The sequence below is a fragment of the Pseudoalteromonas sp. BZA4 genome (assembly GCF_040104395.1).
Lineage (GTDB): Bacteria > Pseudomonadota > Gammaproteobacteria > Enterobacterales > Alteromonadaceae > Pseudoalteromonas.
Genome location: NZ_JBECOT010000020.1, coordinates 1 through 57,671 on the forward strand (window position 1 = coordinate 1; position 57,671 = coordinate 57,671).

At 42.2% G+C, this 57,671-nt stretch carries 52 protein-coding genes and 1 tRNA gene; 11 read left to right on the top strand and 42 right to left on the bottom strand.

What is annotated here, in order from left to right; all coding sequences use genetic code 11:
• Positions 1-116 precede the first annotated feature (116 nt).
• Together ABMY41_RS10275 and ABMY41_RS10280 are read right to left on the bottom strand one after the other, a co-directional pair.
• Positions 117-494, bottom strand: a complete 378-nt coding sequence (locus ABMY41_RS10275) for a DUF3800 domain-containing protein (RefSeq protein ID WP_349274616.1) — start codon at positions 492-494, stop codon at positions 117-119.
• A gap of 140 nt (positions 495-634) precedes the next feature.
• Positions 635-709, bottom strand: a tRNA-Arg gene (locus ABMY41_RS10280).
• Positions 710-928: 219 nt separating this feature from the next.
• Between ABMY41_RS10280 and ABMY41_RS10285 the strand changes: the two genes are divergently transcribed.
• The gene (locus tag ABMY41_RS10285) at positions 929-1,111 is read left to right on the top strand and encodes a helix-turn-helix domain-containing protein (RefSeq protein ID WP_054563404.1); all 183 of its coding nucleotides are present in this window, start codon (positions 929-931) and stop codon (positions 1,109-1,111) included.
• On the opposite strand, the gene ABMY41_RS10290 is transcribed toward ABMY41_RS10285, so the two are convergent.
• The 3 genes from ABMY41_RS10290 to ABMY41_RS10300 are packed head-to-tail and all read right to left on the bottom strand — an operon-like array spanning position 1,108 to position 2,816.
• A complete protein-coding gene (locus tag ABMY41_RS10290) occupies positions 1,108-1,914 on the bottom strand; it encodes a phosphotransferase (RefSeq protein ID WP_175080374.1) in 807 nt (268 codons plus the stop codon). The two genes, ABMY41_RS10285 and ABMY41_RS10290, sit on opposite strands and share 4 nt — an antisense overlap.
• Positions 1,915-2,538: a nicotinamide riboside transporter PnuC gene (gene pnuC / locus ABMY41_RS10295; protein ID WP_058583797.1), complete on the bottom strand. Its 624-nt coding sequence runs from the start codon at positions 2,536-2,538 to the stop codon at positions 1,915-1,917.
• A 20-nt stretch (positions 2,539-2,558) separates the two neighbouring features.
• Positions 2,559-2,816, bottom strand: coding sequence for a hypothetical protein (locus tag ABMY41_RS10300; RefSeq protein WP_349274617.1), 258 nt, complete (start codon positions 2,814-2,816; stop codon positions 2,559-2,561).
• A 115-nt stretch (positions 2,817-2,931) separates the two neighbouring features.
• On the opposite strand from ABMY41_RS10300, the gene ABMY41_RS10305 reads away from it, so the two are divergent.
• Positions 2,932-3,171, top strand: coding sequence for a DUF2960 domain-containing protein (locus ABMY41_RS10305; protein WP_054554201.1), 240 nt, complete (start codon positions 2,932-2,934; stop codon positions 3,169-3,171).
• A gap of 5 nt (positions 3,172-3,176) precedes the next feature.
• On the opposite strand, the gene alr is transcribed toward ABMY41_RS10305, so the two are convergent.
• The 18 genes from alr to radC form a co-directional block, all read right to left on the bottom strand.
• On the bottom strand, positions 3,177-4,256 hold the full coding sequence (gene alr, locus ABMY41_RS10310) for an alanine racemase (RefSeq protein WP_349274618.1): 1,080 nt from the start codon (positions 4,254-4,256) through the stop codon (positions 3,177-3,179).
• The gene (dnaB, locus tag ABMY41_RS10315) at positions 4,256-5,635 is read right to left on the bottom strand and encodes a replicative DNA helicase (protein WP_235378097.1); all 1,380 of its coding nucleotides are present in this window, start codon (positions 5,633-5,635) and stop codon (positions 4,256-4,258) included. The genes alr and dnaB overlap by 1 nt, the downstream gene beginning before the upstream one ends.
• Before the next feature lie 102 nt (positions 5,636-5,737).
• Complete coding sequence (locus ABMY41_RS10320; RefSeq protein ID WP_349274619.1) at positions 5,738-6,679, bottom strand: DUF4097 family beta strand repeat-containing protein; 942 nt, start codon at positions 6,677-6,679, stop codon at positions 5,738-5,740.
• Positions 6,680-6,690: 11 nt separating this feature from the next.
• The gene (locus tag ABMY41_RS10325; RefSeq protein ID WP_349274620.1) at positions 6,691-7,176 is read right to left on the bottom strand and encodes a hypothetical protein; all 486 of its coding nucleotides are present in this window, start codon (positions 7,174-7,176) and stop codon (positions 6,691-6,693) included.
• Positions 7,163-7,714 (bottom strand): sigma-70 family RNA polymerase sigma factor, encoded by a 552-nt coding sequence (locus ABMY41_RS10330; protein ID WP_287246217.1) that lies wholly within the window; start codon positions 7,712-7,714, stop codon positions 7,163-7,165. The genes ABMY41_RS10325 and ABMY41_RS10330 overlap by 14 nt, the downstream gene beginning before the upstream one ends.
• A 142-nt stretch (positions 7,715-7,856) precedes the next feature.
• Positions 7,857-9,605: a PilX N-terminal domain-containing pilus assembly protein gene (locus ABMY41_RS10335; protein WP_349274621.1), complete on the bottom strand. Its 1,749-nt coding sequence runs from the start codon at positions 9,603-9,605 to the stop codon at positions 7,857-7,859.
• Positions 9,598-10,122, bottom strand: a complete 525-nt coding sequence (locus ABMY41_RS10340) for a prepilin-type N-terminal cleavage/methylation domain-containing protein (protein WP_063528379.1) — start codon at positions 10,120-10,122, stop codon at positions 9,598-9,600. The genes ABMY41_RS10335 and ABMY41_RS10340 overlap by 8 nt, the downstream gene beginning before the upstream one ends.
• Positions 10,119-10,520: a prepilin-type N-terminal cleavage/methylation domain-containing protein gene (locus tag ABMY41_RS10345; RefSeq protein WP_054563395.1), complete on the bottom strand. Its 402-nt coding sequence runs from the start codon at positions 10,518-10,520 to the stop codon at positions 10,119-10,121. The genes ABMY41_RS10340 and ABMY41_RS10345 overlap by 4 nt, the downstream gene beginning before the upstream one ends.
• Positions 10,517-10,867, bottom strand: a complete 351-nt coding sequence (locus tag ABMY41_RS10350; RefSeq protein ID WP_349274622.1) for a GspH/FimT family protein — start codon at positions 10,865-10,867, stop codon at positions 10,517-10,519. The genes ABMY41_RS10345 and ABMY41_RS10350 overlap by 4 nt, the downstream gene beginning before the upstream one ends.
• On the bottom strand, positions 10,849-10,932 hold the full coding sequence (locus ABMY41_RS10355) for a hypothetical protein (protein ID WP_349274640.1): 84 nt from the start codon (positions 10,930-10,932) through the stop codon (positions 10,849-10,851). Before ABMY41_RS10355 ends, ABMY41_RS10350 begins: the two co-directional genes overlap by 19 nt.
• Positions 10,933-10,973: 41 nt before the next feature.
• Positions 10,974-11,405, bottom strand: a complete 432-nt coding sequence (locus tag ABMY41_RS10360; protein WP_308200367.1) for a type IV pilin protein — start codon at positions 11,403-11,405, stop codon at positions 10,974-10,976.
• Positions 11,406-11,707: 302 nt separating this feature from the next.
• Entirely contained in the window at positions 11,708-12,160 is a 453-nt protein-coding gene (rplI, locus tag ABMY41_RS10365) for a 50S ribosomal protein L9 (RefSeq protein ID WP_054554192.1), read from the bottom strand.
• A gap of 35 nt (positions 12,161-12,195) precedes the next feature.
• Positions 12,196-12,423, bottom strand: a complete 228-nt coding sequence (rpsR, locus tag ABMY41_RS10370; protein ID WP_002962753.1) for a 30S ribosomal protein S18 — start codon at positions 12,421-12,423, stop codon at positions 12,196-12,198.
• Positions 12,424-12,435: 12 nt separating this feature from the next.
• Positions 12,436-12,738, bottom strand: coding sequence for a primosomal replication protein N (gene priB / locus ABMY41_RS10375; RefSeq protein WP_036973732.1), 303 nt, complete (start codon positions 12,736-12,738; stop codon positions 12,436-12,438).
• Positions 12,739-12,805: 67 nt separating this feature from the next.
• Complete coding sequence (gene rpsF, locus ABMY41_RS10380; protein WP_036973113.1) at positions 12,806-13,147, bottom strand: 30S ribosomal protein S6; 342 nt, start codon at positions 13,145-13,147, stop codon at positions 12,806-12,808.
• Between the two features lie 228 nt (positions 13,148-13,375).
• Entirely contained in the window at positions 13,376-13,531 is a 156-nt protein-coding gene (gene rpmG / locus ABMY41_RS10385; RefSeq protein ID WP_022946036.1) for a 50S ribosomal protein L33, read from the bottom strand.
• A gap of 11 nt (positions 13,532-13,542) precedes the next feature.
• Complete coding sequence (gene rpmB, locus ABMY41_RS10390) at positions 13,543-13,779, bottom strand: 50S ribosomal protein L28 (protein WP_036973115.1); 237 nt, start codon at positions 13,777-13,779, stop codon at positions 13,543-13,545.
• Positions 13,780-14,052: 273 nt separating this feature from the next.
• Positions 14,053-14,727, bottom strand: a complete 675-nt coding sequence (radC, locus tag ABMY41_RS10395; protein WP_175080365.1) for a DNA repair protein RadC — start codon at positions 14,725-14,727, stop codon at positions 14,053-14,055.
• A gap of 144 nt (positions 14,728-14,871) precedes the next feature.
• Between radC and coaBC the strand changes: the two genes are divergently transcribed.
• The 5 genes from coaBC (at position 14,872) to ABMY41_RS10420 (ending at position 24,065) form a co-directional block, all read left to right on the top strand.
• Positions 14,872-16,065 (top strand): bifunctional phosphopantothenoylcysteine decarboxylase/phosphopantothenate--cysteine ligase CoaBC, encoded by a 1,194-nt coding sequence (coaBC, locus tag ABMY41_RS10400; RefSeq protein ID WP_349274623.1) that lies wholly within the window; start codon positions 14,872-14,874, stop codon positions 16,063-16,065.
• Positions 16,066-16,177: 112 nt separating this feature from the next.
• Complete coding sequence (slmA, locus tag ABMY41_RS10405; protein ID WP_054554189.1) at positions 16,178-16,765, top strand: nucleoid occlusion factor SlmA; 588 nt, start codon at positions 16,178-16,180, stop codon at positions 16,763-16,765.
• A 309-nt stretch (positions 16,766-17,074) separates the two neighbouring features.
• Positions 17,075-19,828, top strand: coding sequence for a prolyl oligopeptidase family serine peptidase (locus ABMY41_RS10410; RefSeq protein ID WP_349274624.1), 2,754 nt, complete (start codon positions 17,075-17,077; stop codon positions 19,826-19,828).
• A 189-nt stretch (positions 19,829-20,017) separates the two neighbouring features.
• Entirely contained in the window at positions 20,018-22,231 is a 2,214-nt protein-coding gene (gene katG / locus ABMY41_RS10415; protein ID WP_349274625.1) for a catalase/peroxidase HPI, read from the top strand.
• A gap of 136 nt (positions 22,232-22,367) precedes the next feature.
• Positions 22,368-24,065, top strand: coding sequence for a diguanylate cyclase (locus tag ABMY41_RS10420; protein ID WP_289098540.1), 1,698 nt, complete (start codon positions 22,368-22,370; stop codon positions 24,063-24,065).
• A gap of 72 nt (positions 24,066-24,137) precedes the next feature.
• On the opposite strand, the gene ABMY41_RS10425 is transcribed toward ABMY41_RS10420, so the two are convergent.
• Together ABMY41_RS10425 and ABMY41_RS10430 are read right to left on the bottom strand one after the other, a co-directional pair.
• The gene (locus ABMY41_RS10425; RefSeq protein WP_349274626.1) at positions 24,138-25,403 is read right to left on the bottom strand and encodes a diguanylate cyclase; all 1,266 of its coding nucleotides are present in this window, start codon (positions 25,401-25,403) and stop codon (positions 24,138-24,140) included.
• Between the two features lie 261 nt (positions 25,404-25,664).
• Positions 25,665-26,849 carry an NAD(P)/FAD-dependent oxidoreductase gene (locus tag ABMY41_RS10430; RefSeq protein ID WP_349274627.1) on the bottom strand — a complete coding sequence of 395 codons (1,185 nt, stop codon included), beginning with the start codon at positions 26,847-26,849 and terminating at the stop codon, positions 25,665-25,667.
• A gap of 323 nt (positions 26,850-27,172) precedes the next feature.
• Between ABMY41_RS10430 and ABMY41_RS10435 the strand changes: the two genes are divergently transcribed.
• Positions 27,173-29,308, top strand: coding sequence for a S8 family peptidase (locus tag ABMY41_RS10435; RefSeq protein WP_349274628.1), 2,136 nt, complete (start codon positions 27,173-27,175; stop codon positions 29,306-29,308).
• Positions 29,309-29,382: 74 nt separating this feature from the next.
• On the opposite strand, the gene ABMY41_RS10440 is transcribed toward ABMY41_RS10435, so the two are convergent.
• From ABMY41_RS10440 to prlC, 5 genes are all read right to left on the bottom strand, one after another.
• Positions 29,383-29,856, bottom strand: coding sequence for a peroxiredoxin (locus ABMY41_RS10440; RefSeq protein WP_063529354.1), 474 nt, complete (start codon positions 29,854-29,856; stop codon positions 29,383-29,385).
• Positions 29,857-29,962: 106 nt separating this feature from the next.
• A complete protein-coding gene (locus ABMY41_RS10445) occupies positions 29,963-31,888 on the bottom strand; it encodes a methyl-accepting chemotaxis protein (RefSeq protein WP_349274629.1) in 1,926 nt (641 codons plus the stop codon).
• A gap of 149 nt (positions 31,889-32,037) precedes the next feature.
• A complete protein-coding gene (locus ABMY41_RS10450) occupies positions 32,038-32,793 on the bottom strand; it encodes a class I SAM-dependent methyltransferase (protein WP_349274630.1) in 756 nt (251 codons plus the stop codon).
• A gap of 43 nt (positions 32,794-32,836) precedes the next feature.
• Positions 32,837-34,015, bottom strand: a complete 1,179-nt coding sequence (locus ABMY41_RS10455; RefSeq protein ID WP_349274631.1) for a response regulator — start codon at positions 34,013-34,015, stop codon at positions 32,837-32,839.
• 109 nt (positions 34,016-34,124) lie between these two features.
• Positions 34,125-36,176 carry an oligopeptidase A gene (prlC, locus tag ABMY41_RS10460; protein ID WP_349274632.1) on the bottom strand — a complete coding sequence of 684 codons (2,052 nt, stop codon included), beginning with the start codon at positions 36,174-36,176 and terminating at the stop codon, positions 34,125-34,127.
• A 151-nt stretch (positions 36,177-36,327) separates the two neighbouring features.
• Here prlC and gorA point away from each other — a divergent pair, with 151 nt between their 5' ends.
• Both gorA and ABMY41_RS10470 read left to right on the top strand, forming a co-directional pair.
• Complete coding sequence (gene gorA, locus ABMY41_RS10465; protein WP_349274633.1) at positions 36,328-37,689, top strand: glutathione-disulfide reductase; 1,362 nt, start codon at positions 36,328-36,330, stop codon at positions 37,687-37,689.
• Positions 37,690-37,872: 183 nt separating this feature from the next.
• Positions 37,873-38,604 carry a glutaredoxin family protein gene (locus ABMY41_RS10470; RefSeq protein ID WP_349274634.1) on the top strand — a complete coding sequence of 244 codons (732 nt, stop codon included), beginning with the start codon at positions 37,873-37,875 and terminating at the stop codon, positions 38,602-38,604.
• Positions 38,605-38,658: 54 nt separating this feature from the next.
• Here the strand turns inward: ABMY41_RS10470 and tldD are convergent, their stop codons facing one another.
• The 9 genes from tldD to ABMY41_RS10515 form a co-directional block, all read right to left on the bottom strand.
• A complete protein-coding gene (gene tldD, locus ABMY41_RS10475; protein WP_055021391.1) occupies positions 38,659-40,098 on the bottom strand; it encodes a metalloprotease TldD in 1,440 nt (479 codons plus the stop codon).
• The gene (locus ABMY41_RS10480; RefSeq protein WP_349274635.1) at positions 40,095-40,925 is read right to left on the bottom strand and encodes a carbon-nitrogen hydrolase family protein; all 831 of its coding nucleotides are present in this window, start codon (positions 40,923-40,925) and stop codon (positions 40,095-40,097) included. Before ABMY41_RS10480 ends, tldD begins: the two co-directional genes overlap by 4 nt.
• Entirely contained in the window at positions 40,915-44,772 is a 3,858-nt protein-coding gene (locus tag ABMY41_RS10485) for a YhdP family protein (RefSeq protein ID WP_349274636.1), read from the bottom strand. The genes ABMY41_RS10480 and ABMY41_RS10485 overlap by 11 nt, the downstream gene beginning before the upstream one ends.
• Positions 44,772-46,244, bottom strand: coding sequence for a ribonuclease G (rng, locus tag ABMY41_RS10490; RefSeq protein WP_054563357.1), 1,473 nt, complete (start codon positions 46,242-46,244; stop codon positions 44,772-44,774). Before rng ends, ABMY41_RS10485 begins: the two co-directional genes overlap by 1 nt.
• 1 nt (position 46,245) lies before the next feature.
• Positions 46,246-46,815 carry a Maf family protein gene (locus ABMY41_RS10495; protein WP_054563356.1) on the bottom strand — a complete coding sequence of 190 codons (570 nt, stop codon included), beginning with the start codon at positions 46,813-46,815 and terminating at the stop codon, positions 46,246-46,248.
• Entirely contained in the window at positions 46,815-47,294 is a 480-nt protein-coding gene (gene mreD / locus ABMY41_RS10500) for a rod shape-determining protein MreD (RefSeq protein WP_058583828.1), read from the bottom strand. Before mreD ends, ABMY41_RS10495 begins: the two co-directional genes overlap by 1 nt.
• Positions 47,287-48,129, bottom strand: coding sequence for a rod shape-determining protein MreC (gene mreC, locus ABMY41_RS10505; protein ID WP_054563354.1), 843 nt, complete (start codon positions 48,127-48,129; stop codon positions 47,287-47,289). Before mreC ends, mreD begins: the two co-directional genes overlap by 8 nt.
• A complete protein-coding gene (locus ABMY41_RS10510; protein WP_054552787.1) occupies positions 48,129-49,172 on the bottom strand; it encodes a rod shape-determining protein in 1,044 nt (347 codons plus the stop codon). Before ABMY41_RS10510 ends, mreC begins: the two co-directional genes overlap by 1 nt.
• Before the next feature lie 132 nt (positions 49,173-49,304).
• Positions 49,305-51,332 (bottom strand): formylglycine-generating enzyme family protein, encoded by a 2,028-nt coding sequence (locus ABMY41_RS10515; RefSeq protein ID WP_054563353.1) that lies wholly within the window; start codon positions 51,330-51,332, stop codon positions 49,305-49,307.
• A gap of 237 nt (positions 51,333-51,569) precedes the next feature.
• Here ABMY41_RS10515 and ABMY41_RS10520 point away from each other — a divergent pair, with 237 nt between their 5' ends.
• Positions 51,570-52,469 (top strand): pyridoxal-phosphate dependent enzyme, encoded by a 900-nt coding sequence (locus tag ABMY41_RS10520; protein WP_349274637.1) that lies wholly within the window; start codon positions 51,570-51,572, stop codon positions 52,467-52,469.
• On the opposite strand, the gene ABMY41_RS10525 is transcribed toward ABMY41_RS10520, so the two are convergent.
• The 3 genes from ABMY41_RS10525 to drt4 form a co-directional block, all read right to left on the bottom strand.
• On the bottom strand, positions 52,466-54,190 hold the full coding sequence (locus ABMY41_RS10525; protein WP_349274638.1) for an EAL domain-containing protein: 1,725 nt from the start codon (positions 54,188-54,190) through the stop codon (positions 52,466-52,468). The two genes, ABMY41_RS10520 and ABMY41_RS10525, sit on opposite strands and share 4 nt — an antisense overlap.
• Positions 54,191-54,905: 715 nt before the next feature.
• Positions 54,906-55,706, bottom strand: coding sequence for a DUF4145 domain-containing protein (locus ABMY41_RS10530; protein ID WP_235377230.1), 801 nt, complete (start codon positions 55,704-55,706; stop codon positions 54,906-54,908).
• Positions 55,707-56,041: 335 nt separating this feature from the next.
• On the bottom strand, positions 56,042-57,616 hold the full coding sequence (gene drt4, locus ABMY41_RS10535; RefSeq protein ID WP_235377231.1) for an antiviral reverse transcriptase Drt4: 1,575 nt from the start codon (positions 57,614-57,616) through the stop codon (positions 56,042-56,044).
• Positions 57,617-57,671: the final 55 nt, after the last annotated feature.

Here is a 57,671-nt window from a genome sequence, read left to right on the forward strand (position 1 = left end):
TACAATCGCCAACTGGTTGAAGCGATGATCAAAGTGAAGGCGCTAAATAAGATCAACACCCTTGGTCTGCCTAAATATCAGTAAGTTAAGTGAGTTTATTAGAGAGTTGCATTTGATCAACAAGGCCTTATTTCAGTTAAATCATCTAAAAACCTTGTTTGTAGTGAACGATTATTAAGTATCTTAAAGGTATTCTTACGACGCCTAATTTCATTCTCATGTAATACGAGCTGATCATGACCAAAAAAGTTAAACTTAAATTTTTCTAAAGCTGGAACTATAGATTCGCTGTAATGACGTTTATGAAATACACAAAATGCCAATACAAAAATAGGATAATTATCATCAACGCTTTGTAAGCTGTGATCCCCGCTCTCATCTACATAAACAATATATTTAGAAAATTCAGAATCATCTTTGCTATCCAGCTTCTTAGAATTTGATCCATCAAACTCAAATAAAGGTAGCTGGTGATGATTAATATTTTTACTCATTCATTCCCTGACAATAGACTTATAAAGATAGAAAAAACGATTAAATTACTTTTTATCGACTTTTCTAAAGATTAAAAGAAAATTTTAAAAAACGAAAGGCTGATATTATTGGGGAATTAAACATTGAATTGAAGAGCAAATGGCGCTCTCGGCAGGGATCGAACCTGCAACTTAGCCTCCGGAGGGCCACGTGATATCCATTTCACCACGAGAGCACATTTGTCGTCGTCAATACTGACTCGCGATATCAGCATGACAACCCGGCAATGATAATGGCATCTTGTGCTAAATGCTAGCATCGAGGCCTTTATATGCACATAAATTCAGCAATTTGCATTAAAACACTTCACTTTCGTGCAGAACCAAGGTATTAACGTATACTTAATAAAATTAATAACAAGGTGGCTGTATTGCCATGTAAGGGGAATTTGATCATGAGTTTAATGTCTACAGAGCAAGTCGCGGAGTTTTTAGGTGTAAAAGTCGAACGCGTAAAACGTCTTGCTCGCGAGCATTTACTGATCTCGAAATCACAAGATGACAAAGGGGAGCCTTTGTTTGATCCAGAAGACGTAAAAAAATATAAAGAACTTGCCGAGCGAATTGGCGGTCTTTAATTTTTAGCTTTTTCTATGAAGTGGTTAAGCTGTATTAGCAGGGGCGCCACTTTATCCATCGCACCACGTTGTTCGTACCAACAAATACATAAAAGCAAAAACAGCGCATGAAATGCCGCAAGCTTTTCAACTGATAAGTAAAACTCGTGATGTTCGCACACTAACGCTTGATAGCGTTTAAGCAACGCCAGTTGCTGCTCATCATTTAACGCAAAGCTCACCACCAGCGCAGCTAAGTCAAAATAAACATCGTTGCTTTTGGCATACTCAAAGTCGATTAAAAACATACCCGACTCATTCACAATGATATTTTCTTTCACTAAATCATTATGACAAAAGCCCATGTCTTTAGGCGCTGAAGCAATATAAGCCAGTGACCGTTCAATTAGCTCAGCATGTTGCTGGTAACGCTCTGTTTCCTGGTAGTAGTTAATTTCGTAAGCTATATCCATCGGCTCAGTAAGCACAGGGTAACGGTGTAAATTAACTAAGTCGGGCAATAAGCTACTACAAAATTCACCGCTGGCAATGCTGCCTGCCACGTATTCGAAAATAGCCGTATCGGTTGCTTGCTCTAACCAAAGTGGGTCTGGGCAGCAGCTTTGCTTTGCAAAATGCGCTTGCGCTGCAAGACCAATCGCCGGCCAGTGGTCGCGATAGTGCTTAACCAAGAAATCTTGGCTTGCTGTTTTAACTAGGTAGTTATCATTGCTTAACCCCTCAACCAGTGGACTGATTGAGGTGATGACTAAACGTGAGTTGAAGCGCGTAAAAAGCGCGTGAATTTGTTGCTCAGTTTTCATCTATAGCTGTGCAAGCGGCTTAGCCTGATGCTGCTCGTATTCTTCATACCAGGTTTTAAAGCCCCACGCGGCCATAATGGTGTAAAACACGAAAAGTACTAAGGTTGGGTAATACCCTTTTTCAAAGTATAGGTACATAGATGCTGCATCAATCACAATCCAGTACAACCAGTTTTCCAGTACCTTCTTGGCAACAAGGTAGGTTGTCACCACCGCAAAACAGGTGGTAAAGCTGTCTAAATAAGCAAAATCAGCGTGAGTGTAATTGGTCATCACAAAACCTATGGCAACTGAAGCCAGTGAGGTGGCAAGCAAAATCACCGCATGACGCTTTAACGACCATGAAATAATGGGCAGATGATCTTTATTATTCATGCCCCTGCGCCAAACCACCCAACCATATACCGCCATATACATGTAGTAAAAATTAAGTAGCGACTCCATCAACAGTGCGCCATTCCAGTACATTACGGTATAAATAAAGGTGCTCACAAACGCGGCTGGCCAACACCATAAGCTTTCTTTAATCGCTAACAGTAAATACGCCATCGATAAGGCAACAGCAATATATTCCCAATGCGACATGGCAGTAAAGCCAGAGAAGGTTTCGCTTAAAAATTCCATAACACGCGCTACTTTAGGGTTTAGTCTTCGCTAGGCGACAAGTCACCATGTAAGAATTTACAGACGAAAATAGCTTTACCAAACTCTTCATAAGAACGTTTGATTTCAGTATTGAGTATAGACATCACTAAATCATAATCACCAAAAATCTGAGTAGATAAGGTGTTGGTGATCACTTTAAGACCTTCGTAACTGTTTACGCGGTCAATAAAACCTTTGATAAACGGAATGTAGTCTTGATGTAGTGGGTACTTACTGATCTCTACTGAAAGTTTCATTATGATTTACCGAGTCTTTGAAAAGTATTGCATTGTAACCCGCTTATACTAACAAGTCATGGCTATGGTTATTTTTTAGTGTAAAATTAGCCCCGATAAACATTGAGGATTCATTATGGCACGCCGCATTACCTACAAATTTAAAAATCAGCCTCGCGAAATCAATTTTGCAAAAGATAAATACCGCGATATGTACCATGCTATTGCAGCGGCTGAAGGCATTGATTTAACCAATTATTTAAAGATGGAACAGCAAGTCGAAATGACTTCAAAAGGCTCTGCAGCAGTACGTAACTTTCGTGACCAAGAATTCGCACGAATGGGTTTCAGTGACGTGTATTTTATTAAAGAGTAACAAAGTTACTCTTGATACTCGTAGCTTACACGTGGGGTGATATTACACAGTAACTCGTAAGGAATGGTTGTTGCGCACTGGGCAATCTCTTCAACGGGTAGCTCAGGCCCCCACATAATCACCTCATCACCCACTTTGATGTTGTCGCGGTTATCACCAATATCCACCGTGATCATGTCCATCGCTACACTGCCAACAATACCATAGCGTTGCGATTTAATAACCACAGGTGTGCCCTGGTCAGCATGACGAGGATAACCATCACCATAGCCCATCGCAACTACCGCAAGCTTAGTCGGTTTATCGCTGTGCCAGCGTCCACCATAGCCAACACACTGATCGGCATCGACATCGCGTATCGCGATAACTCGCGTTGTTAAACGCATAACAGGCTCTAGTCCGTGCTGTTGCCCTACGCCATTAAGCATTGGCGATACGCCATAAAGCATCAAGCCAGGGCGCACCCACTCGCCATGACCTTTTGGCCAAGCAATAATGCCAGCAGAGTTTGCAAGGCAATGCTGCTCACTTTTGCCATCTGCCAAAGAATCAAATAAGGCAATTTGCTGAGCGGTTTTTTCATCATTGATATCATCGGCGCACGAGAAATGCGTCATTAACTTAATGTCATCGCGGGCATTTGGGCTTGCTTTTAAGCGACTGTAGAAAGACTCAAATTGCGATGGCGCAATACCCAATCGATGCATACCCGTATTCACCTTTAACCAGCACGCAATTGGTGCGTCAAGGCTTGTATTTTCAAGCGTTGCGAGCTGATTTTCATCGTGAATAATGGTTTGAAAGTTATTGGCAAGCAAGATAGGTAAATCATCTTTATGAAAAAAACCTTCAAGCAATACAATCGGTTTTGTTAGTCCACCTGCACGTAGCGCTAGCGCTTCGTCTATTCGAGCAACCGCAAATGCATCGGCATCATTTAGATATTGAGCAATTTTAACTAAGCCATGGCCATAGGCATTGGCTTTAAGCACTGCCATTACTTTGCAACCAGGCGCAAAGCGCTTCACTTGTGCTAAATTATGAGCAAGTGCTTTTAGGTTGATTTCGGCAATGGCTAAGCGCATTAGTATTCGTCGTCCATAGCTGGACCCGCGTAGTTATCAAAACGCGAGAATTGACCTTGGAAGGTTAAACGTACTTTACCGATTGGACCGTTACGCTGTTTACCGATGATGATTTCGGCCACGCCTTTTTCTGTGCTGTCTTCGTTATACACTTCATCACGGTAAATAAACATGATTAAGTCGGCATCCTGCTCGATTGAGCCTGATTCACGTAAGTCGGAGTTGATTGGGCGTTTATCAGCACGTTGCTCTAGGGTACGGTTAAGCTGCGATAGTGCAATAACCGGACACTGCAACTCTTTTGCCAGTGCTTTTAATGAACGAGAGATTTCAGCGATCTCTAAGGTACGGTTGTCCGACAAGCTTGGCACACGCATTAACTGCAAGTAGTCAACCATGATCATACTAATACCGCCATGGTCGCGGGCAATACGACGAGCCCGCGAGCGCACATCCGTTGGTGTTAGGCCTGATGCATCATCCACATACATTTTACCTTTTTCCATCAACAAGCCCATGGTTGACGACAAACGCGCCCAATCATCATCATCAAGCTGACCAGTACGCACCTTAGTTTGGTTAATACGGCCTAGAGATGCCAGCATCCTCATCATGATTTGCTCTGAAGGCATCTCTAGTGAGTAAATGAGTACAGGCTTATCTTGTGTCATCGCAGCGTGTTCGGCTAAGTTCATCGCAAAGGTCGTTTTACCCATCGATGGACGTGCCGCCACAATGATAAGGTCAGAAGGCTGCATACCCGCCGTCATTTTATCTAGATCGGTATAACCCGTACTTACGCCGGTCACACCATCTTGCGGCGACTGGTAAAGCTCTTCAATCTTATCAACGGTTTTTTCTAAGATACTGTGTAAGCTTTGTGGACCTTCAGTGCTTTTACTGCGCTGCTCAGCAATTTTGAATACTTTACTTTCAGCAAAGTCGAGCAGGTCATGGCTGGTACGCCCTTCAGGGCTAAAACCAGCTTCTGCAATTTCGTTCGCAACACCAATCATTTCACGAATAACAGCGCGCTCTCGCACGATATTCGCGTAAGCATCAATGTTCGCCGCACTTGGCGTGTTCTTGGCAATTTCAGCAAGGTAAGCAAAGCCACCAACACTACTTAACTGATTATTTTTCTCTAAGCTCTCAGAAATAGTGATCAAATCGATTGGATCACCCCCTTCAGCAAGATTCACCATCGCTTCAAAAATCAGCTTATGGGTTCGGGTATAAAAATCCTGCGCAACCACTAACTCAGCAACTCGGTCAAACGCTTGATTATCAAGCATTAAACCACCTAAAACAGATTGCTCAGCTTCTATTGAATGGGGAGGGACTTTTAACGTATCGACTTGCTTATCTGGTTTGGCCATAACATCACAAAACTAAAATTGAATGGCTCTATTCTATCTACTTGCTAAGGCTGTGCAAATAGTAAAGCGGGAAAACTTCCCGCTTTATTGTAACCCTAATCGTTATTTCTGTTTACGAAGTTCAATGCGTCCGCTAATCGTATCCATTTCGATATCAGCATCCCCACCGTTAATACTAAATTCTAAGTCGCTAGATGGGCCGTATTTCGCCTTCGTTGCTCTGTCATCACTAAGCTCATTAACGATTTTACCGTTAGCGTGAGCTTCAATTTCAAACTTTGCCGATACATCAGCTGGGAAGTAAAACTCGGCGTCACCACTGACTGATTCAAAACGAATATTAGCATCTTCAAGCAGCTTATTGATGTGAACTTCTGCTTCACCGTTTACGGTATTGATGCGCAGCTTTTTTATTGTATCAAAAGCAAAGTCGATATCACCGTTTACATTTTCAAGGCGCACATCTTGTGCTTTGGTTTTTGACTTAATGTCGCCATTCACCGCGGTAAAGCGTAAAGCACCTTGCGAGTTTTTATCGTTAATTTCACCATTGACTGTTTCAAAACGAATATCACCGTTTAAGTCGTTGGCATTTACATCACCATTGACCGTTTCAAAGCTCATGTTGCCGCTAATATCTTGCACTGTGATATCACCGTTGACGGTATCAATCTCTGCGCCTGCTTCAAGCTCTTTAGCACTAACTGTGACATTCACCCCAGCAAATTCAAGCTCACTGCTTTTTGGCATGTAAATGGTTAATCGAGAGCCGTCACCACTATTCCAGCCACCTAAATTTCGCGGCATTTTTACGATAAATTCAACACGGCTTCCTTCAACCTCTAAACGATAGCCTTGTGCCTTATCGTCAAGCTCACCTTCGATTTTAAGTTGTGGTTTATCCCATCCTTCAATGCGTACATCACCACGTTGGTTTTCAATAAAAATGCGTTTATTGGCAGGTACATCAATTTGCTCATTAATGGTTTGTCCCGCCATTGCCATCAGTGGCAGTAATCCTAAAGTTAAGGCTAGTAATTTCATAATTGTCACTCCTAAATCGTTTGCCACTTCGATGCATGCACCTTGTTAATTAAGTCCAATTGTTGCTGATAAACCTGCGACAGCATTTGTAATAAAGCTGGGTTTTCAGGTTCATTCTCAAGTGCTTGCTTAATGGCACTTTCGGCTTCTTCTAACTCTTTTAGTTGTTGCTGCCAGTTGTCGGTTAATGCAGGTTGATTTTGATACTGCACTAACAAACCTTGCTTTTGCTTGGTAAAATAGTCACTCATTGCCATCATGCTATTTGGCTCACCTTGGCCAACAAAAAGCTGTACGGTCAATAGTGCGGCTATACAACAAGCGGCAACTGCAGCGAGTTTATTCCAGCCATGGTTTGGCTTATCAGTTTGCTCTGGTTGCCCTGTTGCAATTGCTCGCTCAACACCGGGCCAAAGATCTTTATCAGGGCTAATATCTTGCTGCTGGTTAAGCGAGTCATTTAAAAATTGTTCAAATTCTGGCTTACTCATTTTCATACCACTCTTTTAATAACTGCCTTGCACGGTGAAATTGCGATTTACTTGAACCGACCGCCATATCAAGCATGCTTGCTATCTCTTCATGGCGATAACCTTCAATTGCATGGAGCACAAACACCATACGTGCTCGCTCAGGTAGTCTCAGTACTAATTTATCGAGGCCGTTAAAGCCACCGCAATCTGCTGCGCTTTGCTCATCCATTCCGCTTTGTTCAAAACTCACTACTTTTTGAAACCAGCTTTTATGTTTGCGAATGTAGCTAATCGCAATATTGCTTGTAACACTGTGTAACCAAGTCGAAAATTGTGAGCGTCCATCAAAGTTAGCGATTTTGTGCCACAACTGTACAAACACTTCTTGTGTTGCATCTTCGGCGTGCTCTTTATCTGCAAGTAATCGCAAACATAGGCTATATACCCGCTTCACATGCAACTCATAAAGTGTTGCATAGGCAGCTTGATCACCGCTTTTTACGCGCTCAATCAAGGCATGCTCACTTTGCTGGGCGAACGCTTGTTCTGCATCTATCAACATCCTGGATGTTGTCCTTTATGATTATTGTTGTGAATTTAGTGTATTAGACGTAAGGAAGGATTCAAAAGGTTTAAATGAAATTAATTTTTTTTGTGTAAGCTACAAATAATTGAGCTTACACAATTTTATTTGGGGCTTTGCGTTATTCTCCAGGTGATGCTTCGCTTTCTTCTTCAGTCGTTTCTGCAGTTTTGTAGCTCCAACCTAAAAATACGATGCGTGCCGAAGAAGCAGGCGTGCCGCCATTTTGTACTTGTAATAAACCCGCATCATAATGAGCACCACTGCCCCCTGTTGCGGTAATTGTTGAGCCACGCACACTACCAAACAGCTCACCACTGCCCGATAGCTTTACTGTTGTCAAAGGGGCATAAATAGCCGCATATAAATTCGCAGCACCACTAAATTGCACGCCATTTACACCATTAAATGATGAATAAAATGATAACGATGGATGGCCACTGGTGGTTAATCCTTCCTGCTCAGTAATGACTTTTGCGCCTGCACCAATATTTACTTTTCCGGTTAATAACACTGTTAAGCTACTGTCTTTTTTAATTGTTAGGCTAGTATCCCCTTCCATCGAAAAGTCGCCATCAATCAGTAAAATAACATCACCACCAGAAACTTCCATTTTGCCGTCACTGGTCATTTTGAGCCTATCAAGTGCAAAGATATACTCTTTACTGTTACTGCCATTAGCTTGGTTTTGCGCTTTAGAGTTAAACAAGAAAACATCGGCAAGGTTTGGCAAAATTACTTGGCTACCACCGCTACTAAAAAAGCCCTTTTCAGTATTAAGTTTAAATTGTTGCGTAGGACCAATCGAAACAGAACTATAACTGCTCACTTGGTCTGTGATGTCTGTCATTTTCTCTGGCAAAATTAACGGGTCGCAGCTGGTGTCTGGATTTGTTGGGTCATAATCAGGGGCTGTTGGGTCAGCAACAGTTATCGACTCAACATTCGGGTTTACATTAAACTTGCTATCACTGTAGTGCACACCATCTTGTTGATTATTGTAGGTGTCTTTAAAATCGCCTGAGCCGCCATACATAATATCCAGCGCTTCGCCTTGGCTATTCGTAATGAATGTAGACCACTGCATTTTTGCATCACCATTGGCTCGCACAACGCCCGAAACAGTCCCCCCACGATGGGTATAATAACCTCGGGTATAGACATTACCGTCAACACGTAAACCACTGCCAGGAGAGATATAAACACCGGTATTTGAATGGATATTACCAATAATTGGTGATGAACCATTTAAGTAGATAACCCCGGTCGCTTTTACATCGCCCTTTATCGGTGAGTGACCCGATAGCACCACATCTGAATCACCAGCTATAGTTGAAACATCACCATCATTCGATTTAGTTTCTTCGTAGGCGCCTTTGCTCGAATCATAGCTATCGATACTACCACTACCCGACAAGTTAACCCCTTTACACCCCACCATCGCATTAGTGAAAACAGAGCTACCTTTCGCGCCTTGTACTGCAAAACGGGCGACTAAGTTACTTTGTGCGTCACCATCAAATCGTTGCCCTAAGCTTGCAATTTCAAGCTCACCGGCAGCGTTTTGACTTAAACTGGCATTAAAAATGGCATCATCAGCGATAACACCAGAGCCCGATGCATTACTGGTTTTACTGATCAAATCTTCAACCGCTAATACACCTTCCTCATTCAAGGTTTGTTGCAATAACTTAGCTTGCTCAAACACACCTTTTTCAGCCATTAAGCGGCTGTTTAATTTCTTTTGGAAGTTACCACTTAAGCGTTCTTGAACAATGTTTTCACGTAGCGAACTAAGCACCACGATGCTGGCCATACTGGTCAAGATCAACACTGTAATTAGGGTGAAACCTTTTTGCTTGTTATACACTGCCAGCTCCGTATGCTTTGACTAATATTGCATTGGTTAAGGCAATATCAATATTAATGCCATTGCCAAATTGAGCAGGTAAATCATTTGGCTTTACAGTAACGGTTACAAGCTCACCGGCGATATCAAATGACAAAGCTTCGATACCTGTCAGTAATCGCTCTGAGGCAGCACCATCGAGTGAACACATTAAGTTACTGCCATTTAAGCTATATACTTCAACCACCTGCGCAGTTGTCGCAGAGCCATCACAGGCAATGACACCACTTGGCTGAGTAATAGTAATCGTGCTTTTATCTGCACTGATGGTGGGTGTTAGTTGTGTTTGCTTTATGCTGCGGTTGAATACTTTACTGGTATAGCGAATCACTTCTTGAGCGTTTTCAAGCTCTTTACTCACCTCAATCGTGCTTTTAATCGCCGAGTAAGACAAGCTCACCCCAGCTAATAAAAAAGCGCCAGCTGCCAATGCCACCATCAGTTCAACTAAGGTAAAACCCTGAACGCGTTTATTCATGAGCACACCGCCGTTAAATCAGGGAAACTGGCATTTAGACTAATTTGATTTTCTGCATTGTCTGTCATGCGCTTATCGACCCAAGCCACATTAACTTGCATATCATCACTGTAAGTAGCTGGGATTGTCAGTTGATAATCACTCACTTGTGGCGCGAGCGAAGCTCTAAATGTCGCGTCTTGAAAAAGTGCGGTATTGGTTTTTTGAATTTCACAAATACGCGGCCATAACCGCTCAATGGTGTTTTGCCCTTGAATAAGTGACACGGTGTAATTAAAGCTATTGGTTGCATATTGCAGCGATTTTAGCTGCGCTGCCGCCAAGCCTAATAATGCGATGCCAGCGATCACCACTGAAATCATCACTTCTAATAATGAAAAGCCTGCCTGCTTATTCATGCACATCCTCGCTGTGAATTTTCTACTAACCAGTTTTGGCCACTTTTAAGCACACACATCACGTAATCTGTGGTGTTTGTGTGTTCATCTTTCACTAAAATTTCAGCTTGTTTATCAACTTCACCACTGGCACTAATGGCCAATGCGACTAAGTTGACGGTAACTCCGCTTTTTGTAACCGAAAATTCTTTTAAAACTGTGTCTACCCCGCCCTCGTTGAGGGTCACTTGCCAGCTATTATTACTGACAACTAGGTTAATAGGTTTGTCGCGTTTGACCGCTTCACTGCGTGCAAATTTATAGGCGCTATTTAATTGATTTGCAGTTGTTACCACGCGATCTTGCAAAATTTGTTGCTAAAAGACGGAAAAGCAAGGGCTGCCATAATGCCAATAACACTCAGCACAACCATTAACTCAATTAAGGTAAACCCTGCAATTCGACGCAATTGTGTTACTCCCAGCAATCACTAAATGAAGCGCTATAACTACCATCATGTTTAACGGTTAAGTCACCACAGCGATCACTTGCTTGCGCCGAACCCGATTTAGGAGCGGCTTTTAAACTGTAGCCACGATTTTTAAAGTCGCTTACAGCACCTGATACTTTATCTGTTGCTGTGTAGGTAAAGGTGTAATAGTCAGTATTTTGAGTTGCAAATGCATTAGGGTAGCCGCCATTTCGTGAATAAATACGTTCAAGACTGGCGCTGTATTGCAGTAACTCTTGTTGAATATCAGCACGGCGACTACGTTGCATGTGCTCAGTGTAAGCAGGCAATGCTACGCTATATAAAATCCCTAAAATAGCGATCACGATAAGAATTTCTACTAATGTAAAGCCTGTTTGTTTACCCATTCCATGTGGTACTAATGCACTTTTCAACCTCAACCCCTTAATACTTTTTAACCAGCACAATATAAATGACAGCGTTGTCAGTGTCAATTTTAACCAATTTACTTTTACTCATTCGATTATACTAATAAGAACAAGAAAATTAAGAAAAAAGAACGTATGTTTGTAAAATAGGTAAGATTATAGGATGGCATTTATATGTTTAAAATATAGAAACCAATACTATTGAATGATCAACGAAGAAGCAATAGCGGTACAAAATGCTACAATTCATAAATTTCGGGCACAAAAAAGCCGCACCTAAGTGCGGCTTTTTTTACTTAATATTGCTATTAAGCTTCAGCGATAACGATTACTTTGATAGTAGCCGATACGTCTGAGTGTACTGCGATTGCTACGTCAAATTCGCCAGTCTCACGGATAGTACCTAGAGGTAAACGAACTTCTGATTTAGCAACTTCAACGCCAACAGCTGAAATAGCTTCAGCGATGTCGCGAGTACCGATAGAACCGAATAATTTGCCTTCGTCACCAGCTTTAGAAACTAGTGTAACTTCAGCTAATGCTTCTAACTTGTCAGCGCGAGCTTGAGCAGCAGCTAGATCTTCAGCGATCTTAGCTTCTAAATCAGCACGACGTGCTTCGAAAGTTTCGATGTTAGCTTTAGTTGCAGGAACTGCCTTACCTTGTGGGAAAAGGAAGTTACGTGCGAAGCCAGATTTAACTACAACCTGGTCACCTAGGCCACCTAGGTTTGCGATCTTGTCTAGTAGAATAACTTGCATGTCTCTACACCTTTTAAAAACTGTTAATCCGCTGCTTACTTATGTAAGTCAGTGTATGGAAGAAGGGCTAAGTAGCGAGCACGCTTGATAGCAGTTGCTAGCTGACGCTGATATTTAGCGCTAGTACCTGTGATACGGCTAGGTACGATTTTGCCACTTTCTGTAACATAGTTTCTAAGAGTAGCTAGATCTTTATAATCGATTTGTTGTACGCCTTCCGCTTTGAAGCGGCAGAACTTACGACGTCTGAAATAACGTGCCATGAGTAAAATTCCTCAAAAAATTCTTTCTATATGTTGAGCATGCAAGACCAATTGGCTTAAGCCGTTTCGGCCTTCGTGACGGTTTAAAAACCCCGTCACTTGCACTTGTTGCCCAACGTGCAATTGTTGAGTTTGTTGTTGCATTGGCGTGCCGCTGGCAACAACTTGAAGCCTGACATAACTATTACGGTTAAGGTCTGCTTCAACTTGCATCGATTTATGTTCAAGAACAAAAATACAATGCGGTATACCAGCAGGGCTTTGACTATATTTAGGTGTTTTACAAACAACCCCAGATAATGTCAGCTGATTCATATAAGGATTAAGCGGTTGGCTCATCTTTTTGTCTCAACTGCAAGCGCCATGCTTGAACTCAAAACGATTAAGCAGCTGGTGCTTCTTTCTTCTCTTCTTTCGCAAGAGGAGATGCTTCAGTTACAGCGTCTTTAGTACGCATAACTAAGTTACGAAGCACTGCATCGTTGTAGCGGAAAGTAGTTTCTAGCTCGCTGATTACTTCAGTAGGTGCTTCAACGTTCATAAGAACATAATGAGCTTTGTGAAGCTTGTCGATTGGGTAAGCCAATTGACGACGGCCCCAGTCTTCAAGACGGTGGATAGTACCACCAGCTTCAGTGATAGAACCAGTATAACGTTCGATCATACCAGGTACTTGCTCACTCTGATCAGGGTGAACCATGAATACGATTTCGTAATGACGCATGGATATTCCTTACGGTTAATAGAGCCTTCTACCGTTTCGGCCAGTCGGTTTAAGGCAAGGAATTAAATTTAATAAGCCGAAATGAGCGCGCATTTTACGCTTAGATTGATAATTAAGCAAGATAAAACAGCAAGCCAAGCTAGATTATTGTGCCCTATTAAGATTTTCTAAACGCTAAAAACAAAAAACCCAGCCGAAGCTGGGTTTTTGATATTCTGAAAACTAAAATTACTTGATTTTAGCTTCTTTGAAAATCACGTGTTTACGAGCTTTAGGATCGTATTTTTTGATTTCCATTTTTTCAGGCATGTTACGCTTGTTCTTGTCGGTAGTGTAGAAAAAACCAGTACCAGCAGTTGAAACTAAACGGATCTTATCGCGCATGATTCAGTTCCTTAAACTTTTTCGCCACGAGCACGGATTTCTGTAAGAACCGCGTCGATGCCTTTTTTATCGATAATACGCATACCTTTAGTAGTAGTGCGTAGTGTTACAAAACGTTTTTCACTTTCAACCCAAAAACGGTGAGTTTGTAGGTTAGGTAGGAAACGACGTTTAGTCGCGTTTCTCGCGTGTGAACGGTGGTTACCAACCGCTGGACGCTTACCTGTAACTTGACATACTTTAGACATGTCTATATATCTCCAATAACTTCGCTCGAGCTTAATTTTCCCTTAGGCCAGTATTTGTGCCCCGGGATAAATCGAAGGGCGCTCTTTATACAGCTTATACAGGCAAAGATCAAGTAACAGATCTTATCCAATCAGCTCATGTGTAAATTTGATAGCGGCTAATTATAAAGATCGAATGCCCTTAGGGAAAGTAAAAACTGCATTTAAATTAAACTAATTTCTAAAATCGCCCTAAACTGCTCATTTTTAACACACTCTCTAATACAGTTGGCTCTATATAAGCCCTCTTTCAGCAAACGAAACACAATTTTCACCACCCACTATGATGTGATCCAGCACGTTTATGTCAATTAAGGCTAAGGCTTGCTGTAACTTAGTGGTGATTAATTTATCGGCCTGACTAGGTTCAGCAACCCCACTTGGGTGGTTATGAGCAAGTATTAGAGCCGCCGCATTATTACGCAGTGCAGCTTTAACAACTTCGCGTGGATAAACAGAAGCGGCATTAATAGTGCCGTAAAAAAGTACTTCGTCTTTAATTAGCTGGTTTTGACTATCTAAGTACAGCACCATAAATACTTCTTGCTGTAAGCCTCGCAGCTGAATAGTTAAATAGTCATACACGGCTTGCGGCGAAGTAAATAGTGCCTCGCGCTTACATTGCTCAAGCATATAGCGCCGGCTTAGCTCAAGTACCGCTTGAAGCTGCACATACTTAGCGGCCCCTAAACCCTTTTGGGCACAAAACTCTTGTTCAGATGCATTAAATAAGTCGTGCAAAGTGCTGTTTATATCGAGCAGGTGCTCCGCCAGCTCAATGGCATTCATACCCGGCACACCGGTACGTAAGAATATTGCTAATAACTCTGCATCTGAGAGTGCTTTGGCTCCTTGGGCAAGTAACTTCTCCCGCGGCCTTGCTGATAAAGGTAGATCGGTTAATGGCATTGCTTCATCCTTAAAACAACTATTCCACTTATTAAACTGTACTATAAAATCCAATTTTTTCCTGTCTGTATAAAAGAAAACTTCATGCTATCGGTAAAGATTTGCTATCGTTAGCCCATATCGACAAAGGTTAAATTTCACGTAATGACAAAATCAGTAAATAAAAAAATCCTGCTAGGTATGAGTGGTGGTATTGCAGCCTATAAATGCGCAGAACTTGTTCGCCGTTTAAAAGATCAAGGCTGTGAAGTAAAAGTCGTCATGACCGACTCAGCAAAACACTTTATTACTCCTTTAACTATGCAAGCGGTAAGCGGTGAGGTTGTTTCTGATTCATTACTCGACCCAGCAGCAGAAGCCGCGATGGGTCATATCGAATTTGCCAAATGGGCAGACCTTATTTTAGTCGCCCCTGCAACCAGTAATATTTTAGCAAAAATGGCGATGGGTATTGCAGATGACTTACTGACAACCCTACTACTGGCTACCCCTGCAAAGGTAGCTGTTGCACCAGCAATGAACCAACAAATGTATGCCCACCCTGCTACACAAGCCAATCTTGCCACACTTAGCGAACGTGGCGTGGCTATTTGGGGCCCAGGTAAAGGCGAGCAAGCCTGTGGTGATTTTGGCGCAGGACGCATGTTAGAGCCTCATGAGTTAGTCGCGCTTTGTACACAACCTGAAGTAGAGCCATTACTTGCAGGCAAAACCGTCACGATTACAGCAGGACCAACCCGAGAAGCCCTCGACCCTGTTCGTTATATCTCTAATCACAGCTCAGGCAAAATGGGTTATGCCCTTGCAGAAGCTGCACTTGCGCTAGGTGCAAAGGTAAATCTGATTTCAGGCCCCGTAACAATTGCAGCACCTGCTAATGCCCTGCTTACTAATATAGAAAGTGCTGAGCAATTACTTACCGCCTCAATGAAGCTTGCCGCGCAATCGGATGCTTTTATCGGCTGTGCAGCAGTGGCTGATTACCGTGCAGCTGCAATTCATGAGCAAAAGATGAAAAAGCAAGGTGATGAACTGACCCTTACCTTAGTTAAAAACCCAGATGTTATCGCTAACGTCGCTGCGCTTAGCGAAAACCGCCCTTATACCGTTGGCTTTGCGGCAGAAACTCAAGATGTTGCAAGCTATGCACAAGGTAAATTAAAGAATAAAAACCTCGATATGATCTGCGCAAATGACGTATCAAAAGAAGGCCTTGGCTTTAACTCTGATCATAATGCTTTAACACTCTTCTGGCACAATGAGCAGCTAGATTTAGCAATGGGAAGTAAAAAAGATTTAGCCATGAGCGTGATGACTGAGCTTGCCAAGCGTTTGTAAAAATGCTGGAAAGAAACTGAATAAAACATTAACATAAGCCACTCATTTGCACAAAAAATGGCTTGTCTGACTCCCAACAGCGCAAGTAATAAATTATAAGAAAGGAATGGTCATGCCTGCGACAAAAAGAAGTAATCGCAAAGAGCAGATTCTGCAAGCACTCGCACAAATGTTAGAAACCAGCCCAGGTCAACGTATCACAACCGCAAAACTCGCGGCTGAGGTAGGTGTGTCTGAAGCTGCGTTATATCGTCATTTTCCGAGTAAAGCACGGATGTTTGAGGGCCTAATCGAGTTTATTGAAGATACCCTGTTATCACGCATTAACCTCATTTTAGAAAATGAGAAAGAAAGCCAAACACGTGTATACAATATTTTGCTGTTATTGTTAGCCTTCGCCGAGAAAAACCCGGGCATTACCCGCATTTTGACCGGTGATGCCTTACAAGGTGAGCAAGAGCGTTTACGTGAGCGTGTACAAGGCTTATTTGAAAAGCTAGAAACTCAGTTCAAGCAAGTGCTACGCGAACGCAAACTTCGCGAAGGTAAAGCATTCCAGTCAGACGAAAGCACCCTAGCCAACTTCTTACTCGCCTATGTAGAAGGTAAGATGAACCAATTCGTGCGCAGCGACTTTAAAGCAAAACCAAGTGCACAATTTGAAAAACAATGGCCAGAGCTACAGAAGATTTGGTTGTAGTGAGCTGCTAGGGGAAAGTTTGAGCTGTCAGCCTTCAGCCGTCAGCTATCAGATTGAATTCCAAACAGTTAGCAAGCTTCTAGAGGAAAGAGTAAAGTTAGCAAGCTGCTTTCTAACTTTCCTCATTCTTTTCTCATTCACTTCTCTTTGTGCAATTTTTTCGCGTGAAATGAATTTCACGCCTACAAGCTCTCCCCTCGCAACTATCCCCTTCCACCTCCCCAAACACGCCACTTATCGTATCTACTCGAATTGTTTATTAAAAACGCTACACTGGGTGCATCAATTTAAAAACAACGAGAAAGATAAATGAAAGCGCAATTATCACTTTTGAGCTTAGCCTTGGTGACAAGCCTTGGTAGTGCACAGGTTGGTGCGAAAGAAGCTCTGCAATTTAAAGACGTGTTTGATTTTAAATACGCAAAAGGCACCCAACTTTCTGAAGATGGCCAAATTCTTAGCTTTAGTGCCGACCCGTATCGCGGTAATGCACAAGGTCTGGTTTATACATTAAACAACAACACCCTGCTAACTAGCGTTGAGCGCGGTACTCGCCCAACTATTAATAAAGCAGCAAACTGGGTGGCTTTTACTCAGGTACCTACCCTACTTGAAAAAGAAACCACCAAGAAAAAAGATGAGCTAAAAAACAACCTTGTTTTAGTGAATACTAACAATGGTGAGCAACAAACCTTTAACGATGTAAAAGACTATGCACTATCGGATGATGGTGTATGGCTTGCTTATCGACTAGATAAGAAAGCAGATAAAAAAGACGGCGAAGAAAAAGACGAAAACAGCAGCGAAATCAAGCCAGATAAAAAAGATAAAAGCTTTGATTTAGTGCTTGTTAACCTTCAAGACAAAACCACTCACACTGTAGATAATGTATTTAGTTATGCAATGAGTAGCACTGGCGAGCAATTATTAGCAAGCCAAAGCTACAGTGATGGTGCCGACAACCAAGTTGTATTAGTTGATCTTAATAATGGCTTTGCAACGAGTGTACTGATTGATGAGCCGGGCGTTGTGGCAAATAAAATAGCTTGGCAACCAAACAGCAATACCGCAGCGCTGTTAATTGGTAATTACGTGAATGATGATACACGCCGCCGTGACCACAGCTTACAGCTTTTACAAAATGGGGCACTTTCAACCATTAATTCTGCAGATAGCAGCTGGACTATTGGCAAAACAGCATCGCTAAAATGGTCTGAAGATGGTGCTCGTTTATACTTTGAAAACCACCCTAAACTCGCTGCAAAAGTTGCCGCAAAAGAATACAAAGATGAAGCTTCTTTATATGATTTCGATACCATTCGCGACCAAAAGGGCCTCAACGTTTGGCACAATAAAGACGCTGAAATTAAGCCTCGCGAAGAGCAACAATGGAACAAAGCGAATAAGCTTCGTCACTACCAAGCGGTATATCATGTAAATGGTCAGCACGTTGTGCAGTTAAGCACGCCGAACATGCCTGAGGTTTCGCTAAATACTCATCGCGAAGCGCTATTAGGCTATTCAGACCGACCTTACCTAGAACGTGTTATGTATGGCGGTTTTTACGCAGATTACTTCAGTGTTGATGTTAAAACCGGTAAACAAACCGCTATTGTCAGCGACTACCCGTTTAGACCAAGCCTTGCGCCTAATGGTCAATTTGCGGCATTTTTCCAAGACAGCCAAGTACAGCTCAAAGATTTAGGTAACAACAAGGTTTCAAGCTTATCTAAAGCAATTAACGCTATTTTTGCTGATGATAAACATGACTACCCTTCGCCTCAACCGGGTTATGGTTTTGCTGGCTGGTTAAACGACAGCAGCCAAGTACTGGTTTACAGTAAATTTGATATTTGGGCTTTTGATGTCGCAACTAAAAAAGCAACCCGTTTAACTCAAGGTAAAGAAACCAATACCCAATATCGTGTTATTAAACTTGATAAAGACCAAGTGGGCTTTGCCAAAGACGAAACATTATTGCTAAGCGCAACTAACCTGCAAGATAAGCAAACTGAAATTGCCAAACTCGACTTATCAAGCAATAAAGTGAGCAAAGTACTTTCAGGTAAAAAGCGTTATGATGTAGTTAAAAAGGCGAAAAATGCCGACAAATACCTATTTACTGCGCAAACATATCAGCAATTCCCTGATTACTACCAAACTGACTTTAGCTTCAAAAAGCCACAGCGTGTTACCAACCTTAACCCACAAATTAGCAACTTTGCATGGGGTGAAAAACCTGAGCTTATTAGCTACAAAGGGTTTGATGGGGAAGATTTACAAGGCGTATTAATTAAGCCTGCGGGCTACAAAAAAGGCGATAAGGTTCCAGTAGTTGTGTACTTCTACCGCTATATGAGCCAACGCATGTATGACTTCCCGAAAATGGAATTAAATCATCGTCCTAACTTCCCGATGTTTACCTCAAATGGTTATGCGATTTTCTTACCTGATATCCGTTTTGAAATTGGTCACCCAGGTAAATCGTCAACTCAAACGATGATCAACGCCACTCAAAAGTTGATTGATTTAGGCATTGCTGATCCAGATAAAATTGGTTTACAAGGTCACTCATGGGCAGGCTACCAAAGTGCCTTTATGATCACGCAAACAGATATGTTTAAGGCTGTTGTATCGGGTGCGCCAGTATCTAACATGACCAGTGCATATAGCGGTATTCGCTTAAAATCAGGCCTTGCGCGTCAGTTCCAATACGAAACAGGGCAAAGCCGCATTGGTAAAACGTTATTCGAAGCGCCAGAGCTATACATCGAAAACTCACCAGTGTTCTTCGCCGATAAAGTGAATACCCCAATTCTGATTATGTTTGGCGACAAAGATGACGCTGTGCCATGGCACGAAGGGGTTCAATATTACCTCGCGCTTCGTCGTGCAGGTAAAGATGCCACCTTCTTACAATACGAAGGTGAACCACATCACCTGAAGAAATTCCCTAACCAAGTGGATTTCTCAGTACGCATGATGGAATATTTTGATCATTACTTAAAAGGCAAACCAGCCGCTGAGTGGATCAAAAATGGTGTACCCTTTATTGAAGAATAAGCAATAAGCTAAATTTAAGCTTACTGCACACCTCCCCCAGAGCCAGCATTTTTGCTGGCTTTGTTCTATAAAATCAATCACACCATCTATTTTTTCGATTTTATCAATCGATTTAAACCCCAGTTTGTAAGTGGAAAGTTAACCAGAACATAACTATATTTCACCCAACTTCTAACTGGAGACAACACAATGTTTAAGAAATCAACGTCAGCTTTGTCTAAAGTAGCTGTTGCGGTATCACTGTTGGTGGCAACAGGCGTACAAGCTACAAACGACATCAAATCAAACCAATTCTGGTGGCCAGAGCAATTAGATCTTAGCCAACTTCGTGCCCATGGCGCAGAGTCTGATCCTATGGGTCCTTACTTTGATTACAAAAAAGAATTCTTAAAGTTAGACCTAAACGCAGTGAAAGCTGATATTGAGAAAGTATTGACTGATTCTCAAGATTGGTGGCCTGCTGACTACGGTCACTATGGTCCGTTCTTCATCCGTATGGCGTGGCACGCATCAGGTACTTACCGTACTTTTGATGGTCGTGGTGGCGCAGGCGGTGGTCAACAACGTTTCGACCCATTAAACAGCTGGCCTGATAACGCGAACCTTGATAAGGCGCGTCGTTTACTTTGGCCTATAAAACAAAAATACGGTCGCAGCATTTCTTGGGCTGACTTAATGGCGTTAACAGGCAACGTTGCGCTTGAATCAATGGGCTTCAAAACCTTCGGTTATGCAGGTGGTCGTGAAGACGATTGGGAACCAGATTACGTATACTGGGGCCCCGAAGGCAAAATGTTAACTGACGAACGTCGTGACAAAAAAGGCAAACTTAAAGGCCCATTAGCGGCAATTGAGATGGGCTTAATCTATGTAAACCCAGAAGGCCCTCACGGTAACCCTGATCCACTTCTAGCAGCAGAAGACATTCGTTTATCATTCGGCCGCATGGCAATGAACGATGAAGAAATCGTTGCGCTAATCGCCGGTGGTCACAGCTTTGGTAAAGCACACGGTGCGAAAAAAGCGACGTGTTTAGACAAAGAGCCAGCAGCAGCAGGTATCGAAGAGCAAGGCTTAGGTTGGAAAAACAAATGTGGTAAAGGTCACTCTGAAGATACCATTACTTCAGGTCTTGAAGGTGCATGGACAGTGACACCAACACGTTGGTCAATAAACTACCTACAAAACTTATTCAGCTTTGAGTGGGTTAAAACTAAGAGCCCTGCGGGTGCGACTCAGTGGATCCCAGAAAATGGTCAAGCGTCTAACCTAGTGCCAGATGCGCACATTAAAGGTAAGCGTCATGCGCCTATCATGTTCACAACTGATATCGCGTTAAAAGCAGATCCTGAGTTCCGTAAGATTTCACAGCGTTTCTTAAACGACCCGAAAGAGTTCGAACTGGCATTTGCTAAAGCATGGTTCAAACTAAACCACCGCGATATGGGCCCACGTGCTCGTTACCTAGGTGACTTAGTGCCAGAAGAAGTATTAATTTGGCAAGACTATATCCCTGCGGTTGACCACAAACTAGTTGATAGCAAAGATATCGCGTCACTTAAAGCTAGCATCTTAGATTCAGGTTTATCTGTATCTGAACTAGTGCGTGTTGCTTGGGCATCAGCAGCAAGCTACCGCGACACAGATATGCGTGGTGGTGCAAACGGTGCACGTATTCGCTTTGCTCCGCAAAAAGATTGGCCGGTAAACAACCCGAAAGAAGTAGCTAAAGTACTAAGCAAACTTGAGAAAATCCAAACTAAGTTCAACAAAAAAGCATCTGGCGGTAAAGAAATTTCACTAGCAGATATGATTGTTCTTGGTGGTGCGGCTGCAATCGAAAAAGCAGCAAGCGACGCAGGTTTCTCTATCGCAGTACCGTTCAAGCCAGGTCGTATGGACGCGTCATTAGAAATGACTGACGTTGAATCATTCGAAGTACTTGAGCCAACAGCAGATGCGTTCCGTAACTACTACAGCTCAGCATGGAAATCACCGGCTGAAATGTTAGTTGAACGTGCTGATTTACTAAGCTTATCTGTACCAGAAATGACTGCATTACTGGGTGGTATGCGTGCCCTTAACGCAAATACTGACCAAACTAAACACGGTGTATTCACGAAAAAGCCTGGCACATTAAGCAACGATTTCTTCGTTAACCTATTAGATATGTCAACGAAGTGGTCTAAGTCTTCTGAGGAAGGTGTTTACGAAGGCCGTGACCGTAAGTCAGGCAAACTTAAGTGGACAGCAACACCAGTAGATTTAATCTTCGGTTCAAACTCAGAGCTACGTTCAATTGCTGAAGTGTATGCCTCTGACGATGCTAAACAAAAGTTCGTTGATGACTTCGTAGCAGCGTGGACTAAAGTAATGACGCTAGATCGTTTCGACCTACGTTAACCCATATTTTCGCAACCAACAAAGCCGCTAAGTTAGCGGCTTTTTTTATTTTCGTTGATAATTTACTCGACAAGGCAGCGGTTTACGTTAAAAATAAAACTTTATTATTATATTTATTTGGACACAGGCATTAGGGATGATTGCGCGTTTTTTACTGCTTTTTGTTATCTACTCATTATGCCTAAGCATGACGACCCAAAGCCGTGCAGATAACTCCCCTATTGTTAATATCGATCAACGTAGCGTTGACCTCACTCAATTTGCTATGAGCTATTTTATTGATAGCACAGGCACTATGCCTCTTTCACAAGTTCAGCAGCAAAATTTTATCAACAGTAAAAACGAGCTTACTTTGGGCACTAACGCTAAAACAACGTGGTCAAAAATAGTTATAAAAAATAGCTACAGCGATACCCTACGCTTATTTGTGCATAACCCAGATGCCTATCATTTAGAAGAAGTCAGCTTTTACGAAACACAATCAGGACAACTGATAAACCAATCAGTTATCCAACTTGATAAAGCAGGGCCTAAAGCCAACATGTTTGGTGGCAGTGCCGTGTTTTCGTTTTATATTGCTCCTAACCAGCAAAAAACAATTTATATAAAAAGCGTGACCTTTTCACATCAGTGGTTTGCATTAACTATTTATGATGAAGAGCATTCAAAACGAGCCCTTGTCGGGAATGGTAATTACATTGCGCTGCTTGTCGGGATGATGTTAGCGCTAATGATTTATAACTTCTTCTTGTATTTATCGGCACGTAAAATCGAGAACATTGTTTACGCACTGTATCTTATCTCTGGCACGGTTTGGGTGGCGCTATCTTATGGTGTTGCTGCTAACTTCTTTGGTATTTTTAGTGCCGAGCTACTACAGCTCAATTCTAACTTACTGAGCATGCCAAGCTTTTTAGTGATTTTTGTAATGCTCATTTTCGAAACCAAAAAGCATTACCCTAAAGAGCATATCGCGCTGTCGATTATTTTATTCTTACTGGTTGCTGACTTTATCTATAGCTTGTTCGATATTGTAGGTGCCTTAAAACCTGCTAGCAGCTTGGCTGCTTTAATGATGACGGTGACATTTGGAGTATCTATTTCGCTGTGGCGCAAAGGAAACCCGCTAGCAAAATACTTTTTACTTGGTCACTCTATGTTTGTCATTTTCAATATGCTGGCGGTGCTTTATTACAAGGGGATCAGCGACGCAAACGTGATAAATAGCCACGGTGTAGGCATAGGTATTTTGCTCGAAGCATTAATGATGGCGTTTATTCTTTCTTATCGAATTAAGAGCCTCGAAAAAATTAAAGCACAGCAAACTGAGCTCAATCGCTTGGTCGATACAGATCCTATGACAGGCCTTTACAACCGCCGTTACTTTGACAGAAAAAGTGAAGAACTGATTGCCGCTATGGCAAGTAATCAGCAAGAGTTAACCCTCCTAATTGCTGATCTCGACCACTTCAAAAACATCAACGACACATATGGTCACGATGTTGGCGATAAAGTCATTATCGCATTTGCCAACATACTCACCTCAGAGCAAGGCCTTGCAGATATAGCCTGCCGTTACGGCGGCGAAGAGTTTGTGTTACTACTCAATTGTAACCTACTTGATGCCAAGCAAATTGCAGAGCGAATTCGCCAAAAAGCCCAAGAAACCTACATCACCATTGATGAAGTACAAACCGTGCAATTTACCGTGAGTATTGGTGTACATAGCGTAGCTCATGCTTCAACAACCGTGAAAGAAACCCTCACCATTGCCGACAAAGCATTGTATAAAGCGAAAAGTAACGGCCGTAATTGTGTTGAAGTGGCTGCTTGAGGGGAAAGTCTCAAGTTTCAAGTTTCAAATTTCAAATTTCAAATTTCAGAGCAACTTAAGACGTTAAAACCGTTAGCTGAAATGAATGATGGTTGTTCCGGGTTGCTTTTTAGCTTGGTACATAGCCGCATCCGCTTCTTCAATTAATTGGTTTGCTGCATACACACCATCGCCGAGAAAATGCGCTGTCACACCGATACTTGCTGTGACCTCAATTGACTTACCTTTGCAACTAAAAGGGGCTGAAAATTGATCCGCAATTTTATGCGCTAAGCGATTCAAAATCGTCGTGTTAGTTACGCCTGAAATAGTCACTAAAAACTCATCGCCTCCCATTCTTATCACATAATCGATACTTCTGACGGCAGCTTTAAGTTGCTTTGCAACCCATACCAAAACTTCATCGCCTAGTGCATGACCATGCTGATCGTTGATTTGTTTAAAATCATCTAAGTCGATATAAATAAAGCCCATTCCTTCAGCCACATCACCATTTTCACTAAATACATCATTTAATAATTGCTCTAGATAACGACGGTTCGGTAATTGAGTAAGCGGGTCAAGATTCGCAAGCTCAATCAAAGCCTGCTCTTTATTTTTTCGAGCTGAAATGTCACGCACAATCGCAAGTAGATAGCTTTTCCCTTGATGGTCGATATGACACACACTCACTTCTGTAGGAAAAACCTGACCATCTTTTTGTTTTAAGCACGACTCAAAAATAGTGGTTTCTTGAGCTTTTATACGCGCCACCCTTTCTTGCCATTTAGCCTTGGTATCGTAGTCAGGGTTAATGTCTGGAATGGTTAGTTTTAAAAGCTCCTCCTTTTCATAACCTAAGCACCTATAAGCAAATTGATTACAATTAAGGATTTGACCAAACTGAGGGTTTGCAACAAAGATGGCATCATTCGATTTATCAACCAAATGGGTCAACAAAATATCCGCGGCCGCCTCTTTATTGACTGTTGTTAAGTCAATAATTTGCGAAATATAACGCACAACATTACCGTCATTATCCATCTCGGCAACAATATTTAGCTGACAATAAATAGCATGACCCAACTTATGCATGTAACGCTTTTCGATTTGTAGGGGCTGCTCAGGAAACTGGTTAAGCTTGGCACGAATAATTTTATTTAACTCCCTGTCATCAGCATGAGTTATAACAACATCATCTGCGTACACTTCATCGCCTTCGTAACCTAATAGTTGTTTTAGTGCCGGGTTTGCATATTCGAGTTTGCCGCTAGGCGAGGAAACAATGACAGGGATAGGTGTAATTTCTATTAACCGATAAATAGGATTAACAAACATCTGTGCGTCATTAAGTTTCATGGGCAACCCGAGTCCAATACATTATTACTACTCAGTAAAATGAAATAATAGACTATAAATCGGAAGTTAGCTTTAAGCGGAGAGTTGTAAGCTCAATTATGTAGGTCTTCATTTATGGCGTCATAAAAAACGCGCTAAAGCACGACCTACAAGCAAGTGCTAACCTAGCACCTAGTTCCTAAAGCCTAGCTCCTATGGCTTGACCACTAACATCTTTCCCCTAGAAACTAGCAGCTCGCAACTAACTGTTAGTAACTCAAATCAACAATACTGCCCTGCTGCAAAGCCGCAGCTCCAGGCGTATTGGAAGTTATAGCCGCCTAGCCAACCGGTGACGTCGGTGACTTCGCCGATGAAATAGAGGCCCGGTGACTTTTTCGCTTCGAAGGTTTTTGAGCTTAACTCGTCGGTGTCTACACCGCCAAGCGTGACTTCGGCTGTTCTGTAACCCTCTGTGCCGTTGGGTTTAATTTGCCAATTGTGAATGTAGTCATGTAATGCGTCGATTTGTGCATGGCTTAGTTGGTTTACATTGCAATCTGGGATCGCTTTCGTGTCGTGCAGCATTTCAACAAAGCGTTTTGGTAAAATTGTCGCAAGGGTATTTTTTAGTGACTTTTGCCCTTGGCTTTGACGCCACTGCTCAAGCTGCTGTTTTAAATCGCTCTCGGGTAACAAGTTGATGTACACAGTTTGCCCTGCACGCCAAAAAGAGCTGATTTGTAAAATAGCTGGGCCCGAAAGGCCGCGGTGAGTAAACAAGATGTTTTCTTTAAACTGGGTGCCACCTTCACTGGTAACCAGACAAGGAATGCTGATCCCCGATAACCCATCAAAGCGATCTTTATCATGCTGGTGTAACGTAAATGGCACTAATGCCGCCATGGTTGGCAGCACTGTTAAACCAAATTGCTCGGCAATTTTATAACCAATTGGTGATGCCCCAAGCTTAGGCATGGTTAATCCGCCCGATGCGACAACTAACGACTCACATTGATAGCTGTCTTGCTCGGTAATAACTTCATAACCCGCATCGGTTTTTGTCACGCTGAGTACTTCGTTACGCAGCGCTATGTTAACCCCCGCCCACTCACACTCAGTTAAAAGAATGTCGACGATATCTTGTGCGCTGTTATCACAAAATAACTGGCCCAGCGTTTTATGGTGATAGGCCAAGCCGTGACGGTCCACCAGCTCTATAAAGTCATGCTGGGTATAACGGCTTAAACACGATTTTACAAAGTGAGGGTTGCCACACAAGTAGTTGTCTGGGCTTGCGTTTTCATTGGTGAAGTTACAACGCCCGCCGCCGCTGATTAATATTTTACGGCCCGGCTTTTTGCCCATATCAAGCACAGTAACATTGCGACCACGATAGCCTGCTTGTGCAGCACACATCAAACCTGCGGCACCAGCGCCAATCACAATAACATCTACTTGGGTCATTACTCATACTCACTAAAAAAATTTAGCTGATTATAACAAGTTATTGTCGCTGCTGTGTTAACACAGTGGTGTTTTTACAAAAAAGATAAAACCAAAAAACGAAATAAAGTAAAAACTCAAAACCGCAAAATTATAACTTTATTATGAGAAAACAACTAAAAAACACCATAAAAAGACTAGTTTAGACGTCTATACACTTAGTTATAACCAAAATAGAGACAATCATAATAAAACGATATTTTAACTATATTTACATTTATTTTACCTTTGTCCCCCTTCGCGAAAAATATCGTGGAGATTTACATAACAATCTAGGGATCATTATGACAACTAACAACAACTTGAAGAAGTGCGCAATTGCACTGAGCTTGACTGCGTTGTTTGGGACGACGGCAGCAATGGCTACTCCAAACCAACTAATGTCACCATCTATGCAGGAAACTGCAGCGAAATTACAAGGCCAAGAAGGCTTTGGTACACAATTCATCATCAAGTATAAAAACAACAGTGATGAAATGATGACAATGTCGGCAGCAGAACAAACGCCGACTATGATGAACAAAAAAGCAAAAGGCTTTGTTAAAAACTTCACCAGTAAAAAAGGTAAAGTAAAAGCACAATATGTTCGTGCAATGGCGATGAGTAATCACCACGTAATGCGTGCTGATAAAAAACTTTCTGCTCAAGAAGCACAAGAATTCATGCAAGAGATGGTTGCATCAGGTAACGTTGAATACATCGAAATCGACCAAATGTTAAAGCCATTTGCAACGCCTAACGACCCACGTTATGACGACCAATGGCACTACTACGAGCAAGCGGGTGGACTTAACCTTCCTACGGCTTGGGATACAGCAACGGGTAGCGGTGTAGTTGTTGCGGTACTTGATACTGGTTACCGTCCTCATGTTGATTTAAATGCCAACATTCTTCCTGGCTATGACATGATCTCTAATGTGTCTGTAGCTAACGATGGTGGTGGTCGTGATAGCGATGCACGCGATCCAGGTGATGCAATCAGCGCTAACGAATGTGGTTACACACATGGTGCGCAAAACTCAAGCTGGCACGGTACGCACGTTGCGGGTACTGTTGCAGCAGTGACTAACAACGGTGAAGGTGTTGCCGGTGTTGCTTACAACTCAAAAGTTGTTCCAGTACGTGTACTTGGTAAATGTGGTGGTTTAACTTCTGATATCGCTGACGGTATTATCTGGGCTTCAGGTGGTTCAGTTTCTGGCGTACCAGCAAATGCTAACCCTGCTGATGTTATCAACATGAGTTTAGGTGGTAGCGGTTCATGTAGCTCTACAACACAAAGCGCTATCAACCAAGCACGAAACAACGGCACTGTGATCGTAATCGCTGCGGGTAACGATAACGATAACTCTGCAAACTACAACCCAGGTAACTGTAATGGCGTTGTAAACGTTGCATCAGTTGGTCGTAACGGTGGTCGTGCTTACTACTCAAACTACGGTAGCAACATTGACGTTGCAGCACCGGGTGGCGCACAAAGCTTTGCTAATGACTCTGAAGGTGTATTATCAACACACAACTCAGGCTCTACAAGCCCAAGCAGCGATTCATATCACTACTCGCAAGGTACATCGATGGCAGCACCACATGTTGCGGGTGTAGCAGCGCTAATCAAGCAAGCTAAACCATCTGCAACGCCAGATGAAATCGAAAGCATCTTAAAATCAACAACTCGTTCTTTCCCGGCAACATGTACAAGCTGTGGTACAGGTATTGTTGATGCGGCAGCCGCTGTTGCAGCAGCCTCAGGCACAACACCGCCACCACCAACGGGTAACGTATTAGAAGATGGTCAAGCACTAACTGGTTTAAGTGGCTCTGCTAGCAGCCAAACTTTCTACACAATGGAAGTGCCAACAGGTGCGACTAACGTAACCTTCACAATGAGTGGCGGTACAGGTGATGCTGACCTTTACGTTCGTGCAGGTAGCGCACCAACAACGTCAACCTATGATTGTCGCCCGTATAAAGGCGGTAACAACGAAGTATGCTCTATCGATAACCCAACAGCAGGCACTTACCATGTAATGCTCAATGGTTACTCTGCATACTCAGGTGTTAGCCTTGTGGGTGATTTAACAACTTCTGGCGGTGGTTCAGGCTCAGGTTCACCACAAGCAGGTGGCGGTACAGTGACTGATATCTCTGCAAGTGCTGGTCAATGGAAACATTACACGCTAGAAGTACCAGCAGGTATGGCAAGCTTCACTGTTACGACGTCTGGTGGTTCAGGTGATGCTGACTTATTCGTTAAGTTTGGTAGCCAACCAACGTCATCTAGCTATGACTGTCGTCCGTACAAAAACGGTAACGCAGAAACATGTACATTCAGTAATCCACAAGCAGGTACGTGGCACTTAAGCTTAAATGCTTACCGTACTTTCTCTGGTGTAACATTGGATGCACAGTATCAACCTTAATAGTTGATCTCCCCAGTACCCCCCTGGGACTTTCAGCCGGACTTACGTCCGGCTTTTTTGTATTTATATTGAAATTAAAGCTTTTCAAGCACAGCTTCAGCGCGGCTTACTACAAACTCTTTGTCTTGTTCAACAAACAGCCCTGTTACTGTTTGGTTTTCAACGATCATCGCATAACGCTTTGAACGTACGCCACCAAAGCCAGCTGTGTCTTTATCTAGACCAAGTGCTTTAGTAAAGCTTGCATCACCATCGGCTAACATACGAATATGCTCAGCGTTATGAGCTTCACCCCATGCTTTCATTACAAATGCATCGTTCACCGATACGCAGTAAATTGCATCAACGCCTTTCGCGGTAATTTTATCGGCTAGCGTAATAAACTCTGGTAAGTGGGCATTTGAACAGGTTGGCGTAAATGCACCTGGCACCGCAAATAGCACCACTTTTTTATCTGCAAATAATGCCTCTGTTGATAGAGTTTGCATGCCCTCGCTGGTTAATTCGCTAAGGGTTGCTGCAGGTAAAGTTTGGCCTTGTTCGATCATCGTGATTCCTTGAAAGAAAATAAGAGTACAGAGTATATACCCAAAAAATTGAATACCGCATGATTTAAGGGCAAACAATGCAAACCATTGCTCGCCCCTTGAAGAGTTATAAACCTAAGCTGGTTTTAATGGTGTGCATTTGCTCTTGTAGGCGATGCTGAATATCACTAACCAGTGAGTTCGACTCACTTACCTGCCCTTTCATGCTCTGCATTGATTGGCTAAAGTTTTCGAGTAAGGCATTTTGCTGTTTAGCAAGCTCCATAGCATCAAACGCGACTTTATTAGCATCTTGCGCGTTATCGGCAACGCCTTCTGAATTACGTTTAAGCTCTTGAGCATTTTGTGTTTGTAGCTCGGCATCGGTAGCCAGTGCACTAATTTGCTCTGATACCATGGTTGAGTTTTCACTTAGGCGGTTTAGCTGATTATTGATATCATCAAGCGAGCCTTGTGTTTGTCTGGCAAGCTTTCGTACTTCGTCAGCGACAACCGCAAAGCCTCGACCATGCTCACCTGCACGTGCCGACTCAATCGCCGCATTCAATGCCAGTAGATTTGTTTGCTCAGCAATGTTTTTGATCACCTCAATAACTTGGCCAACATCATCAACGCCTTTTAATAGCTCTTTTAAGCTATCTAGACCTTGCTCAACGCGCTCTTCAGTGCGAGAGCTTGCGGTTAACATGCTCTCGGCAAAGCCTAAGCTCTGCTCCATCGCACCAAAGGTTTGTTTGGCGTTATCAGCAACTTGACCATTAATGTTATTGACCTGCTCACCAATGTGTTGAATATCAGTAAGTAAACCTTGGTTTTGTTCAACCTGAGAGTGGCTGGCATCCGTTTGCTGAGCAATGGTATGTAAGTGCTCGCTCATTTCTAGCATAAAATCATTAATAACCTTAAGCATTTGTGCTCGCTCTTCTGCCTCACCACGCTGGCGTTCAATTAATTGATTAAAGTAATGAGCAATTTCACCAACTTCGGTTTTCGGGTTTTTACTCTCAATGTTTTTAAGCTCATTACTTTCAATCAAGAAGGCAAAGCCATCACGCAATTGGCGCAGTGGGTTAAGCACTTGGTTACGCTGTACGAAATACACACCCGCCGCTAAAACCACCAGCATGCCAATAGCGACACAAAACACGATAAACACTTGTTGCTTAAGCTGGCTTTGTTCATCTTTTAGTTTTTGCTCTGCACCGAGCACCGTTGCAGACAACGCGCCGATTTGTTCGCGCAGTGCTTGCATACCGGTTTGTCGTTGCTCAGCTTGCTCAAGTGTTGATGCTAAATCACGAGGGAAACGTTTAGGCCAGCTTGTTAGCTCTGCTTTAATATCACCGGCTAAATCTTCTGCTTCTTCGCCAAAAAATAAAGCGTCTTCATCCACTTCACTCATTACACCTAGGTTTTCGAGTCTGTCGATTTTAGTAGCAAGGGCATTTAAGTTTTCAACACTTTGATTAAGGCTGTTTTTAGTGTCTTGATCAAAGTTGATCACTAACTTGTAAGTATATAAAGCAAGTGATGTCACTTCGCTGTAGTAGTCAGCAGCAAGTTGATAATATTCAAGCGCAAGCGCTGTTTGCGGCTGTGCTTTACTTGCATAGCCAATTAACGATGAAGCAGAGCCTGCCATTTGTCTTAACGAGTTATCGAGCAGTGCCATTTCGTTACCCGATAGCTTACCTAAAGCGCGATACTTACCATTAATGTCTTTATCAAGGGCCGTCAGTTGGCTATTTAGTTGACCCGCTAGATCTTTAGGTAGCTCAGCTAAATGCTGCTTTTTAACATCGCTTATCAGCGTTGAGGCTTTATTTAAGTGTTGGCTGTCACCTTGCTCTAAATAATCATCAAGGTAACTTTTTAAATCAATAATGATGGTGTTTTTAAGCTTATTATAAGCGTTATCTTGCTGCTCTAAGCCGAGTAAGGTTTGACTAGCCCAGAACAGAGTGGCTGCCAGTAAGATACTGGCGAGTGTGAGTAAAACGGCCAATAGCCGAGTAAATGATGACACGCGCATAAACGATATTCCCAAGTAACGTTACGCGCGTAGAATATTAACCTTTTATGACAATTTGATGTAAACCGTAAAAAATAACAAGTAAAAGCGATATCAACTAACCCAAAAGGGTTAAATAAATACCAATTCGCTTAATATTGCGGATGGTATCAGACCATTGCAGCTTTTACGTATACATCAAAGCGGTTCTTCTTGGTTTTGATTTGCATACTCGGGGTTTTGTCATTTAGAAATGGGGCGTAATCAGGGCGCTTAACAACGACTCGCTTACTGGCAAGTGGATAAGCAAATTCTAATAAATCATCAGCATCGCTGTCTGCACCGACGAGTTCTTGGAATACTCGCATTTCTTTTTTAACGAGGGCTGATTTTTCACGATGAGGAAACATAGGATCTAAGTACACAACATCAGGAGTATCACTACACTGCGCTAGTAAAGTATGGCTTGAGCCAAACACTAGACTCATGTTTTCTTTCATCCAAGGGCCAATTTCAGCATCGTTATAGGCGCGTTCTAGGCCATCAAATAATAGCGCAGCAACTACAGGGTGGCGTTCATGCAAAATCACTTTACAGCCTAGTGATGCCAGTACAAAGCCATCGCGGCCTAGGCCTGCAGTGGCATCAAGCACCACAGGCGTGGCACCTTTGTTTAACCCTACAGCCTTAGCTATTGCCTGCCCTTTACCACCACCAAACTTGCGTCGATGAGCTGCAGCACCCGTTACAAAATCAACATGAATAGCACCAAGCTTTGGCTCGTCCTTTTTCTTCAGGCTAAGACCTTGGTCGTCATAATGAAGCGAAAAGCCTGCATTTTGCTCAGCCCACTTAGCCAAACCAAAACGCTGTTCAATCGCATCTAAATAAGGACGCATTTCTTTAAAAGGACAATGAATTACCACGCAAAACTCCGAGCTATATTATTCGCCGCCAGTATAGCATGGCTTAAAATAGCTCGATATCCGTTTGTGAGGTCACATCTTCGGTCTCACTCGGCTCAGCCATTTTTTGTAAGCTCGCTAAAAGCTCACTACGCGATTCGATAATATGTTTTAGCTGAAACTTTATAAACGATAAGTCTTCATTCAGTGAGGTAAAAATCAGCTGAGTTTGCTTTAATTGCTGCAAGTGAAATGCGACTTCATCGCTGCCCGATAAACCACTTTGCTCAATAGACTTGTTTAGCTCATCAAGTTGAGCGGCAAATTTATCTACAGCATGTTCGCGCGAATCACTGTTTTGGTACATTTGATCAGATAGCTCATTAAACGAGTTACCAATTTGCTGCGCCTGAGTCAGTGCCCGCTCATTGTTTTCCATGTCTTGTACTTTGGCGTTAGTCACCTCAAGAATATGCGGGAATAGATCTTTATAACGACCATAAAGCTGGGCATCATCAAGTGGCATGTTTTTGATCAGCATCGACACTTTAGGGTAATTAATAATAGTACGATGGCTAAAATCAACAAAACGATTTGCATCACGGTGTTTTTCGAGCAGCTCTTGCTCAAGTGGGCACACCCCACCCTCAGCACTACAAAATACGCCAACATCTTGATACCAAAACGCCAGTACGACATCGAGCTCCATCGGATTAAAAAACTCAAACATATGCTCAGATAACGCTTTGATATCGTGTGCATGATAGCTTTGCCCAACGTAGCGCATTATGCGACCCATATCACCTGAGTCTGTCATCGCGATTTCGGCAGTGATTTGCGCTCGCTCTACATCACTTTTAAGCTTTTTAGAGTGCTGACGATATTGATATAACACGCGAATACGTGCCATGAGTTCTTCAGCATTAAATGGTTTTACAATGTAATCAGCAGCACCTGCGTTATAACCTTTTACACGGTCTGGTAGGTCAGCTTTACCCGATAAAAACATCACAGGCGTGTCTTTTGTTTGCGGGTTAGCTTTTAATTCGTTACATACCTCAAAGCCCGTTTTACCCGGCATTTCGATATCTAGTAAGATGATATCAGGGTTGTACTTTAACGCCTGTCTTAATCCTTCGTCGCCATTTTTAGCATGGATCAGTGTGCAAAAGCCCGATAGCGATTCCTCAATCACATGATGGATATATTTATCATCATCAATGGCTAATACAAGTTTTGACATGCTTAATTCCTATAAACTCTTTTTTAAGAAGGATAGTACGAGAGCGTGATTTTGCGAAGAAATATTAATAAAAAAAGCGCCTTACGGCGCTTTAGATCAACAAACTTTATTATGCAGCAATGCCGCTATGTCTAAGTAGTGCATCAACTTGTGGTTCGCGTCCACGGAACTTTTTAAATAGCTCCATTGGCTCTTCACTGCCCCCTTTCTCTAAAATGTTCTTTAAGAAAGCTTCGCCCGTTGCTGGATTAAAGATGCCTTCTTCTTCAAATTTAGAAAACGCATCAGCCGAAAGTACTTCAGCCCACTTGTAAGAGTAATAACCTGCGCTGTAACCGCCCGCAAAAATGTGGCTAAAGCCATGCTGAAAGCGGTTAAATGCAGGCGCTTTAACAACGGCCGTTTTACTGCGCACATCATCAAGAGTTGCTTGAATGTTACATGGCTCACCCGCTTTGTAAGTATGGTGAATAGTAAAGTCAAACAACGAGAACTCAAGCTGACGCAGCATTTGCATACCTGATTGGAAGTTCTTCGCCGCTAGGAGTTTATCTAATAACTCTTTTGGTAACGGCTCATCTGTTTCGTAATGGCCCGAAATAAAGTTCAGCGCTTCTTCTTCGTAGCACCAGTTTTCAAGGAACTGGCTTGGTAACTCAACCGCATCCCATGCAACACCGTTAATACCTGCAACTGGCGCAGCATCAACTTGTGTCAACATATGGTGAATACCATGACCAAATTCATGGAATAACGTAGTCACTTCGTTATGCGTAAACAAAGCAGGCTTATCACCCACAGCTTTATTAAAGTTACACACTAAGTACGCAACAGGGGTTTGTAATTCGCCGTTAGCACGTACTTTACGACCCATGCAGTCATCCATCCACGCGCCGCCGCGTTTGCGATCACGGGCGTATAAATCTAGATAAAAGCGACCACGTAAAGTATTGCTGCTATCGTAAATTTCGAAAAAACGTACATCAGGGTGGTAAGTATCAAACTCTGTGACTTCTTTTACGCTAATACCAAATAAACGATTTACAGTAGTGAATAAGCCACTTAAAACTTTATTGGCAGGGAAATATGGGCGCAGTACTTCATCAGAAATCGCGTACTTCTCTTGCTTAAGTTTTTCGCCGTAATAAGCGTAGTCCCATGCAGCAAGCTCAGTCACACCGTGCTTGTCTTTTGCGTAGGCTGTTAACTCAGCAAGCTCTTGCTCAGCTTGTGGTTTAGACTTAGCTGCTAAATCTTCTAAGAATGAGAAAACTTGCTCTGGCGTTTCTGCCATTTTAGTCGCCAATGACATATCAGCGTAGCTGTTAAAGCCAAGTAACTCGGCAAGTTCATGACGAAGGGCAAGCTCTTCGCTCATAATGGCAGAGTTATCAAACTCACCGGCATTAGGGCCTTGATCAGATGCACGCGTCACAAACGCAGTGTAAAACTCTTCACGTAACTCGCGGTTATCAGCATAAGTCATGATTGGTAAGTAAGATGGAAAATCTAACGTGAATACCCAGCCATCTAGCTCTTTGCTTTTAGCTGTATCAGCACCTAGGGCTAACGCAGACTCTGGTAAACCAGCCAGTTCGCTTTCATCTGTAATGTGCTTTTGCCAAGCGAGTGTGGCATCCATGACATTATTACCAAACTTAGAGGCCAGCTCAGATAAACGCGCACTGATTTCGCCATAACGCTTTTGTTGCTCAGGCTTTAAAGCAATACCAGATAGCTCAAAATCACGCAGTGCATTAGTAATGGTTTTTTGCTGGGCAATCGTTAGTGTTTTAAATTCGTCACTGTTGTGAAGCTCGTTGTAAGCATCGTATAAACCTTGATGCTGACCAACAAACGTTGAATACTCAGATAACAACGGCAAACATTGCTCATAGGCTTCACGTAGCTCGTCGTTATTAACGACAGAATTCATATGTGATACCGGTGAAAATAAGCGTGATAACTTGTCATCAGCTTCTTCAAGCGGAAGCACCAAATCATTCCATGTGTATGATTTAGTTGCCAGTACCTCATCTATTTTGGTACGACACTCAGCAATCGCTGATTTTAATGCTGGCACTACGTGTGCTGGTTTAATTTTAGAAAACGGCGGAAGCCCTTCTAAACCAATGAGTGGGTTATTTTCTGCAATTGTCATTTTCGTTCTCAAATTTTATGCGAAGATGATTTTGAAGTTGGGGCGAATTGATGAAATACAAGGGGCTTAACCTTGGTCTTTATTATGCTATTATCAACTTATTGCTAAATCGATTAATTTATAAAAAACTATCTATTTTTGAGGACAAACTATGGCTCAGCATTTTGATTACATTGCAATTGGTGGTGGTAGTGGCGGTATTGCCTCTGCAAACCGTGCAGCAATGCGTGGCGCAAAAGTCGCTCTTATTGAAGCAAAACACATGGGTGGCACCTGTGTAAACGTGGGTTGTGTTCCAAAGAAAGTTATGTGGCACGGCGCACAAATTGCTGAAGCAATTAACGCATATGCACCTGACTACGGCTTTGATGTTGAATTAAAAAGCTTTAGCTGGGCTAAATTAGTTGAAAGCCGCGAAGCGTATATTGGCCGTATTCACCAAGGTTACAACAAGTACTTATCTAGCAATGGTGTAACTGTAATCAATGGCTTTGCTAAGTTTGTTGATAACAAAACAGTTGAAGTTAACGGTGAGCTATACACGGCAGACCATATCCTTGTTGCTGTTGGTGGTCGCCCTACTATTCCTAACATCCCAGGCGCTGAGCTTGGTATTGATTCAAATGGCTTCTTTGAGCTAGACGCACAGCCTAAGCGTGTTGCAGTGGTTGGTGCTGGTTACATTGCCGTTGAAATCGCAGGTGTACTTCATAGCCTTGGTACAGAAACACATCTGTTTGTTCGTAAAAACAAACCACTTCGTACTTTTGACCCATACATTGTTGATACGCTTGTCGATATCATGGCAAAAGAAGGCCCGACTCTTCACACTGAGTGCACACCAAAAGAAGTGGTTAAAGAAAGCGATGGTAGCTTAACAATTCACTTTGAAAATGGTCACAGCCAAAACGTTGATGAAGTTATTTGGGCAATTGGCCGTACACCTACAACTGACAAGATCAATCTTGCAGCGGCAGGTGTTGAAGTAACTGAAAGCGGTTACGTTAAAGTAGACGAATTCCAAAACACCACAGCTGAAAATGTATATGCAGTTGGCGATATCATCGAAAACGGTATTGAACTTACGCCAGTAGCCGTTAAAGCGGGTCGTACTCTATCAGAGCGTTTATTCAATAAAGAATTACCTGATGATTTAAAAATGGATTACGAGCTAGTACCTACAGTGGTATTCAGCCATCCACCAATCGGCACAATTGGTTTAACAGAGCAGCAAGCGATTGATCAATACGGCAGCGATAACGTTAAAGTATATAAATCAAGCTTTGCAGCAATGTACACAGCAGTTACTCAGCACCGTCAAGCATGTAACATGATGCTAGTGTGTGCTGGCGAAGACGAAAAAGTTGTTGGCTTACACGGCATTGGCTTTACCGTCGATGAAATGATCCAAGGTTTTGCTGTTGCAATGAAGATGGGCGCAACCAAAGCAGACTTTGATGCAGTTGTGGCTATTCACCCAACTGGCTCAGAAGAGTTTGTAACGATGAGATAAACTCACGTTGCGAGTCAATTTTAAAACCTTGTGGTGCTGCCACAAGGTTTTTTTATGCTTAAAGCTGGCACAAACCTTGTAACTGTTAATAAAGTAACCAGTTATAGCAAGAATTTGCCCTTGTTTACTGTGTAATTGAGTAACTTTTACGCAGTACTCAAGGCATTTTTACAAGGAGGCACTGTGTCTAAGTCTGCAATTTTATATCGTATGGTGACCGATGAGCATATTTGCCCATTCGGTTTAAAATCAAAAGATTTATTAGAGCGTCATGGTTACGATGTTGATGATCGTCATTTAACCAGCCGTGAGCAAACTGACGAATTCAAACAGCAGCATGATGTAAAAACCACACCACAAACCTTTATCAATGATAAACGCATTGGCGGTTACGATGATTTGCGCGACTTTTTTAATCTGCCCGAGGCAGGTCAGCAAGGTACTAGTTACACCCCTGTATTAGCGATTTTTGCAGTGACCATGTTACTAAGCTGCGGTTTTACTTATGCCAGCGGTGAAGCGTTATTTTCTATGCAAAATCTGATGCTGTTCGTGGCATTATCAATGGCGGTATTAGCGATACAAAAGCTGCAAGATTTATTCAGCTTTTCTAACTCATTTATCACCTATGACCTATTGGCCATGCGTGTCGTGCCCTACGCCTATGTTTATCCATTTATCGAGGCGTATGTAGCGATAGGTATGGTGGCTAAATTACCCGCCTTAGCTGTTGCACCATTTTCATTATTTATTGGTGGTATAGGTGCGATATCGGTTATTAAGGCTGTGTATTTCGATAAACGAGAACTGAAATGTGCCTGTGTTGGTGGCGACAGTAATGTGCCGCTCGGCTTTATCTCTCTGAGTGAGAACCTATTTATGATTGCCGCAGGTATATGGATGCTATTTAGCTAATACAAAAACGCGAGGGATTACCCTCGCGTTCATTTTAACTATTAGTGAGGATTATTAAGCCGTACCACCCACAGTTAAGTTATCAATTTTAAGGCTAGGTTGGCCCACACCTACAGGAACGCTTTGGCCATCTTTACCACACACGCCAACGCCTTTATCAAGGGCTAAGTCGTTACCTACCATCGAAATTTGCTGCATCACTTCAGGGCCATTGCCAATCAGTGTTGCACCTTTGATAGGTTGTGTGATTTTACCGTTTTCAATTAAGTAGGCTTCAGAGGCACTAAATACAAACTTACCCGACGTAATATCCACTTGGCCGCCACCAAAATTAGGCGCGAAGATACCTTTTTTCACCGAGCTGATGATATCAGCTTGGCTGTGCTCACCACCTAACATATAGGTGTTGGTCATACGTGGCATAGGTAAGTGAGCGTAGGATTCGCGGCGCGCATTACCAGTAGGGTTAACACCCATCAAACGGGCATTTAGCTTATCTTGCATGTAGCCCTTTAAAATACCGTTTTCAATGAGCACGTTATACGCAGCTGGTGTCCCTTCATCATCCACGTTCAATGAACCACGGCGATCAGCAATAGTGCCATCATCCACGACTGTACACAGCTCAGATGCCACCTTTTGACCTACTTTACCGCTAAACGCTGATGCGCCTTTACGGTTAAAGTCACCTTCTAGACCATGGCCTACCGCTTCGTGTAGTAACACACCCGGCCAACCTGCGCCTAGCACGACTTCCATGCTACCAGCAGGCGCATCGATTGCTTCTAGGTTTACTTTTGCTTGGCGAACAGCTTCTTCGGCGTACTCCATCCAACGCGGTTTGCCATCAACTAATTCTTTAAAATAGCCATAATCTAAACGCGCACCGCCCCCTGCACCACCGCGCTCACGGCGGCCGTTCTTTTCTAGTAACACAGAACAGTTTAAGCGAATAAGCGGGCGAATATCGGTGGCAAAGGTGCCATCACTTGCAGCAATTAACACTTCTTCATAAACCGCCGACATTGAGCTGATCACTTGTTCAGCATCCGGTGCTAATTGACGAATATAGTTTTCAAGTTCGCGTAGCAGGCTTACTTTGTCATCGTTGCTCATGCTTTGAATTGGTTGATGCGGCGCATACTGCTCTTTAGCAGCTACATCACTGAACACCTGAATCGTTTTGTTTTCGCCAGCATTGGCAATACTGCGCGCTGCCGTTGCTGCTTTGTTTAACGCTTCAAGGTTAATCGCATCTGAGTATGAAAAACCGGTTTTTTCACCGCTAACAGCACGCACACCCACACCACGTTCAACGTTGTATGAGCCTTCTTTCACTAAGCCATCTTCAAGCACCCAAGATTCGTGGTGGCTTGATTGAAAATACAGATCGGCATAGTCAACTTGATGTTGATGAATAAAAGCGAGCGTTTTTTCTAATTCTTCTCTCGTTAGTTGGCTGTCATGTAATAAATGCTGTTCAACCGTGTTCATAATAAATGCTCTCTAAATCGTTGCTGAGACTGCACAGGCATGTCTTGGCGAATTGTATTCAAGCGGTTTAAATCAAGCTCATGGCTGATAAACCCGGTACCAGAGGCAAGCTCACTGAGCGTTTCTCCCCATGGTGAAATAATAATGCTGTGGCCATAAGTGTGGCGGCCATTCTCGTGCTCACCCCACTGGGCTGCGGCAATCACATAACATTGTGTTTCGATTGCACGCGCAGCTAATAAAATATGCCAATGAGCAGCACCGGTAACTGTGGTAAAGGCACTTGGCACTAAAATAAGCTCAGCCCCTTGGCGCTGCATGGCGGTGAATAAGCCACTAAAACGTAGATCATAACATACTGCTAAGCCAATTTTACCAAATGGCGAGTCGACCACCACAATATCGTTGCCTGCTTGCGTCGCATCAGACTCTCGGTAACTGCGCGTAGTGTCGGCAACATCTACATCAAATAAGTGAATTTTATTGTACTGCGCAACCACATCGCCTTGGTTGTTAAATAAAAACGAGGCAGCTAAATACTTACCATTTTGCTGTGAAACAGGCAGGGTTCCAGCAGCTAACCAAATATCATGTTGCTTACATAAATCGGCAAGCTTCGCTTTATATGACTCACTTTGCAGACCTAATTCATAACTTGCTTGGCTTTGCTTACTAAAGATCAAAAAGCTTTCGGGTAAACACACTAGCAATGGCCGAGTTGCAGGTAACTGATTCAATGTCTCTGCTAAAAAAGTGAGGTTTTGCTCAGCATTCATGCTTGAGCACATTTGCACAGCAACAACCTGTGGATGAGGGTTAACCTTCATTGTTATCTAAACTCGCTGAAGATGCGGCATCTTTTAATTTTAGTTGCGTCGACGACTGCGGCTGACTTTGCGCGGCTTGCGGTAACGTCACTTCACGACTCTTACGATCTACTTCTTCAACGACAGGATCGTTCGTACTACCTGTTACTTTAAAGTTGATCTCTGAGATCACCCGCGCCGAGTGAATCACTTTATCGATTGCCAGCGCTGCAAGACCACTTACCGGGTTAACCATCCATGCCACAATCACTGGAATACTCGACGTCACCTGCGGTGCAACCGCTAGGTCGTAATCAATTTCAAAGGTGTTTAAGTTTGTATGGCCTTTGATCGTCAAATCGGCAGGCACACCATCAAGCTTGGTATCTTGGGTGTAAGCTATGCCCTTTTCTAGCTGCATGGTGCCTTGCATACTGTTATAAAAAAAGCCTTTCGAGAATACATCTCTAAAATCCAGTTTCAGCTTACGCACTAACGAATCTAAACTCAGTAAAGAGAATACTCGCGCACCACCATCACTGATCTCAGCAAGGTGCCCTTCACCTAAACGCCAATCTAATTCACCGGCTAAACTTGGTACATCAAAGCTATAAGGTGCGCCTTGCCATGCAAGATCAAACTTAATATTGGCATCTGAATCTTTGACTGTGGTGGTGATATCAAACTCATCAAATAACTCGCCAATATCGTCACTTTGTAAGTTACCACTAAAGCGTGTTTGCCCATCGGCAAATTGCCCTTTACCACGTAATACGTGATCGCCTTTGTCGATGACCAGCTCAGTGAACAAGAGTTTATCGTTCTCCCCAACTAAGCTGCTTTTAATTTTATCGAGCTGATACTCAGCCACTTTACAATCTTCACAGTTAAACTCGATGGCTGGGACTCGGGTTAACCAGCTTAAATCTTCTGGTTCTGAGTCTTGCTCTGTTTGCTCTGCGACTTCGTTAAAATTAATACGCAGGTAGTCAGTAAAAATTTGAATTGGTCTGCGTGTTTCACCGGTTGGAATAAGTGCATCGGCACGTAATTCTTTAGCATTTAGCTTTAACTCTAAGTCTGATTGTTTTGGCGCTAAGCGAAATTCAAAATCATTAAAGTCGATATTGTGTAGTGCCAGTTTATTAAATTTACCCGTTATGTTATTGAACGCAGGCATCACACTTGGTGTATCAGACTTAACTTTGGTAAGCGCAATAATCTGATCAATTAGGCCAAACCAAGGCACTATTTCGGTTTCTGGTAAATCGATAGATACCGCAAAACCTTCACGATTAAGTCCTAAATCTTGCGCACCTAAAATTAAATGGGCGTTACTAAATTTCTTTTCGCCGTTATCTAAAATCGCATTAAAGAATAACTGCTCATCGATATTCGCGGTGATCAAATTAGAGATATGGTCACCCTGCACGACCGCAGTTAATGGCCATTTCTGCTCTGCGCTTTTGTTATAAGGTGCAGGCAGCTGGCTAGTCACACCGATTAAATTACCACTCACATCGGCGCGGTAATTAAAGTCATTCGGTAAAAAGTTAAGCGACACATTAATATCGACATTGCTTTGGCCGCTTAAGTAACCGGCCAGTAAACCATGAGCTTGTTCAATTAAAGGCTCAGCTTCAAGGGCCAGCTTTATCGCAATTTCGGCGCGATAGGTATCAGCCACATTTTCACTGTTGTAGTTGGCTGTAAGTGGCATGCCCATCCAATCTGCTTTGGCATTTTTTAAGTCGATTTTATCGTTATTAAACTTAACAATACCGGTCATGTGGTTAAGCGTGATACCTGGCTGTGCAAGGTAAACCGGAATATTGGCCAATTCAACTTCACCAATCGCATCAACATGACCCGAACGTAAATTTACTAACAGCTCAATATCGGCAGTTGCTTCACCTTGCGGTTGCACAACTTCAAAAACACTCGCCAAAGGCTTAGCAAGCGGAGTGGCCGTAAAAAATGGATTAAGCTTATCGCCATGAGCACGTTTATTAATGGCAACTTTTAGAATTTCTGCATTCATTAAATCAGCAATACTGACATGAACACTCTCCCCCAAAGCGAGGTTAACCAGTTTGCCCGACTTGCTATAGATATCCATGCGCTCATTTTCGAAATGTAAAATGACGTTGGCATCTTCAACTTCAGGCCAGCTTGGTGAAAACTTATATTTAGCGTTTTCAACATTCGCTAACACTTCAAATTGACCTTGCTGCTCTTTAAACGGGAACCCTTTAAATGGCCCCGAGAACAGCACTTGAGCTTTATTGACTTCACCGCCCTTAATTGCGCCATTAAGGTAATTAACCAGCTTTTCGCTCATCACAGGTAACGGGAAATAATGCCCAGCGACTTTAGCATCCGCTGCGTAAGCTTCGGCATATAAATCTAACCGAGGTTCATCGGTGAGGCTTAGCATCACCTCTGCAGCCACAGTCACTTCGTCGTTATCAAGCCAGATATTATCGCTACTAATGCGCCAGCCATCATCGTAATGGTGAAGGTCGAGCTCTACATTTAATTGGTTATAGGCAATATCTTGGCTAAAGCTGCCGTTCGTTAGCAGTTGATTGTTCTCGCCATATAGCTGAATTCGCCCAGCTGATTGATTAATTAAGCCATCAACACGAATCGCCTGACCGCCAGGAATGCCCTGCAGCGACAGCCAATTAATTTGTTCGCCCTGAAACCAAAGTTGCCAGTTATCTTGCTGACCTAACTCAAGATAGGCATCACTTAACTGACCATTGGGTTGACGCGCTAAAAACGGGGCAAGTACTTCAAAGTTACTTAACTGCGATAACTTTGCCAGCAATGCAAAATCAAATTGCTTTAACCAAATTTGGCTTTTATCGCCAAGTTGAGCTTCAAACTGTAAGGTTGGCCATTGTTTTAAGTCACTTTCAAAGGTGAGTCCGGTGCTTTTTAAGCGCCAGCCATTTTGCTTTGGAAATAAATGAAAACCACCTTCACTTAAACTAATTTGGTGCGCTTCTTGGTTTTGTTGCCAGTTAATGAAACTCGGTAGCCACTGCACTTTTACATCGCTGATCAGACCTTTTTCAAGACTAAACCAGGTTTGTAAATTGATGTCTGAAGTAAGCTGCTGCTTGTCGGTATTAATATATTGCGCCAGCCACTTAGATACATCAACGTTCGCTGCTTGCACATAGATATCGCCAGCCATGGTTTCGAGGGTCGAACCATTCAGCGCCATGCGGGCGTCAAAACTACCAACAGAAATTCCCGGTAAGGCTAACGTACCTGAACCTTGATGTTGCTCAAGGGTATTTTGCCAGACAATGTTTTCAAGGATCAGCTTGCGCTCTTTACCATCATTGAGGGTAAAATTGAGGCTACTGTCTTGCACCGCAAAGTGACCCGTTTCACCAAGGAATAAGCCTTCAATTAGTTCTTTTTGCTCAAAGTTGCTGGTTTGCTGGTTATTCCCCAAATCAAGCATAGTGGGTAAATCAACATCAGCATGAAAGCCATTGATCACAAAATAGTTCGATTTAAGCTGACGAGTTTTTACTGACTCCCATAAATTAACTTCAAGACTCGCTTTATCGATGGTGAGTGCAATCGGTGAGGTTTGGTTATCTTCAAAAGAAATATCTTCGATGACTAAGGCAGGGCCTTGGCCATGCCAACTGGCTGAGATTGAGCCTATTGCTAAATTTACATCAAAGCGTTCATACAAAAACGCTTCAATGTCATCTTTATAATCATTTGCGTATGGCAGTGAATACTTTACCACAGAGACAATAACGGCCAGCAGTACGAGAGTAATAGCAAATACTTGCCATAACTTACGTAAACAATAAAAGCAGACCGTTTTTGCCTTCATTACATCATTACCACATCAAACTGTTCTTGGTTATATAAACTCTCTGTTTGAATACTGACTTGCTTACCGATAAATAGTTCCAGCTCAGCAAGGTTGTGATACTCATCGTTGATCAATGCTTCGCTTACCGAAGGAGCTGCGTAAACCATAAACTTATCAGCTGCATAAGCACGGTTTACCCTAACGATTTCACGCAAGATTTCGTAGCAAACCGTTTCTACTGTTTTTTGCGAGCCGCGCCCTGAACACGCTGGACACACATCACAAAGAATGTGCTCTAAGCTTTCGCGGGTCCGTTTGCGGGTCATCTCTACTAAGCCTAGTGCAGATAAGCCATTTATGTTGGCTTTTGCACGATCTTTTGCAAGTGCAGACTCAAGTGAATGCAAGACTCGGCGTTTATGCTCATCACTAACCATATCGATAAAGTCGATGATAATGATGCCGCCTAAATTACGTAAACGTAGCTGACGAGCAATTGCTGAGGTCGCTTCGATATTAGTATTAAAAATGGTTTCTTCTAGGTTACGATGGCCAACAAACGCACCGGTATTTACATCAACGGTTGTCATCGCTTCGGTTTGGTCGATAATTAAATAACCACCCGATTTAAGCTCAACTTTACGATGTAGCGCTTTTTGGATCTCGGTTTCAACATCGAATAAATCGAAAATAGGTCGCTCACCCGGGTAGTATTCTAATGCTCCCGATAACAGCGGCACAAATTCTTCAGTAAACTCTTTAAGCTCTTGATAGGTTAATTTTGAGTCAACACGAATACGCTCCATGTCTTCACCTACGTAGTCACGTAGAGTTCGAAACGCCAGTGTTAAATCTTCATGCAAGATACTTTCTTTACTGGTTTTTTTGCGCTTAGTGACGATTTTTTGCCACAGTTTTTTTAAGAATTCCGCATCATGACGTAGCTCAGCTTCCGATGCCCCTTCTGCTGCAGTACGAACAATAAAGCTGCCGTCATCATCACCATATTCGGCAACAATTTTCTTTAAACGCGAACGTTCTTCTTCGGTTTCAATGCGCTGGCTTACACCTACGTGTGTTGCATCTGGCATAAACACTAAATAACGAGAAGGAATAGTGATATCAGTTGTTAAGCGTGCGCCCTTGGTTCCTAGCGGGTCTTTAACCACTTGCACCATGATATGTTGACCTTGGCGCACAAGCTCACGAATATCTTGTACTTTTTTGATTGGCTGCTCATCAACGCCTTCTACAATTGAGGCACTGTTTACAATGTCTGATGCATGTAAAAAAGCGGCTTTCTCTAAGCCAATATCGACAAACGCAGCCTGCATACCCGGTAATACTCGGCTGATTTTACCTAAGTAAATATTGCCCACAATCCCAAGGTTGCCAATTCGCTCTAGTTGGATTTCTTGCAGTACGCCATTTTCGATAAGCGCAACGCGACTTTCGCTCGGTGTAACGTTGATCAGTAATTCGGTGCTCATGTTACCCTCTTAAAAATTCGTTTAATAACTGCTCTGTCTCATATAAAGGTAAGCCGACAACCGCAAAATAGCTACCCGAAAGGTGACTAACAAAGCGACCACCTAAGCCTTGAATGCCATAACCACCGGCTTTATCTTGCGGCTCTCCACTATGCCAGTAAGCATCAATTTCAGCATCGCTGAGCGGTTTAAATGTAACATCGGTAACAACAAGGCAGCTTTTTACTTGCTCACTATCAGCAATTGCCACAGCCGTCATCACTTGATGAGTACGGCCAGATAAGCGCTTCATGGTGGCGGTAAAATCAGCTTGGTCTAGCGGCTTACCAAGTGCGGTATCATCAATGACAACCACGGTATCGCTGCCAAGTACTGGGCGGTCAGTGTAACCCATAGCAACGCCCGATTGTGCCTTGAGTCTAGCAAGACGCTCTACATAATCGCGCGGGGCTTCGTTTGGGAATTGGCTTTCATCTGCATCAACGCTAAATTGAGAAAACTCAACGCCAAGTTGGCTGAGCAACTCTTTTCGGCGCGGTGATGCAGACGCCAAATAAATTGCGGTTTGCATTATCTAATCCTGAAATGACGGCGATATTTACGCAAAATTAAGAATATCCACCACCAACAAAGCATGCCGGTTAGTACTGGCCACATATAATGCGGGCTAAAATAAACGCCCATTAAAAAGTGGTTAAGCCAAAATTGCATGAGGTGGTAAAGCGTTAAAAACAAAGCAATTAAAATGCTTTGCTGCCATAAAGAAAAGTTTCTAATTTTTTGGAAGTTACTCGCAGTGATAAATATACATACCGAGTAAGTCAGTGAGTTCACACCGAGTGGCGAGCCTGATGCAAGGTCCATTAATAAACCAACGACCCAAGCTGTGCCAATATTTAAACGGTGTGGCACCGCTAACGACCAATACATTAATACCATTAACACCCAGTCTGGGCGGTATGGTTCAAACGAAATCGGTAACGGCATTAGCGCCATTACCAATGCAAAGAAGATACTGATAGCAATCAGCAAAAAGTGACGACTATTCATTGCTGATGCTCTCCTGCTGATTACGCCACAGCACAACCAATAAGCGAATACGGTCAAGTTGCGCAATTGGCTCAGCATAAACCTGCGCAAAAGGACGCCCTTCATCACGGTTAATTTCGGTCACTACTGCAACCGGATATCCCTCTGGGAAGGTGCCGCCAAGGCCTGACGTAACCAAGATATCGCCAATGCGAACATCAAGGCTATGTGGTACATGCGAAAGTTTTACCACGTTGATTTTGCCAATCCCCTCAACCACGGTACGCACATCGTTACGTAAAATACGCACAGGTGTTGCGTGGGTTGTATCGGTCATCAGTAGTACGCGCGAGGTAGTTGAACCCACTTGAGTGATTTGCCCCACTACCCCCATTTCGTCAATCACAGCTTGGCCTTCGCTTAGGCCATCCGTTGTACCACGGTTAATAACCACTTGGTGGCTATACGGGTTTGAATGAACAGAGAGAACTTGTGCAATAATTTTACGATTTGATTGCTTAGCCGATGAACCGAGTAAAGCGCGTAACTTATCGTTTTCACGAGATAAAAATGACAGTTGTTGTAGTTGTTCGCTTTGTAGTAACTGCTTCTTTTTTAACGCTTCGTTTTCGGTTAAAAGCTGTTCGCGGGTATGAAGGTTCTTCGCGCCAATACTAAATAACTCATAGGGCAAGTTGGCAAGATAAATAAGTGGGCTAACTAGGGTATTTAGGCTGGTGCGGATTGTTGTACCACCTTGAGTGTAGCGATCGCCCACGATCAGCACGACACTCAAAAGCACTGCGACAAAAAGTCGCAGTTGCAAAGAGATGGTACGACCAAAAAGTAACTTCATTAGTCGTAGCTAAATACGTCACCACCGTGCATATCAATCATTTCTAGTGCCTTACCGCCGCCACGTGCAACACACGTTAATGGATCATCAGCAACCACAACTGGAATACCGGTTTCTTCCATTAATAAACGGTCTAGGTCTTTTAATAATGCACCACCACCGGTTAATACCATACCGTGTGCAGAGATATCAGACGCAAGCTCTGGTGGAGATTGCTCTAATGCAACCATTACCGCGCTCACAATACCCATTAATGGCTCTTGCAGTGCTTCTAAGATTTCGTGTGAGTTAAGCGTGAATGAACGCGGGACACCTTCAGCAAGGTTACGACCACGTACTTCAATTTCAATAGGCTCGTCTGTTTTGAAAGCAGAACCAATTTGGTGCTTGATGTTTTCAGCTGTCGCTTCACCAATTAAGCTACCGAAGTTACGACGTACATAGTTGATGATAGCTTCATCAAATTTGTCACCACCAATGCGTACAGATGAAGAGTAAACCACACCATTTAAAGAAATAATGGCAACTTCAGTTGTACCACCACCGATATCAACAACCATTGAACCGGTTGCTTCAGACACTGGTAAGCCAGCACCGATAGCCGCAGCCATTGGCTCTTCGATTAGGTACACTTCACGAGCACCGGCACCCATAGCAGACTCACGAATAGCACGTTTTTCTACTTGCGTTGCACCACAAGGCACACAAATAAGTACACGTGGGCTTGGGCGCATAAAGTTGTTGTTATGCACTTGCTTGATGAAGTGTTGCAGCATTTTTTCAGTAACGTAGAAATCAGCAATAACGCCGTCTTTCATTGGACGAATTGCTTTAATGTTACCCGGAGTACGACCTAACATTTGCTTAGCTTCGGTACCTACAGATGCTACGCTCTTAGGGCCACCAGCACGCTCTTGACGAATAGCAACAACTGAAGGTTCGTTTAATACGATACCTTCTTCTTTTACATAAATTAGGGTATTGGCTGTACCCAAGTCGATCGATAGATCGTTTGAAAAAATACCACGGAGTTTTTTAAACATGAGGCTGGATGACCTTTGAAAATTCGTTCTTATACTAGCTGCTCTCACTCTATCATGCTAATCATGAAAAAGCGCAACTGCTTTAATTAAAATGCTAAAAAAGGAAGCATCCATTGCTTCCTTTTTAAATTCTTATCGTTCGCGTACTAAACGGAAACCGATATAGTTTGCACGAAAATCTGGCGCTAAGATTAAGCGCGTTGATACGCGTGCTAGGCTAGGAGCAAAATTCCATGCACCGCCTCGAACAGCCACATCAGACTGTCCTGACTTTTTGTTTGTCCATTCCCACACATTACCTACTGTATCGTATAGGCCAAATGCGTTAGGAGAAAACGACCCTGTTGGTGCAGCGCTCTTGTTTGACCATTCGCTACCACACCAGCCACAGTTCGCTAAATTTTTACCAATTTCGTTACCCCAAGGGTATTCAGTTTCTTTACCTGCACGTGCAGCGTATTCCCACTCAACCTCATTTGGTAAACGAAACAGCTGGCCTGTTTGACCCGATAACCAATCGGCATACGCTTTGGCATCGTTGTAAGTTAAACAAACCGCCGGAAAATCACTTTCTTGATCAAAGCCTGGGTTGCGCCAGTTTAAGGTTGCTTCCCACACTGGTTCGCCATTTAAGTAATACGCACAGCCGCGATCTTTTTCTGCTTCTGTTTTATAGCCGGTATTCGCAACGAATTGCTCATACTCACCAACGCTTACTTCTTTGCTTTGCATTGCAAATGAGTTAGCAATGGTTTTTTCTACCACTGGGCGTTCATTCGCTAACCCATTGCCGTTAATGTCACCCATCTTAAATTTACCAGCGGGAATAACTACAATGCTGGCAGAACTGGTTTTATTAACAATACTTGCAACAGGTGCTGTTACAGGTTGCTCTGGTGCCGCAGTCACTTCAGCAACAACAGGCTCTGGCACTTTAACTAGGTTTGCATTAATGGTTTGTGCTTTACGCAGATCAATTCGCGCTTTATAGCTTTTGTAGCCACGTTTGCGAATTTCAATATCATGAAAACCTTTTGGTAATGATGTCGTTAACCTAGTTGCACCATAGCTAACACCATCAATAAACACTTCGTCGTCATAAACATTTGAACGCAGTGTTAATTCAACCATTTTAGATTTTTTTAGATCAGGTAATGGTTCAACCTTTATTGGCTTTTTTACAGAATAATCGCTTACTGGTTGCTCACTCATACGTGAAACCGATACCACCTGCCCATTATCCTGAGAGTCACTGAATGTTAACTGACTATCTGAATAGGTAGTGCCGTAGCTTGGCTGAAAGTTACCAGCCAGTGGCGTGCCATAGTCAGCACAAAAACGATTATCTAAGTTAAGTAAGCTACATAAACGGCTGCTGTTTACATCACCGCGCATCGTCACACTTAAGTTAACGTTGTAGTTACCTTGACCACTGAACGCACTGTTCACGACATGGCTACTTAAAATCTTAACTTGTGCACCGGCAAGGTTACGTTTTGGCTCAACCAAACGCTCTTCAGTTAAGTTAGCAAAAATCTGGTCTACAAAACGTTTAGTGGCTTTTTGTAAGCCCATTTGTTGGCCACGTTGTTCACAGGCAGCAAGTGTTTCGGTGCGCTTACAGTTAATCGTGTGATTAACCTCTAATGTGCCTTCACGAGTGAATTCGTTACGTAAACGCTCAACACGTGCCGTTGCTAACTGCTCTTTTAAACTTTCTAAGGTGTTTAACTGGGTGTGCTTTGATACACGAATTTGCTCAATGTCTTTTCTATGTGAAGCAATTGCCGCCAATTGCATCGAAATATCATCTTTGTTTTGTTTGTGATCAACCACAGCTTTTTGATAGCGCGACTGCGCATTGCTGATATCAAGAGTTGGGTCATCAATAAGTCGGCGGTACATCTCGTTCATTGCATCTAGCGCTTGGTTTTTTTCTTTATCTAGCTCAGTTGAGCGGGCGCGCAATAATTCGAGTTGTTTTTGTAACTGACTTTCTTCTTTTAGGTGTTTTTCGAGGATTAAGGTCGAGTTATCGTATTCGGCTTGTTTTTTACTGATCTCTGATTCAATGCCAGTTACCGTAGCAGTATCTTGTGCAAATGCACTAGTTGCTAGCAAACTAACTGAAATTAACAGAGATAAAGGAGCAATTCGCATATATTCCATTCCCAAAAAGCGGCAATTATTTGGTCATTATTATTTTTTATAATTAAACTCTTATGCTATGTACTTGCAAGGCAAAACACAAGCTTTGTTCAATTATTATCTGAGTTTACATCTATTACCTTAGTTGATGCCAGTAAATAACAAAATCATTTGAGTTTAATTGACTAATTTCTATCTGTAAGACGACTTTGCTACAATAAGACGTGTTTTTTTACGAAAATTAATGCCGTGAATAGTTCTTTTGAATCACCAGTACAAACAATTCATCACCCCTTATTAGCTGCACGTAAAATTCAGCTGAGCATCAAGCGAGATGATCTTATTCATCCGCAAATTAGTGGCAACAAATGGCGTAAGCTAAAGTTTAACTTAGATGTTATGCAGCAACAGGGTAAATCTGAACTACTCACTTTTGGTGGCGCATTTTCAAATCATATTCATGCCACGGCAACTGCAGGTAAGTTATTTGGCTTTAAAACCCACGGTATTATTCGCGGCCCTAAGCTAGACGAAGCAAATCCAACACTCAACTACGCAAAGCAATGCGGTATGCGCTTACACCCAGTAAATCGAATTACTTACCGCTTAAGGCACGACCAAACGTATTTAGCACAGTTACAAGCGCAGTTTCCGAATGCCTACATATTGCCAGAAGGCGGCACTAACACAGCCGCACTTTTAGGCTGTAAAGAATTAGCGCAAAGCCTACCAAGCTCTGATGTGATTGTTTGCCCAACTGGTAGTGGCGGCACACTAGCAGGTTTAATCGAAGGTGCACCACAACACACAAAGCTGTTAGGTGTCGCAGTACTAAAGCAAGCGCACTACTTAATTGATGAGATAAAGCAGCTAAGTAATAAAGCAAATCAGCAACAAAACTGGCAGCTGCTTTGCGACTTTCATGATGGTGGTTACGGAAAGTTTAGCGATGACTTGTGGCAATTTTGCCAAACCTTTAGTGAGCAGCACGTAATCCCGCTTGAGCCAATCTACAGCGGCAAAATGCTCTATGCCGTTTGGCAATTAATAGAGCAAGGTTACTTTAGTGAAGGAACGCATATCATTGCAGTTCATACTGGTGGGCTACAAGGGTTAGATGGCCTCAAGTACCGAGGCCTCATTGACTAGCTGTAAGGTGTAATATCCGCCAGTTTTTGCAATGGCTCAGCAAAGTAAAAGCCTTGAGCCGCAATGATCCCTAGGTTTTTTAAGGTCGCAAGTTCGTTCTGTGTTTCTACTCCAACCGCATAAACAGGAAAGTTTAGCTCAGTACCCTTAGAAATTATTTGCTTTACAATTTTTTGCTGTTGGGTGTTGGTATCTATATTGTGTATCAGTTCAAATGCTAACTTAATACTGCATATATTTTTGATATTTCTATAAGTTGCTATATGTTCTGCACTACGCACGTTATCAATAACAATACCAGCAGACAGTTTCTCTAAACATTCAAACTGTTCACTGAGCTTTTTATGCTGTTTTAGATAATCGTCTTCGCTTAGTTCAAATTGCAATTTGTCTGCGCTATTAAACCCTTCCATTTGCTGTTTAAACCACAGCCAAAACTCGTCATTAAACCAGTTCATTGCGTGTAAGTTTATACTCACCGTTAATGAGCCCGTTTCGTTCAGCAGCATTTTCTTCACTTGAGAAATCACAGTTTGGTCCAATAACAAGACATCTTTTTTACTACTCATATGAGGAATAAAATGCCGAGCCGCAAGCAAGCCTAAACTCTTGTGGCGAATACGGATCAACGCCTCATGCTGTAAAATATCGCCTGTTTGTAAGTCGAACAAAGGCTGAAAAAACAACATAAAATGTTTTTTCTTAATGTACTCAAATAGGTGTTCTTTACTATCAGCAAGCATGCTTGACTGCGTATGACCAAAGGGTAAGCGATGAATATGCTGCCAAGCACTTTGTTTCGCCAGCGCTAATGCTGATTTAGTAAGCTGATAAACCACGGCCTGATCAGCCCCTGTGCGGTAATTACACACACCAATTTTTATATCAGCACGAGACAAGTCACTACGATAATTTAAACAAGCTTGATATATAACCTGATGTAATCGCTTAGTGTATTTATCAACTTCGGTGGCAGGCACACTGTTTAAGGTCACGGCAATACCACCCGATGGCAATAATTTCACAGATCGATTTACAAGTTCACCAAACCCTTTTGCAATGACTAACTTAAAGTAATTATCAACGTCGAGGTTAGCAGGGAAAGGGTTCTTCCAAAAGAATAGCGCAAATAAATGGTTATAGTTTGTTGGCACACCATACAAAATATTTAAATCCTGATGACCTAATGGTTTAGGTGATACAACTTTCTTGGCTGTAACCTGAGTGCTTAATTGTTCAAATGGTTTGCTCAGCGGTTTTTCTGTTATTGCTAATTGCTTGAACATTTTTTTCCACCAGCGGAAGCCCCAATACCCAGTGCCAAGCAATATTAAATTTAGGAAAATAAATAAGTGACTTTCGACCAGCCAAGAAGGCCAATGAAATAAACGCAAATTAACCGTTTTATAGCTAAATACCTCTTGCTCTAAGTCGATAAAGTTTGCAAAGTTATGTGGTACATCACTAGCGCTCATTGCAAAGCCTTGGCTTTTAACTAAGGTAGCAATAATATCTTGCGAGGCAATCGGGTCGAGGTTTAATTCATACACTTGCTTGGCAAGCTCAGTACCGGTGCGATGAACTTTGTCGTGCAACACATCACTTAAGAAAATATTAAAAACAACTAATAGCAAAAAAGCGGCCGCCACATAGATGACCACCGGTTGCTTTATTTGTGAAGCTAAGTCTCGTTTCATTTCACAGGTTAGTTGCTTAAACATATACAAAGTGTTGTTCAAGAACCCTATAAATACAAGGCTGCAGGGCGATTTAAAGCAATATCAGAAATATCCTAGAACCAGCGCTGTCAAAAGTTTTGTAATTTTAAACACCTAGCAAAAACAGTTAATGAGAATTATTTTGTAAATGTAACTACTCAAGTAAAAGTAGTGATAACGAAGTATTAGGCAAATAAAAAACCCAGCAACTAGGCTGGGTTTAAAATATTTCAAACACTTAAAGGGGTTGTAGGTAGAAATTTAATCTACAATCTTAAATATACTGTGAAGCTAAAACGGTTATCCAAGACAAAACACACAAAATCAGGGTCAGTACAGCAACAAAATTCTTAACTGTCAATACCTTAACCCAAGTGACCCTAATTTATTTTTAAACATTAAAAAACAATAATGTAGATAAACTATACTATTTCCTACCAATTACGGTTAAATTTAAACATTTTTCAACATTTCTGCTAAGACAAGAAGTGCCCACTTAGCATCGCTAATAATTTAACAAGCTTCGTAAATAATGAGCTAACATATAGCTTATTGAAGCTCGATTAACAGTGCTTTATCATATCTAAAATTGCGTATATGTCAGAGGTGGATATTTACCCCCTCTCTAAAGGGCGATAACACAAGACAATAATGAGGAATAAGGTGAATCAGCGCTCCAACGCTCGATAGCCTTAAGTTGCATGTATGGCTCTGAAGCTCATTTATGTTGATTTAACACGAACAGCATCTTTGTAACAAATAAACGTGACAATTTCATTATATGTTGTGCCGTTTCCATAGTCGTTCCTCCTTCATGTATTGCTTTATTTCTTGCCTTTCTTACCACATTAAGTAAATCAATATCCTGTGGCGACAGGATGTCCATTTCTCCTGCGATTTGAACAAGTTCATAAAAATTTTGACCGGTTGGAGCTTTGACATCGCTTAAAAACCTTCTCAGAAATGCCTCTACGACCCGTCCTGACTCATTAACAGCCATATCATAAATACCAACTGAGAACGCTTTTTCCGCCCTAGCCAATAATTCCAATTCTTCATCTTTCTCTTTTGTAATTTTTTCCTCATTAAATTTGTTTTTGATGGTCTGGGATAATAGCTTAATGAGATTCTTGCCGAAAAATCCTGAAAGAAAAGCGGCAGTAGCAGATAAAACGCTAGGGGGTATCTGTGTTATCAAACTACCAACAAGAGAACCCATCACGGTCAATGCCCAAAAAAGTAAAAAAATAGGTGGAGTTGCAAGAGCTATTGAGTAACAAACATTACTAATGGTATCAAATAACTTTAAGTGTTTAGATGAAGCAAACTGTAGTGAAATAAAATATACAGCTAAACCTAAGCAAGCTGTAAGAAAAAAGTATGCGTGTTTAATTGTAAGTTTGATTTCAAAAAACTCGAACCCAAAACTGCCAGATACATCTACAAGTGGTTTGATTGCAAATACTGCTGCCAATAAACCAACAGTAAAACCAACCTTTGTTTTAAAAAAATCGTCCATCTTTGCAGATAATCTCCAAGAAGCCTAACAATTGAATAGCACGCTCACTTTTCTACAGTATGTAGTTTTAACAAATCACATAAGGGATTGCTATCATTACGTTTTCTAAAAGTCTTGGCAAAGTTATATTGAAAAAACATGTGTATATTGCTTATTTCTTGAATATAAGAGCAAGGGGCAGTTTGACCAATCAATTAAAATGAGATTTAGCCGTTCTCAATGACTTGTTATCGATCTAAGCCAAACTACAAAACAGACCATAGTGTACATTGATTACCTATGTTATGCACAAAGAAAACCTATCTTTAAAAGCTTTATTTAGCTAAGTAGTTAATCTAAAAATCAGGAAAAATTAATGAAATAGCAATTTTTTCTGAGTCTTTTTCGGCCTCTGTTATATTTTCCTCAGGTAGGAAATTAACACTAAACGACTTTAAAATATTGAATGTATCATCATCTTCGTAAGGGTTCTCTATATGGTTGTTAATGAACAGTTGATATAACAAAATCCAGTAATTATCTTTAGAGTACAAATCACTAGCAATTATAGAGTCAACTAACGATTGGATGGCAGGAGTGAACCCTTGATAAGAAGCAACTAATGTTAGAGCTAAACAATCTTTGCTAGAAATGACTTTTTCAATAGCCTCTTCAGAAGGCGTCAAACCTTTTGAGTAGATGATAAATAGTGGCCAGCACATACCATCGCTTCTGCGTTTAATCGCACTTTCTATGATAATGGAGTTTAAATGGTGCTCGTAACTTTCAATATCAATTTGGTGAGTTGTACTAAGTATATCTAGGAATGGTATTAAAATTGGGTAGTGCCAGCTTAAGTTTAATACTTCTTGAAAAACGGTCTCAGCCCCACTCACATCAATGTGAGAAGCTAATAGCTGAATTGCGTACTTCAACACGCTCCCATCTGGAGTTTTTTCATTTAATTTTAAGGCTTGATTTATAAATGTTAAAGACTCTGGGGCCAAGAAGACCTCTTTTTGGTCTCCGTCCTTCTCAACAGTTTTTTTTACTGGTACACAACTTAATAGGTCCAAAACCCATTCATCGTCACTAGGTGATGGTAGTGTAAATGTACGAGTTTTGCCTAAGTTTATTGATAATTTAAACTCCGCTAGCATGTGTTCAAGATCAATTATAAACGCTTCTGATTGGGTGTCAGTATTACAATAGCAATTGTAATCATCTACATACCGCTCAAAATCGTACCCCTTTTCCCTCAGTTTTGAGTCTATACTTGATAGAATTGTTTCGACAATAATTGAAGACGTTCCCGCTCCAATCGGGATACCTTGAGTCTCGTTTCTTTTACATGCACGTGTAAACATATCCATTCTGTTATACCAGAGGTTATTACTCCGGTTAGCCTTGGCCGCATCTACACCGACTATCGCCCAAGGAATCGAATGACTATAAATACTATTAAAGCAATTAGCTATATCAGTGGAAACTCTTACTTTTTTAGCAAAGCTTGACTGAATAACTCTTCTTTTTTTACTAATTGGGCTTTCGTAATTCATTACAAAAGCCCTACCATCCTGCCTAATCTCTGGTGTTATACGGCTACTTTCGTTTTCAGAGATATGCCTTAACGAACTCCAGTTATCAATGATATTTTTGGTTAGATCTGAATACGCCTTAGGGTGTATTAGCGCTAGAGTTCGAGAAACGTTATTGTATCTTGTAGAACGAAACTCTACTACATCAAAACCTAAACCTTTTCTTTCCTTAGATTTATCCTGCGAAGCTATTGCTTCATTTACTTCAGGTGTAAATTGGCGTGTAGAAAAACATGGCGGAAGCTCGCCCATATATTCTTTTTGATTAGGAAAGTAATTAAAGCGTGTCAAAGCAACATATAAGTCGCGTTCTTCATTGTATGAAAGCACCATCCTAGCAACCTTGATTAAATTGATATTTTTAGTTTGAGTAATAAAAGAACACCAA

What these genes read in the sequence shown, in the direction of transcription:
- ABMY41_RS10300 (WP_349274617.1), bottom strand. Translation starts at nt 2,816, where the DNA reads ATGAAACTTTCAGTAGAGATCAGTAAGTACCCACTACATCAAGACTAC.
- ABMY41_RS10435 (WP_349274628.1), top strand. Translation starts at nt 27,173, where the DNA reads ATGACAACTAACAACAACTTGAAGAAGTGCGCAATTGCACTGAGCTTG.
- ABMY41_RS10340 (WP_063528379.1), bottom strand. Translation starts at nt 10,122, where the DNA reads ATGAATAAACGCGTTCAGGGTTTTACCTTAGTTGAACTGATGGTGGCA.
- ABMY41_RS10345 (WP_054563395.1), bottom strand. Translation starts at nt 10,520, where the DNA reads ATGAATAAGCAGGCAGGCTTTTCATTATTAGAAGTGATGATTTCAGTG.
- ABMY41_RS10525 (WP_349274638.1), bottom strand. Translation starts at nt 54,190, where the DNA reads ATGTTTAAGCAACTAACCTGTGAAATGAAACGAGACTTAGCTTCACAA.
- mreC (WP_054563354.1), bottom strand. Translation starts at nt 48,129, where the DNA reads ATGAAGTTACTTTTTGGTCGTACCATCTCTTTGCAACTGCGACTTTTT.
- ABMY41_RS10420 (WP_289098540.1), top strand. Translation starts at nt 22,368, where the DNA reads ATGATTGCGCGTTTTTTACTGCTTTTTGTTATCTACTCATTATGCCTA.
- ABMY41_RS10355 (WP_349274640.1), bottom strand. Translation starts at nt 10,932, where the DNA reads ATGGTTGTGCTGAGTGTTATTGGCATTATGGCAGCCCTTGCTTTTCCG.
- ABMY41_RS10430 (WP_349274627.1), bottom strand. Translation starts at nt 26,849, where the DNA reads ATGACCCAAGTAGATGTTATTGTGATTGGCGCTGGTGCCGCAGGTTTG.
- rpsR (WP_002962753.1), bottom strand. Translation starts at nt 12,423, where the DNA reads ATGGCACGTTATTTCAGACGTCGTAAGTTCTGCCGCTTCAAAGCGGAA.
- priB (WP_036973732.1), bottom strand. Translation starts at nt 12,738, where the DNA reads ATGAATCAGCTGACATTATCTGGGGTTGTTTGTAAAACACCTAAATAT.
- ABMY41_RS10290 (WP_175080374.1), bottom strand. Translation starts at nt 1,914, where the DNA reads ATGAAAACTGAGCAACAAATTCACGCGCTTTTTACGCGCTTCAACTCA.
- pnuC (WP_058583797.1), bottom strand. Translation starts at nt 2,538, where the DNA reads ATGGAATTTTTAAGCGAAACCTTCTCTGGCTTTACTGCCATGTCGCAT.
- ABMY41_RS10440 (WP_063529354.1), bottom strand. Translation starts at nt 29,856, where the DNA reads ATGATCGAACAAGGCCAAACTTTACCTGCAGCAACCCTTAGCGAATTA.
- rpmB (WP_036973115.1), bottom strand. Translation starts at nt 13,779, where the DNA reads ATGTCTAAAGTATGTCAAGTTACAGGTAAGCGTCCAGCGGTTGGTAAC.
- ABMY41_RS10305 (WP_054554201.1), top strand. Translation starts at nt 2,932, where the DNA reads ATGGCACGCCGCATTACCTACAAATTTAAAAATCAGCCTCGCGAAATC.
- ABMY41_RS10275 (WP_349274616.1), bottom strand. Translation starts at nt 494, where the DNA reads ATGAGTAAAAATATTAATCATCACCAGCTACCTTTATTTGAGTTTGAT.
- slmA (WP_054554189.1), top strand. Translation starts at nt 16,178, where the DNA reads ATGCCTGCGACAAAAAGAAGTAATCGCAAAGAGCAGATTCTGCAAGCA.
- radC (WP_175080365.1), bottom strand. Translation starts at nt 14,727, where the DNA reads ATGCCATTAACCGATCTACCTTTATCAGCAAGGCCGCGGGAGAAGTTA.
- rpmG (WP_022946036.1), bottom strand. Translation starts at nt 13,531, where the DNA reads ATGCGCGATAAGATCCGTTTAGTTTCAACTGCTGGTACTGGTTTTTTC.
- drt4 (WP_235377231.1), bottom strand. Translation starts at nt 57,616, where the DNA reads ATGGTGCTTTCATACAATGAAGAACGCGACTTATATGTTGCTTTGACA.
- ABMY41_RS10320 (WP_349274619.1), bottom strand. Translation starts at nt 6,679, where the DNA reads ATGAAATTACTAGCCTTAACTTTAGGATTACTGCCACTGATGGCAATG.
- alr (WP_349274618.1), bottom strand. Translation starts at nt 4,256, where the DNA reads ATGCGCTTAGCCATTGCCGAAATCAACCTAAAAGCACTTGCTCATAAT.
- ABMY41_RS10510 (WP_054552787.1), bottom strand. Translation starts at nt 49,172, where the DNA reads ATGTTTAAAAAACTCCGTGGTATTTTTTCAAACGATCTATCGATCGAC.
- mreD (WP_058583828.1), bottom strand. Translation starts at nt 47,294, where the DNA reads ATGAATAGTCGTCACTTTTTGCTGATTGCTATCAGTATCTTCTTTGCA.
- ABMY41_RS10445 (WP_349274629.1), bottom strand. Translation starts at nt 31,888, where the DNA reads ATGCGCGTGTCATCATTTACTCGGCTATTGGCCGTTTTACTCACACTC.
- rng (WP_054563357.1), bottom strand. Translation starts at nt 46,244, where the DNA reads ATGAGCACCGAATTACTGATCAACGTTACACCGAGCGAAAGTCGCGTT.
- ABMY41_RS10480 (WP_349274635.1), bottom strand. Translation starts at nt 40,925, where the DNA reads ATGAAGGTTAACCCTCATCCACAGGTTGTTGCTGTGCAAATGTGCTCA.
- katG (WP_349274625.1), top strand. Translation starts at nt 20,018, where the DNA reads ATGTTTAAGAAATCAACGTCAGCTTTGTCTAAAGTAGCTGTTGCGGTA.
- rplI (WP_054554192.1), bottom strand. Translation starts at nt 12,160, where the DNA reads ATGCAAGTTATTCTACTAGACAAGATCGCAAACCTAGGTGGCCTAGGT.
- ABMY41_RS10485 (WP_349274636.1), bottom strand. Translation starts at nt 44,772, where the DNA reads ATGAAGGCAAAAACGGTCTGCTTTTATTGTTTACGTAAGTTATGGCAA.
- ABMY41_RS10515 (WP_054563353.1), bottom strand. Translation starts at nt 51,332, where the DNA reads ATGCGAATTGCTCCTTTATCTCTGTTAATTTCAGTTAGTTTGCTAGCA.
- ABMY41_RS10410 (WP_349274624.1), top strand. Translation starts at nt 17,075, where the DNA reads ATGAAAGCGCAATTATCACTTTTGAGCTTAGCCTTGGTGACAAGCCTT.
- tldD (WP_055021391.1), bottom strand. Translation starts at nt 40,098, where the DNA reads ATGAACACGGTTGAACAGCATTTATTACATGACAGCCAACTAACGAGA.
- ABMY41_RS10285 (WP_054563404.1), top strand. Translation starts at nt 929, where the DNA reads ATGAGTTTAATGTCTACAGAGCAAGTCGCGGAGTTTTTAGGTGTAAAA.
- dnaB (WP_235378097.1), bottom strand. Translation starts at nt 5,635, where the DNA reads ATGGCCAAACCAGATAAGCAAGTCGATACGTTAAAAGTCCCTCCCCAT.
- ABMY41_RS10495 (WP_054563356.1), bottom strand. Translation starts at nt 46,815, where the DNA reads ATGCAAACCGCAATTTATTTGGCGTCTGCATCACCGCGCCGAAAAGAG.
- rpsF (WP_036973113.1), bottom strand. Translation starts at nt 13,147, where the DNA reads ATGCGTCATTACGAAATCGTATTCATGGTTCACCCTGATCAGAGTGAG.
- prlC (WP_349274632.1), bottom strand. Translation starts at nt 36,176, where the DNA reads ATGACAATTGCAGAAAATAACCCACTCATTGGTTTAGAAGGGCTTCCG.
- ABMY41_RS10530 (WP_235377230.1), bottom strand. Translation starts at nt 55,706, where the DNA reads ATGGACGATTTTTTTAAAACAAAGGTTGGTTTTACTGTTGGTTTATTG.
- coaBC (WP_349274623.1), top strand. Translation starts at nt 14,872, where the DNA reads ATGACAAAATCAGTAAATAAAAAAATCCTGCTAGGTATGAGTGGTGGT.
- gorA (WP_349274633.1), top strand. Translation starts at nt 36,328, where the DNA reads ATGGCTCAGCATTTTGATTACATTGCAATTGGTGGTGGTAGTGGCGGT.
- ABMY41_RS10325 (WP_349274620.1), bottom strand. Translation starts at nt 7,176, where the DNA reads ATGAAAATGAGTAAGCCAGAATTTGAACAATTTTTAAATGACTCGCTT.
- ABMY41_RS10455 (WP_349274631.1), bottom strand. Translation starts at nt 34,015, where the DNA reads ATGTCAAAACTTGTATTAGCCATTGATGATGATAAATATATCCATCAT.
- ABMY41_RS10425 (WP_349274626.1), bottom strand. Translation starts at nt 25,403, where the DNA reads ATGAAACTTAATGACGCACAGATGTTTGTTAATCCTATTTATCGGTTA.
- ABMY41_RS10330 (WP_287246217.1), bottom strand. Translation starts at nt 7,714, where the DNA reads ATGTTGATAGATGCAGAACAAGCGTTCGCCCAGCAAAGTGAGCATGCC.